Raw genomic sequence first — 56554 nt, 5'->3', positions numbered from 1 at the left:
AAGTCCTACAAGGCGGCCTTGGAGACGCTGGAAGACTATGACGCCAACGGGCTGATGGCCCCGATCACGGTGACCGCCGACGATCATGGCGGTGGCGGCAAAACGCGTATCGAAATGTGGGACGGCAAGGCCTGGGTGCCGCAAACCGACTGGATCGCGGAATACACCGATGTCGTATGGGAAGTGGTGAAGAAAAGCTCTTCGAAATACGAACAATAAAAAGCGACCGAAAGATGGGCAACTGCCGTGAACGGCTGCGGCGCGCCCGGACCAGGATCAAGCCGGTAGACCATCATCCATGGGAGGTAAACATGGTGAACCTTACAAAGCAACTCAAGACTGTGGCTCTTGCCGCAGCGTTGGCAACAGGTGGGACGCTTGCGTCCGCGCAAGACAAGGAACCGATCCGGTTCGGGCTGTGCTTCGACCTCAGTAAATCGTATACCTTCATCTCGCCACAAGTGGCCCAGGCCGCGCAGGATCTGGCGATGTACACCAACGACAACGGTGGCATCGAAGGGCATCCGGTGGAAATAATCGTGCGCGATCACGGCAACGAACCCCAGCGTGGCGTTGAATGTTATGAGCAACTCAAGCGCGACGGTGTCTTCATCTTCAATTTCCTGTCCACCCCGGTCACGAACGCTGTTCTGCCGCGTGCCATGAAAGACGGCAACGTTCTGATGCAATCCTTCGTTGGCCGCGGCGACGCCGTGGATGGCGAAGTGTTCGAATGGGTTTTCCCGGTCGGTCCGACGTACTGGCAGCAGGCGGCAAATGACGTTGCCTTCATCAAGGGCCAGATGGACGGTGATCTGTCCAACGCGAAGATTGGCTTTATCTATCTGGATTACCCCTTCGGTCAGGAACCGATCGAGATCCTGAAAACACTTTCCGAAAAGGAAGGATTTGAGCTGGAGCTTTATCCCGTACCGCTTCCCGGGTCGGATCAGGCCGGTGCCTGGAGCAAAATCCGCCGTGACAAGCCAGACTATGTGATCAGCTGGCTTCTGGCGGGCGGGCATGTCGTCGCTTCGAAAGAAATGCGCCGCAACCGTTTCCCGATTGACCGTTATCTGTCGGTAAACTGGCTGAACGAAGTGGATATCGCCAACATCGGCGCACAAGAGGCGAAGGGCATCCTGCGCGGAACCAACGTGGCCGGTGGCCAGGAAGTTCCGATCGTGAAGACGATGCTGGACACCTACTATGCCAATGGCAAGGGCAGCGGGTCCGAAGAACTGGTCCGTGACGTTTACTACAACACTGGCATGGCGATTTACTCGGCCGGTTTTGAGGCTGCACGTATCGCAATTTCCGAAAACGGCTGGCCGATCACGCCGGAGAGCATGAAGGCGGCCTATGAATCGATCGAGAACTTCGACGCCAATGGCCTGATGGCTCCGGTTACAGTGACCGACAAAGACCACGGTGGCGGCGGCAAGACGCGCGTCGAACAATGGAATGGCCAAACCTGGGTTCCGCTGACCGACTGGAGCGCCGATTATCTCGACGTTGTGTGGGAAGTCATCAAGCACAGCTCGGCGACGTTCACCACCGAATAAGTCGGCCGAACAAGCATGAACTTCCCCGCGGCAAACCTGTCGCGGGGAAGCTTCGCCCCAAGTTTATCCAAAGAATACGAGGCAGGCATCATGAGCCCCATTGACGTGAACATCGCGGACGGTATCGCGACCGTCTCAATCAACCGGCCCGAGCGCAAGAATGCGCTTTCCGTGGCCGCGACAAACGGGTTGACCGATGCCTGGGAACAGATCGAAGCGGATGACAACGTGCGCGTGGCAATTCTAACCTCTGCCGATTGCGGGGTTTTCAGCGCGGGGCTGGATCTGAAGGAAGCCACGCAGATCAAACGCGACGAGGGTGTCGATATCCTGTCCAAGATGCGTGATCCGTTTCACGAGACCATGCGCGCCTGCAAGAAGCCGATCATCGCGGCGATGACGGGGTCGCTGATGGCGGGTGGCATGATGCTGACGCTGAATTGCGATCTCCGGGTCGGTCTCAAGGGGACCAAGGTCGGCATCACCGAGGTGAAGATCGGTCGTGGATCGCCTTGGGCGTCGCCGGCGCTGTCGATGTTGCCGCAGCCCATCTTGATGGAAATTGTTCTGACCGGCGACCTGATGCCGATCGAACGTTTGCACGATTACGGGTTCACCAACTACCTCGAAGAGACGCCCGATGCCGTTCGCTCACGCGCGCTCGAACTGGCCAGACGCATCGCCAGCGCGGCGCCGCTTTCGGTGATTGCGGCGAAAGGCAGCGTTCGCGCAACCATGGATCTGGGCTGTGCGGGTGGCCTTGAGGAAGGCAAGCGCCTGCACGAGGTGGTCTATGCCAGCAATGATGCCATTGAAGGCCCCAAGGCCTTTGCCGAAAAGCGCAGGCCGGTCTGGACCGGAACCTGAAGGAGACATACCATGAGCGACTTGATGCGATTGGACAGGGAAGGCCCCATCGGCGTCCTGCGCTTTCTTCAGCCAGCAAAGCGCAACCCCTACAGCATCGCCTTCGTCGATGAACTGGTGACCCACCTGCGCAAAGCGGAACGCGACGATACGATCCGTGCCGTTGTCATGACCGGTGGCGACCATTTCAGCAGCGGCGGCGATCTCGTCGGGTTTCAAACTGAGATCGCCAAAGGCGCGCGCGCGACATCGGAAATGGTGGACAAGGTCCACGATGGCGGGCGCGCGGCCTATCTGTTTCGCAAACCGCTGATTTCCGCCGTGTGCGGCGTCGCCTTCGGTGCGGGCCTCAGCCTGGCCCTGTCGGCGGATATTGTCGTGGCGGCAGAAGATGCCCGGCTGTGCGAGGTCTTTGCCCGCGTTGGCGGCTGTCCCGACACCGGGTCGAGCTGGCTTTTGCAGCAACGTGCCGGCGCGGGTGTGGCGCGGATGCTTGTTCTTACCGGGCGCGAGATCGACGGGCGGACCGCCCAGGAACTGCGCATCGTCGAAGACTGCGTTCCGGCCGACCAGGTCGAGACCCGCGCGCTGGAAATCGCGCGCGAGATTACCCAGCATCCGATGTTCGGTGTTCAGACCGCCAAGCGTGTGATGCGCGCCGCCGCGGAATGCAGTTATCTTGAGGCACTGGACATCGAGCGTGATTGCCAAAGCGTCCTGTTGTGCGCGCACGACTTTCCGGAGGCCATGAAAGCGTTCTCGGAAAAACGAAAGCCGGAATTCCAAGACCGCTGAACCGGTCGAAACCAAACCAGAAAATCAAGGAGATCCACGCCAATGAAGGTACTCGTGCCTGTGAAACGCGTGATCGACTACAACGTGAAGGTCCGCGTCAAGGCGGATGGCAACGGTGTCGATCTCGCTAACGTTAAGATGTCGATGAACCCGTTCGACGAAATCGCCGTCGAAGAGGCCATCCGCCTGAAGGAGGCCGGGAACGCCGAAGAGGTGGTCGTCGTCTCCATCGGTGTGAAGCAGGCGCAGGAAACCCTGCGGACCGCGCTCGCCATGGGTGCAGACCGCGCCATCCTGGTTGTCGCCGCCGATGACGTGCACACCGACATCGAACCGCTGGCCGTCGCCAAGATCCTCAAGGGTGTCATCGACGAGGAGGCCCCGGGCCTCGTCATCGCGGGCAAACAGGCGATCGACAACGACATGAACGCCACCGGCCAGATGCTGGCGGCCCTGCTCGGCTGGTCCCAGGCAACCTTTGCCAACGAGCTGGACATCGACGGCGACAGCGCCGTCGTGAAGCGTGAAGTCGACGGCGGTCTGCAGACCATCAAGGTCAAGATGCCCGCCATCGTCACCGCCGACCTGCGTCTGAACGAACCGCGCTATGCCTCGCTGCCCAATATCATGAAGGCGAAGAAAAAGCCGCTGGATGAGAAATCGGCCGACGACTACGGCGTCGACGTTTCGCCGCGACTGGAGATCGTGAAGACCTCCGAGCCCGAAGCGCGCAAAGCCGGTGAGATGGTGCCCGATGTGGATACCCTCGTGGCGAAACTCAAAGAGAAGGGGATTATGTAATGGCCGTTCTTCTGCTTGCCGAAGTCAACAACGGCGAACTGGCGCTGGACGCCACCGCCAAGGCTGTCTCTGCCTCCAAGGCTCTGGGCGATGTGACCGTCCTGGCCGTTGGCGCCTCCGCCAAGGCCGCAGGCGACACTGCCGCCAAGATCGACGGCGTCGCATCGGTTCTGGTCGCCGAGGATGCGCTTTACGGTCACCGCCTGGCGGAGCCTGTGTCGGCGCTGATCGTTTCCCTCGCGAGGGATTATTCGCACATCGTGGCCCCCGCCACGACGGATGCGAAGAACATCATGCCGCGTGTTGCTGCCCTGCTGGACAGCATGATCCTGACCGACGTGACCGGAGTGGTCGACGCCGATACCTTCGAGCGCCCGATCTACGCCGGCAACGCCATCCAGACTGTAAAGTCGAAGGATGAAAAGAAGGTTATCACCTTCCGGACCTCCACCTTCGACGCGGCCGGTGACGGCGGCTCCGCTTCTGTCGCGGATGCGGCCACGGCCGAGGATCCGGGCCTTTCGGAATGGGTCGAGGACGCGATGGCCGAGTCGGACCGCCCGGAACTGACCTCCGCCAAGGTGGTTGTCTCCGGTGGCCGCGGTGTCGGCTCCAAGGACGACTTCGCGATCATCGAGGGCCTCGCCGACAAGCTGGGCGCCGCCGTTGGCGCGTCCCGTGCAGCCGTCGACTCGGGCTATGCCCCGAACGACTGGCAGGTCGGCCAGACCGGCAAGGTTGTCGCGCCCGAGCTCTACATCGCCGTCGGCATCTCCGGCGCGATCCAGCACCTGGCAGGCATGAAGGACAGCAAGGTCATCGTCGCGATCAACAAGGACGAGGAGGCCCCGATCTTCCAGGTCGCCGACTACGGACTGGTCGCGGATCTTTTCACCGCCGTCCCCGAGTTCGTCGAGAAGCTCTGAGGCGCGGCACACGGTGCTTCACGGAAAGGCCCGCCAGACCGGCGGGCCTTTTTTTGCGTGTGGCGAGTGGAAGGCGGGCCCAACGGAACCACCCGGAGACGCGTGGTGCAAGAGCCGGTGACGCTTCGTCATCAGCTGCTCAGGATCGTTGTCAAGAAACGGAACGCTCGTTAGATTCCTCCAAATGAAAGCTTGGCTCGATAGGTAAGAAACATGTCTCTGATCAAGAACTCGCCTGGTTGGGCGGCGGATGAACACAAGATATTTGCGGATAGCACGCGCAAGCTTTTTGATGCCGAAATGGCCCCGAATATCGAAAAATGGGCCGAGCAGGGGATCGTGGACCGCGAGTTCTGGAAGTCCGCCGGACAGCAGGGCATCATGGGGGGCTCGATCGCCGAAGACTATGGCGGGTTCGGCGGCGGTATCGGGTTCGATGCGATTACCGTTTACGAACAAGGGCGTACCGGAGACATGGGGTGGGGCTATGGCATCCAGTCCATCGTGATCCATTACATCGACGCCTATGGCAGCGAAGAGCAGAAGAAAAAGTGGCTGCCGAAGCTGGTCAGCGGCGACCGTGTCGCGGCCATCGCGATGACCGAGCCGGGAACCGGCTCTGACCTTCAGAACGTCCAGACCCATGCGGAGAAGGACGGCAACCATTACAGGATCAACGGGTCGAAGAACTTCATTACCAATGGGCACACCGCCGATCTGGTGATCGTCGTGGCAAAAACCGACCGGGGCGCCGGCGCCAAGGGTGTTTCGCTGATCGTTCTGGAAACCGAAGATGCCGAGGGCTTTCGCCGGGGGCGCAACCTGAAGAAACTGGGCATGAAGGGGTCGGACACGGCGGAGCTGTTCTTCGAGGACGTGCGCGTGCCGACGGCGAACCTGCTCGGCCCGGAAGAGGGGCAGGGGTTTTATCAGCTGATGAAGCAACTGCCATGGGAGCGGCTGATGATCGGCATCACCGCGCTAGGCTTCATCGACTTTGCCATCGCCGAAACCGTGAAATACGTGCAGGACCGCAAGGCGTTCGGCAGCCGGATCATGGATTTCCAGAACACAAGGTTCAAGCTGGCGGAATGCAAGACCAAGGCCGAATTGCTGCGCAGTTTCGTCAATGACGGGATCGCACGGCTGGAAGCGGGCGAGCTTGATGCGGCCACGGCCTCGATGGCAAAGTGGTGGGGCAGCCAGACGCAGAACGAGGTCATGCATGAATGTCTGCAACTGCATGGCGGCTATGGCTTCATGATGGAATATCCGATCGCGCGGCTTTATGCCGACAGCCGTGTTCAGATGATCTATGGCGGCACGAACGAGATCATGAAGGAACTGATCGCACGTTCGATGGATGTGTGATCGACCCGGTGCCGGGTGGGGTTATTCCCCGCCCGGTCCGAAGATCTCTTCGTCGTGCTCTCCCAGTCCGGGGGCAGGGCGGTGGTCATGCCGCGCCGGTGTTGCCGAGAACCGGATCGGCGGGCGTGTTGTCCAGATGGCGCCTTCGCTCGGGTGATCGATCTGCTGAAAGAACCCGGTCGCGGCAAGATGGGGGTCGCTGGGCAAATCCGACAGGTTGTTCACTGGCATGGCGGGGATGTCGGCCTGCTCCATCAGGGCAAGCCAGTCATCCGTTGTCCGGGTCAGGGCAATCTGCGCCACCATATCGTATACCGCGCCGATGTTGCGGCTGCGCGCATCCATGTCGGTGACCCAGATGTGGTCAATCATGTCGTCGCGCCCGACCGCCATGAAGAACCGCGCCCACTGGACGTTGGTGTAGGGCAGAATCGTGATGTAGCCGTCCGCCGTCTGAACCGGGCGCCTGTGCGGAACCAGCATCCTTGCATAGCCGAAATCCCGCGGGGTTTCTTCGAAAGTGGCGCCGTCCAGATGCTCGACCATCAGAAAGGAGGCCAGCGTTTCGAACATCGGAACCTCGACATGCTGGGCTTCGCCCGTGCGCTCGCGGTGGAACAGGGCCGCCATGACGGCGTAGGCAGCTGTCACGCCGCCGAGCTTGTCGGCGAGGATCGTCGGGGCATAGGCGGGCGGAGCCTCGGGGTCACGCAATGTTGCTAGGCCGGCCAGACCCGAAACCGACTGGACGGAATCGTCAAAGGCGGGCTTGGCGGCATAGGGTCCGTCCTGCCCGAAGCCGGTGGCCGAGACCGTGATCAGCTTTGGGTTCTCGTGACGCAGGGTTTCGGGATCAAGCGAAAGGCGCGCAAGTGCGGCGGGCCGGATGCTTGAAATCATCACATCGGCATCCGAGAGAAGCTTGCGCAGCCGGTCGCGGCCGGTTTGCGTTTTCAGGTCGAGCACAACACTGCGCTTGTTGCGGTTGGTGCCCAGGAAGGCCGCGCCCATCAGCTTGCTGCGGGAGGGCTGGACCTGGCGAAGAAGATCGCCCTCAGGGCCTTCGACCTTGATCACATCGGCCCCCAGATCGCCCAGCATTTGCGTGGCCAAAGGTCCGAAGACCACCGAAGTCAGATCGACGACCTTCACGCCGTCAAGGATCGCGGGCTTTTTTGCTGCGGTCATTAATTTCCGTAACCTTTGTTATGAACGCGGCCCGAATTCGGCGCGCAGAGCTTTGCCTTCCGCATCAAAGGCAGGGCAGGGGCCAAGCGTCGCCTCACCGCCGCTGCGCCGGATCGGGGGCGTCGGGACATTGATTTCGCCAGAGGGCGTGGCAATGGCGGACCTGTCAAGCTGCGGGTGCGCGGACAGGGTCGCCACGTCGTTCACGGCACCGGAGGCAATGCCCGCAGCATCGAGCCGTTTCAGCATTCCGGCACGCTCATGCGCGGCGAACTCCGCCTTGATCAGCGCCTCCAGCGCGGGCTTGTTGTTCAGGCGCGATGTGTTGTCATGAAATCGCGGGTCCGATGCCAGTGTTGCGTCGCCCAGTATGTGTTCGCAAAACCGCTGCCATTCGCCGCTGTGCTGCACGGCAACGACGACCAGCTCACCGTCCTTGCACGGGTAGGCCCCGTAGGGGCAGATAACCGTGTGGTTCAGCCCGACACGTGGCGTCTCCTTGCCAAGGTAATCGTGATAGAGCAGCGGAACCGACATCCAGTCGGCCATCACGTCGAACATGGCCACCGAAACGCCGCTGCCCCTGCCGGTGCGGTCGCGCCCGACGAGCGCTTCGCAGATCCCGGCATGGGCTGTCATGCCGGTTGCGATGTCACAGACCGACACGCCAACCCGCCCCGGTCCGTCTGGCGTGCCCGTCACCGATGCCAGACCGCTTTCGCATTGCACCAGAAGGTCGTAGGCCTTGGCATTGCGCATCGGGCCGTCTTCGCCGTATCCGGTGATGTCGCAGGTCACCAGGCGCGGGAACCTTTCTCGCAGGGTCGCGGAGTCGAGCCCGAGCTTGGCCAGCGCGCCCGGCAGCAGGTTCTGAATAAACACATCCGCGTTTTTGAGCATCCTGAGCAAGACTTCCCGGTCCTCGTCCGCCTTGATATCCAGCGCGACCGATTCTTTTCCCCGGTTCAGCCATGTGAAATAGGCGCTTTCGCCATTGGCGGCGGTATCGTAGGCGCGCGCGAAATCCCCCGTGCCCTTGCGTTCGATTTTAATCACACGCGCGCCGGCATCGGCCAGCCGCGAAGAGCAAAAGGGTGCCGCCACCGCCTGTTCGAGCGTGACGACGAGCTTGCCGGAAAGGGGGGTTAAGTCTGAACCTGACATGAGTTTCTCGCAGATGATCCTGGGCGCTTGACTAAATCTAACAAATGTTAGAAATATTGGCAACACGCTTGACCAGCGACTGAGACATTTTGAGGAGAACGCCGGTGCCGGATGCCACAGGACCAGACCAGATATTCCAGAACGCGCTGGCAATGGGAGAGATCGTGCTGCCCAGATGCGATGATTGCGGGGCCTATCACTTCTTTCCCAGAATCCTGTGCCCGCATTGCCATGGCACCGCGATTTCGTGGTCGCAGGCCAGCGGCAAGGGCCGGGTTCATACCACCACGGTCGTGCGCCGCAAACCCGAGCGCGGCGGCGACTATAATATTTGCATGGTCGAGCTGGAGGAAGGTGTCCGGATGATGAGCCGGGTCGAGGGCATCGCCCCGGGTGATGTCACCATCGACATGGCCGTGACCGCTTTCGTGGGCGAGGCCGAGGGCGCCCCCGCCGTACTTTTCAAGCCGTCGGAGGGATAAGCCATGACCACTGAACTTCGGGGAAAATCCGCCATTGTGGGCACCGGCCACGCAGGGTTTGGCGAGGCGCATGGGCTGACCGCCTATGATGTCATGGCGCAATCCGCGCTTGCGGCACTTGGCGATGCGGGGCTGAAGCTGTCAGATGTGGATGGTCTGTTCTGCACCATGATGGAAGACAGCATGCCGGCGCTGATGGCGGCTGAATATCTGGGTATTCAGCCCCGGTTCATCGACGGCACCATGACGGGCGGATCGTCCTTCGTGAATTACCTGACCTCCGCCACCATGGCGCTGGAGGCCGGTCTGTGTGACGTGGCGCTGATCGTTTATGGCTCCAACCAGCGCACGGCGTCGGGCAGGCTGGTGACGGCCTCGCGTCCGCCCGCCTATGAGGCGCCATATAATCCGCGCTATCCGATTTCCGCCTATGCGATGGCGGCGGCACGGCACATGCATGAATATGGCACCACCCGTGAAAATCTGGCCGATGTGGCGGTGGCCGCGCGAGCCTGGGCGCAGGCCAACCCCGAGGCGTTCGAGCGCGGCCCGCTCAGCCGCGAGGACGTGCTGGGCGCGCGCATGGTGGGTGATCCGCTGACTGTGCGCGATTGCTGTCTGGTCACCGATGGCGGCGGGGCGATCGTAATGGTGCGCGCCGAGCGCGCACGCGACTTCCCCAAGGCGCCAGTTTACGTCCTGGGCAGCGCGGCGGAAAGCTCGCACCGGCAAATCTCGCAGATGAAGGATTTCACCGTGACGGCCGCCCGCGAATCCGGCGCACGCGCCTTTGCCGCGGCGGGCGTGTCGTCTTCGGACATTCAGGCGGTCGAGCTTTACGATGCGTTTACCATCAACACGATCCTGTTTCTGGAAGATCTCGGCTTTTGCGCCAAGGGCGAGGGCGGGGCCTTTGTCGGGGACGGGCGTATCGCGCCGGGCGGGGCCTTGCCGGTGAACACCAACGGCGGGGGCCTGTCCTGTGTGCACCCCGGCATGTACGGCATCTTTACCGTGATCGAGGCCGCGCGTCAGATTCGGGGCGACGCGCCGGGCATTCAGTTGAACGATATCGACCTGGCGCTGGCGCATGGCAACGGCGGTGTGCTGTCCAGCCAGGTCACGGCCATTCTGGGGTCGCAAAACACGCTCTGACGGCAACTAAGGGAGGAAAGTAAATGCCATTGGATTTCGATGCACTATCGAACTGGGATTTTGAGGAAGTCGAACAGACGCTGACCGAGCGGGATACAATCCTTTATGCGCTCGGCCTTGGGTTCGGCGAAGATCCGGCCGACAAAAAGGAACTGGCCTATGTCTATGAGGACGGGCTCAAGGCCGTTCCCTCGATGGCTGTCGTCATGGGGTATCCGGGCTTCTGGCTGCGCGATCCCAAGACGGGCGTGAACTGGCAGAAAGTGCTGCACGGCGAACAGTGGCTGGATATCTACAAGCCGCTGCCGACCCATGGCCGGATTGTCGGCCGCAGCAAGATCGACTTCATCTCGGACAAGGGCGAGGGCAAGGGCGCCGTCATCTACCAGAGCCGCGATATCGTCGACGCGGACACCGGCGACAAGTTGGCGCGCGTGGCGATGTCGGCCTTCTGCCGCGGCGATGGCGGCTTTGGCGGCGACAACAGGCCCGGCCCGGCTCCGGCGGCGCTGCCTGATCGCGCGCCCGATCATGTCTGCGACATCGACACCCTGCCGCGCCAGGCGCTGATTTATCGTCTCAGCGGTGACTATAACCCGCTTCATGCCGATCCGGATGTCGCCCGCTCGGTCGGGTTCGATCGCCCGATCCTGCATGGTCTGGCGACCTATGGGCTGGCGGCGCGGGCGATCCTCAAGACGCTGCTCGACTATGATGCCGCCCGGCTTGTCGGTCTGGATGTCCGGTTCTCGGCACCGGTCTATCCCGGCGAAACCGTGCGGTTCGAAATTTGGGAAGAGAACGGCGAGGCCCGGTTCCGCGCGTCGATCCCGACCCGCGATGTGGTGGTTCTGAACAACGGCGCGGCACGCTTCGCCTGAGGTAGTGAAGATGGCTCAACCGCTCAAGGATATCCTGGTGCTGGATTTCAGCACCCTTCTTCCCGGTCCGATGGCCACGCTCATGCTGTCAGAGGCTGGGGCCGAGGTGATCAAGTTCGAGCGCCCGGGCACGGGCGAGGACGCCCGCCTGACCGCGCCGAAAATTGACGGTGAGAGCATTGGCTTCTCCGTTCTGAATCACGGCAAGCGGTCGGTGGCGATCGACCTCAAGTCAAAGGGCGCAATAGAAGTTCTGCGTCCTTTGCTTGAAAAGGCCGATGTTCTGGTAGAGCAGTTTCGCCCCGGTGTGATGGACAGGCTCGGGCTGGGATACGACACCGTCCGCGAGATCAATCCGGGCCTCATCTACTGCTCGATTACCGGTTACGGACAGACCGGACCGAAGGCCAGCGCCGCCGGTCATGACCTCAACTACGTGGGCGATGCGGGTATCCTGTCACTGAGCCGGGGCCCGGACGAACAGCCGACTATGCCATACGGTCTGATCGCCGACATCGGGGGCGGCACCTATCCAGCGGTCGTCAACATCCTGCTGGCGCTGATGGCGCGGCAACAGAGCGGAAAGGGGACGCATCTGGATATCGCCATGTCCGAAGGGGCGTTTGCCTTTGCTTATTGGGCGCATGCGGAAGGTGTGATCGCGGGGCAAGAGATCGAAAACGCCTCTGGCCGTTTGACCGGCGGGCTGGCCCGTTATCGGCTCTATACCGCTGCGGATGGGCGCCAGATTGCGGTTGGTGCGTTGGAAGAAAAGTTCTGGCAATCGTTCTGCGATGTTATTGGCCTGCCGCAGGATCTTCGCGATGACTGGTCCGACCCCGATGCCAGCGCCGCCGAAGTCGCGCGCCTTTTGGGCGAGCAACCCTCGACCCATTGGGGGCCTTTGCTGGCGGCGGCCGATTGTTGTTGTTCCGTCGTGAAAACGCCCGCAGAGGCGTCGACCGAGGCGCATTTCACCGCGCGCGGCGCATTCGGACGGACCCTGAACATATCCGGACAGGAGGCGCCCGCATTGCCGCTGCCAATCGCGCCGGCATTCCGCGCTCCGGCGAGTTCGGCGGGGCGTGCGGCCGTCCTTGGCGAAGACAACGCGCGTTACGGGCTGGACGAGCCTGAGACAGAGTAAACCCGGTTGACGCGCTGGTTGAGACTCACTATTCTAACAGGTGTTAGAAAAACGGAGATGCACGATGGTCAAGCCCAATGACGACCTGCCGACAGAAGCCGAACGCTATGTCATGCCATCGCATTATGTCGAAAGCGACAGCCTGGAAGTGCAGGGGTTTGTGACAACGGCCTTGCGCGATCTCTCGCCGGATGCGTCCAAGCGGGACAAGGCGATCCGCCTGTTCGAAGCGGTCCGCGATGACATCCGGTATGATCCATACACATTCGCGCTGGATGAAGACTCCTACCGTGCAAGCCATATTGCCGGGGCAGAGGCGGCTTTTTGCGTTCCCAAGGCGATCTTGCTTGCCGCCTGTCTGCGTGCCGTCGGCATTCCCGCCGCATTGGGGTTTGCGGATGTGCGCAACCACCTGAACACACCCAAGCTGCAGGAGCTGATGGGCACCGATCTTTTCATCTATCACGGCTACGTTCAGTTGTGGCTGGATGGAGAGCCTTACAAGGTCACGCCTGCCTTCAACATGGATCTGTGCGAAAGGTTCGGGGTCAAGCCTCTGGTCTTTGACGGCTATCACGACGCCCTGTTTCATGAATTCGACGAACAGGACCAGCGCCACATGGAATATGTGAACGACCGGGGGCTCTATTTCGATGCGCCGATGGAGGAGTTCCTGAACGCCTTCAGCGCAACCTACCCGAAACTGGAAGAGTTCAACCGCATTCGGATTTCCAGGGATGCGAACGGGTACGATGCCGGATTCGCGAAGGAGGGTTCCTCTTGAGGTATCTGAAAGACTTCTCACCGGGCCAGGTCTATCGCTTCCGAACCGCCCCGTTGAGCGCGGATTCAATAAAGGCATTCGCCACGGAATGGGACCCGCAGCGACTGCACATCGACGAAGATCATGCGACCAGCATCCATGGCAGCCTGATCGCCTCGGGGTTTCAGACGATGCTAGAGGTGTTCAGGCCGGTCATGGCCGAGATGATGGTCGATGTTGCCAATATCGGCGGTCTGGGCTTTGACAATCTGCGCTGGTTGCGGCCCGTGCGCCCGGATGAACCCCTTGATGTTGAGATGACGGTCAACTCGGTGACGCCGTCCAAAAGCAAGCCCGACAGGGGTGTCTTGCACTATACGCTCAGCGCCAAGAATCCGATCGGCGAGGTGGTTTTTTCAACCGATACCCCCGTGATGATCCAGCGAAAACAAAATGACACAGACTGACATGCAATCCAGCGAACAAGAAGAAGACCTTCGCCTGCTGCGTGAAAGCGCGCGCACGCTGTTTGACCGAGCGGGCGGAAGTGGACGGGCGCGAAAACTCCGCGATGCCGGGGGCGAATTTGACCCGGATATGATCCGGGAACTGGCCGAAGCCGGTGTTTTCGGCGTGGCGGTGCCCGAAGACCAGGGGGGGCTTGGCATGGGCCTCGCCGCCGGCGGCGTCATCGCCGAGGAAGCCGGCCGCGTAATCGCACCGGAACCGGTGGTGGCGACGATCGGTCTGGGTCTCGGGCTTCTGCACCGCCTTTGCCCGGACCATCCGAAGTTGGCCCAGCTCATCGGCGGCGAGGCTTCGCTGGCGGTTGCCTGGCAGGAACGTGGCCCGGGCGGCGCGCCCGCCCAAGCGACCTGCCGATACGCGGAGGGCAAGCTGACAGGTGGCAAGGCCTGGGTGGTCGGCGCGGCGGGATCGCAGGGTTTCCTTGTTGTGGCCGAAGGTGACGATGGCCCGGTCCTGGTTCTGGCCGAGGTCGGTGCGGCCGGGCTTGTCACGAACACGCGGGCGCAGGCCGACGGCAGTTCCCTGGGCGAGCTTTCGTTCTCGGCAACCCCGGCCGAGGAACTGGCCAGCGGCGCCGAGGTTCGGAATGCTCTGGCCGAGGCTGTGGCCGATGCCACGGCGCTTGCCGCGGCAGAGCTTGTCGGCCTGTGCCAACGCGCCTTCGAGATTACCCTCGACTACATCAAGACGCGCGAGCAGTTCGACAAGCCGATCGGGTCGTTCCAGGTCATCCAGCACCGTGCCGTCGATCTTAACGTGATGTGCGAGGTCGCCCAGGCCGGAGTGCGCGAAGTTCTGGCGCGGATGGACGGTGAAACAGACGCAAATACCCGGTCAAGGCTGGCCAGCCGGGCCAAGGCGCGGGCCGTCACCGCCGCAAAGAAAGTCACCCGCGACGCCATCCAGCTGCACGGGGCAGTCGGCTACTCCGACGAGTTCGATATCGGGCTTTACATGAACCGGGCGCTGGTGCTGTCGGCCTGGCTGGGCGACGACGCCTATCACCGCCGGGCCTGGTTCGACGCGCGCGAAGAAGAGGGGGCCGCACAATGACCGACTGGAACGCAATGAGCGATGCGGAGTTCCGCAAGGAAGTGCGCGGTTTTTTTGAGGCCGAGTACCCCGAGGAGCTGCGCCACCTGCCGCACCGACCCAAATTTTGCGAGATCGAACCCTGGCACCGCAAGCTGCACGCCAGAGGCTGGGTCGCGCCGGCTTGGCCTGCGGAATATGGCGGCATGGGGCTGAACGCCGCCAAACTCTTGATCTTTTACGAAGAACAGCAACGCTGGGGTGTCAATCGCGGGCGCGATATGGGTGTGCAGATGGTCGGCCCGCTGATCATCAAGTTTGGCACCCAGGAACAGAAGGACTATTGGCTGCCGCGCATTCTCAGTTGCGAGGACATCTGGTGCCAGGGCTATTCCGAACCCGGTGCCGGGTCCGATCTGGCCAACCTGCGCACCCGCGCGGAGATTGACGGCGACGAGTTCGTCATAAACGGGCAGAAGATCTGGACCACGATGGCGCATGACGCCACGCATATCTTCATGCTGGTGCGCACCGAACCGGACACGCCCAGGAAACAGCAGGGCATCAGCTTTGTCCTGGCCCCGATGGATCAGCCCGGCGTCGAGGTGCGCACGATCACCACGCTTTCCGGGGAAACCGAGTTTTGCGAGGTCTTTTTCGACAATGCCCGCACGCCGCGCGAAAACCTCGTGGGCGAGTTGAACAAGGGCTGGAGCATGGCCAAGGCGCTCCTGAGCTTCGAGCGCATCTTCATCGGCGCGCCCAGCCTGGCCCAGAACGCCCTGGGTCAGCTTGAGAGCTTTGCCCGGGGCCGTGGCGCTTTCGACGATCCGGTATTCCGTGACCGTTTTGCACAGGCCGCGCTTGATGTAGAGGATCACGCCGCGCTTTACGCCCGCTTCGCCGACCAACTGAAGCGAGGCGAAACGCTGGGCGCGGATGTCTCGATGCTCAAGATCTGGGTGACCGAGTGCTTTCAGCGCATCACCGAATTGATGATCGAGGCCGCCGGACCCGATGGCGGCACCGTCGGCCCGCTTCAGGTCGGCAACGTAAGTGTCGATGTCCTTGCGAGCTTCTACAAGGCCAGGCCGACCACGATCTACGGCGGATCGAACGAAATCCAGCGAAACATCCTGTCCAAGGCCGTTCTCGGACTGCCAGGCTAAACCCATACCCTACGGAGGAAAAGACCCATGTCGGAGCGTTATGCAAAATACGACAAACTGAAATTTGACTATCCCGCGGATCGCGTGCTGCGCATCACGTTCGACCGGCCCGAGAGCTTCAACTCGGTGGATGCCGAAACCCATACCCAGATGACGGATATGTGGATCGACATCGACCGTGACCCGGACATCAACGCCGTCATCGTGACCGGCGCGGGCAAGGCGTTCTCTGCCGGCGGCGATTTCAGCCTGATCGAAAACATGATCGGCAATTCGCACGAGATCATGAAGACGTGGAAAGAGGCCAAGGACCTCGTCTACAACATCATCAACTGCAACAAGCCGATCATTTCCGCGATCAACGGCCCCGCGGCCGGCGCCGGTCTGGTTGTCGGCATCCTCGCGGACATCTCGATTGCCGGGAAGCGGGCCAAGATCGTCGATGGTCACCCGCGCCTGGGGGTTGCCGCCGGTGATGTTGCGGCGATCATCTGGCCGCTTCTGACCTCGATGGCCAAGGCAAAATACTACCTGATGACCTGCAAGCCGGTTTCGGGCGAAGAGGCCGAGCGCATCGGCCTTGTCTCAATGTGCGTCGAAGATGACGAATTGCAACAGATCGCTTTGGACACGGCCGTCGAGCTGGCCAACGGCTCGCAAAGCGCGATCCGCTGGACCAAGTATTCGCTGAACAACTGGCTGCGCCAGGCTGGCCCGATCTTCGATGCGTCGACCGCGCTGGAGATGCTCGGCTTCATGAGTGAAGACGTCAAGGAGGGCGTTCTGTCCCACCGGGAGAAGCGCGCGCCGAACTTCCGCAAGGACTGCCCGCTTTAACGCCTGATTGGACGAGGAGGCATGGAAATGCCTGAAGATATCTACCAAGATATAGCGCACGCCTATGCCGCTGCGGCCGAAATGGCTCCTGGCCTGAAATCGCGATTTACGGCTGCCGGATTTGATCCGGCAGCCGTCACATCGGTGGCGGACCTCTCGCGTCTTCCAGTGATGAAGAAGGAGGAGCTTCTGAAGATCCAGCGTGACAATCCACCCTTCGGCGGTTTCCTCGCATCGGATCTGAAGGATATCGGGCGGATCTACGTATCCCCCGGCCCGATTTTCGAACCGGCCCTTTCGGGCGGTGGCGGTCACGGTCTGGACCTGCTGTTCAAGGCCGCCGGCGTGGGGCCCGGGGATATCATCCTGAACACCTGGATGTACCACCTTGTGCCCGCGGGGCTTTTGTTCGACGAAGCGGCGCAATCCGCGGGCGCCACAGTAATCCCCGGTGGCGTCGGAAATACCGAGCTTCAGGCACAGATCATCGTCGAAACCGGCGTGACCTCGATCTGTGCCTCGACCGCGTTTTTCCTGACACTGGCGGATAAGGTGATCGAAACCTATGGCCGCGACGCCTGGAAGGTGAAAACCGCGTTTCTCGGCGGTGAGATGGGTGACTGGATGGCCAAACGCCGCCGAATCGAGGCCGACTATGGCGTCTCCACCTGGGCTGCCTATGCCACTGCGGATCTGGGCCTTGTCGCCTATGAGGATGGCGGCGAAGGCTATGTGGTTCATCCCAACCGCGTGGTGCAGATCTGCGATCCGGTCAGCGGCGAACAGCTGCCGCAGGGTGAGCCGGGCGAGGTCGTCGTGACCGCGCGCGACGCAGGTTGGCCGATGATCCGGTTCGGTACCGGCGACAGTGCCTTTGCTCTTGAGAGCAACGCGGATGGCACCGTCAGCCGGATTTCCACACTGCAGGGCCGGGTCGGCGCAGCAGTCAAAGTGCGTGAGATATTCGTTTACCCGCGCGTGATCGAAGAAGTTGTCATAGGCACGCCCGGCGCAAAGGCCGCGCAGGCCGTGGTAACGCGCGAGAACGATCGCGACATGATCCGCCTCTCGCTTGTGCTGGATGATGGTGCCGACGCTTCTGCTGCGGAAACAGCCGCCGTCGAAACCTTCAAACTGCATGCACGAATCCGCGCCGACGAAGTGAGCATTGTTTCGGAACTACCCGAGAATGCAGAACTGATCATCAACCAGAAAGACGGCTGAGATCGCTTCTCGATCATCTGCGACAACGGCAGGAACGGAAGGGCGGCTGGGCAACCTGCCGCCCTCTTACGTCAGGGACAGAGGGCATCTTTGGCGGCGTGGTATTCCCGGTCGAGACGGTCGACATACGCCGCCGTCGTCATCACCTTTTTCACCGCTCCGATCCCCTGACCGCTGCCCCAGATGTCGCGCCAGGCCTTGGGGCGAACGTCGCCGGTGGCCAGATCTAGCATGTTGCCGATACCGGCTAGAAGAATACCGTGACGATATCGGGGTCGAGCCGATCTGCAGGCACCTGCCGATTGCCCGTACGCCTCCGGCGAGGGCCGCCTGAACACGGGTTTGGATTTCAGCTAAGGGTCTGAACCTATGACAGACCATAGCTTCATGCCCCAAGTAGAAGTTCTTTCGGTCACGGATACTGGTCGGCGCCGTCGATGGACGGATGCGGAGAAGCTCCGGATCGTAGAGGAGAGTTATTCAGCACCGCGGATGGCCGCGGCGACGGCGCGGCGACATGCCATCTCTCGTTCGCTGCTGACGCGATGGCGGCGGGAAGCACGCCAGGGGCGGCTGTCTGCGCCGGAATCCGAGATGCATTTCGCGCCGGTGGCGATCACAGCGAACGCGGATCAGCGAGCTGAGACCGAGCGCGGCGATGCGTGCTCTGGCCGCTTCGAGATCGTCTTGCAGAACGGACGACGACTGCTTGCTGACGCCTCGCTCGAAGCGTCGGCTCTTGCACGACTGGTGCAGATCCTGGAGCGGGCATGATCGCGTTTCCGGCCGGGGTGCGGGTCTGGATCGCGGGCGGGGTCACCGACATGCGCCGCGGTATGAACACCCTCGCGCTACAGGTTCAGCAGGGGCTCGGACGCGATCCCCACGCCGGCGAGATCTTCTGTTTCCGTGGGCGCAAGGGCGACCTGGTCAAATTGCTCTGGCACGATGGGGTCGGCATGTCGCTCTACACCAAGCGGCTCGAGGCGGGGAAGTTCATCTGGCCGGTCAGCCGTAGCGGAGAAGCTGTTCAGGTCTCAGCGGCGCAGCTCGGCTATCTTCTTGAGGGGATCGACTGGCGCAACCCGCGCTGGACGCAACTCCCTGCAAAAGCAGGATGAAACAACTCGGCAGCCCTTATTTTCATGGGCTTTCCGGGAGCTGCGTGGTAGGTTTCGGCCATGCCTGATGCGACCTCCGAGATTGCCAGATTGCGTGCCGCGCTCGCGGCATCGGAGGCCCGCGCCGAGACGGCCGAGAACGAGTTGGCACAGGCCCGCGCGGTGGTCTCGACCTCCGAGGCGATGATCAAGCACCTCAAGCTCGAGATCGCCAAGCTGCGACGGGAGCAATACGGACATAGCTCGGAGCGCCGCGCTCGCCTGATCGACCAGATGGAATTGCAACTCGAGGAGCTCGAGGCTGCCGCCACCGAGGACGAACTCGCCGCCGAGAAGGCGGCAAAGACCACCTCCGTCGCGGGGTTCCAGCGCCGCCGCCCGGTCCGCAAGCCCTTTCCGGAGCATCTGCCGCGGGAGCGGGTCGTGATCGAGGCGCCATCGTCCTGCGCATGCTGCGGCTCCGAGCGCATCGTGAAGATGGGCGAGGATGTCACCGAGACGCTGGAAGTCATTCCGCGCCGCTGGAAGGTTATCCAGACCGTCCGCGAGAAGTTTACCTGCCGCCACTGCGAGACGATCAGCCAGCCCCCGGCGCCGTTCCACGCCACACCCCGCGGATGGGCCGGGCCGAACCTTCTGGCGACCATCCTGTTCGAGAAGTTCGGGCAGCATCAGCCATTGAACCGGCAGGCCGAGCGCTATGCCCGGGAAGGTGTTGATCTCAGCCTGTCGACCCTGGCCGACCAGGTGGGCGCCTGTGCCGCCGCGCTTGAGCCCATCCATGCGCTGATCCGCAACCATGTCCTGCAAGCCGAGCGGTTGCACGGCGATGACACGACGGTACCGCTTCTGGCGAAGGGCGGTACGCGCACAGCGCGGCTCTGGACCTATGTCCGCGACGACCGGCCGTTTGCGGGCGGCGCGCCGCCCGCGGCAGTGTTCCACTTCTCCCGGGACAGGGAGATGACCCACCCGAACCGGCATCTCGCGGGATGGCAAGGTATCCTGCAAGCCGATGCCTATGGCGGATACAACGATCTCTATCGCGGCGACCGTGATCCCGGTCCGGCGAGCAGCGCGCTGTGCTGGAGTCATGCCCGCAGGAAGTTCTTCGAACTCGCCGACATCAAGGAGAATGCCCGCAAGAAGAAGCCGGCCCACGACATCTCGCCCGTCGCGCTGGAAGCGGTGAAGCGGATCGATGCCATCTTCGACATCGAACGGGAGATCAACGGCCTGGATGCCGGATCGCGTCTCGAAGTCCGACAACTTCGGTCGCGCCCTCTGGTCGATGATCTTCACGATTGGATGCACAGCGAACGCGACACGATGTCGAAGCACAACCCGGTGGCCAAGGCGATCACCTACATGTTCAAGAAGGACCGCTGGGAAGCCTTCACGCGCTTCCTCGACGATGGCCGGATCTGCTTGACGAACAATGCAGCCGAACGAGCGTTGCGCGGCGTCGCCCTCGGTCGGAAGTCATGGCTCTTCGCTGGTTCTGAGCGCGGCGGCGACCGCGCGGCCTTCATGTATTCCCTGATCGTCACGGCAAAGATGAACGACGTCGATCCCCAAGCATGGCTTGCCGATGTGCTCGCTCGCTTGCCAGAGATAACCGCCTCTCGAGTGCCGGATTTGCTTCCTTGGAACTGGCAATCGTCGGAGCGCAGCAAAGCCGCCTGACCGCGGCCCACGCCGGATGGTTACGATTGCCCCTTCCACGTTCTACGAACACATGGCCAAGCGGGCGAACCCTGACCTGCTGTCTGTCTGGCCGGGCCAAGCCCGACAAGGTTTTGCGGCCCGAGATCGAGCGTGTCTGGGAGCAGAACTACAGGGTCTACGGCGTTCGCAGCCGAAGCAAACTACCACGCGTCTCTGGAAACTCAGACCATGGCCGCGTAAATAATATCAACAGGCCTCCCGCAAACCCGGCGCGGTTCACATTCGACGAGGCGGAGGCGTTGGATCATGTGGCAGGCTTCTGCGTGATCAACGACGTCTCCCAGCGGGAATTCCAGATGGAACGTGCGGGCACCTGGGACAAGGGCAAGGGGCGCGACACTTTCGGACCGATCGGGCCGTGGCTAGTCATACCGGATGAGGTCGGCGACTTCGACAATCTTTCCATGTGGCTCGAGGTCGACGGCTCGCGCCAATAGGACGGCTCGACGGCCACGATGGTTTACAAGGTGCCGCATTTGATTGCCTATTGCTCGAACCTCATGAGCTTTCAACCTGGAGATATAATCTCGATCGGAACGCCCCCCTGGGTCGGGATGGGGCTGGATCCGCAGCTTTACCTGAAAGGGTGCGAGGTCATGCGATTCGGCATTGCAGGGCTGGGCGAGCAATTGCAGGCCGTCAGGAAAAGCGACTGAGTTTGCAGGCGTCGGACAGGTTTCGATTGAAAGAGGTGGCGTGGGGCCGGCCTTCACCAGATCGCCATTCCACGTCATGACAAGACCCGAGGTGCCGATGAGCGCCGCCGATTTTTTTTGTGTCAGGTCACTTCGGGTTTTCGGTCCTCATGAAACTGTAAGCGGGGCCGACAGAAATGTCGTTGAGGCCTACATAGACGTCGCCGCGGTGCGGCAACCGATTCATGGCACCAACGCGCTCAAGGGTCGATGAAGCTTTCGGCTTTGGAACAGCCGAGACTTGGATATTCGTGTTTTTCGTCTTCACCAGTATGTGGTTTACTTTACTCACTTAGTAAACTAACCATGTTCCATGAGTTTGGGAACCGCTGAAATCCTCAAGACACTGCGCGACAAAGGGCCGTTGTCGCGCGCCGATCTTGTTCGTGCCACCGGTCTTTCATCGGCGGGTGTTACCAAGTTGACCGCACAGATGATTGTCGATGGGGTGCTGCGGCAATCCAGGGCGGTCGAAGAAAAGTCCATCGGTCGCCCGCCCGTGACATTGGATGTCCAACGACAGTCACGCTTCGTACTCGGCATTCATCTGGGCGCTGGCCGCATGAGCGTCGCGTTGTCGGACGTGGGCCTCGCGCTTCGGTGTCCCCGTCATCTGTCCTATGACCTGAGTGAGGACCTCGAGACCCTTGTCGATCGCGTCAGCAGGCTTGCGGAAGAGGTCATCGACGCATCGGGCGTGTACCGGCTCGACATTCTCGGGGTGGGGCTCGGCGTGCCGGGCAGCGTCGATCCAAATCGCCGGGTCAACGTCCGCTCCATCCTGACGGGCTGGCAGGACGTGGCCTTTGCAGATGTCTTCGAGCGAAAGTTGGGGCTGCCTGTCATCGTCGAGCACAATGCCACGGCTATGGCGGTGGCCGAGGCGCTTCATGGGGCTGGCCGCGACGCCGAGAGCATCCTCTACCTGCTTTTGGGCAAAGGGATCGGCGCGGGTTTTGCCCAGACCGGGGCAGGGGCGCGCTGCGGTGCGGTCGAGATCGGCCACATTGTCGTCGAACCGGGGGGACGGCCGTGCCTGTGCGGCGGGCAGGGATGCCTTGAGCGTTTTTTTTCCGAAGAGCCCTTGCGCAAGATGTCCGGCGAGAAGGGCGATGACCATTCCCAGATGATCGACGCGGCCATGCAGAGCCCTGACTGGTCGGCGACATACGCATACCTCCTGCAGGCGCTTTCGACGACCGTCACATTGATGGCTCCTGAACGGATTGTCCTGGGTGGTTTCCTCAACGCGGCGCCGGATCGTTTTGTCGCATCGCTCAAGCGCGATCTGGCGCCCCGCGTTATGCCGCAACAGCGCGAGCGCCTCAGAATCGAACGGTCCAGTCTGTCGGAGCCTGTCGGTGTGCAAGGTGCCGCCACCATCGCCCTGGAGGAATTCTTCTACAACGGCGCATCCACCGCCCGGTCGGGGCGGCTTCAAGCCATGAAACGCGCTTAAGCGACGGAGACGGGAGGACGCGATCCGTGACCGTAACGAATGACGTTAACGTGACCACCGCGCCCAGGCGCCGCTGGTCCCCGAACAACTTCACCTGGGCGGCCTTGTCCTTTGCGGGTGGGATCGGACTGTGGTGGCTTGCGACAGTCGGCGGCTTGTCGGAATTGCCCAGCCCTTGGGCCGTGCTGACCCGCATGATCGAATTGGCCCTTGATGGCCAGCTTTGGGAGGACACCTTCGCCTCGCTGCGTCGGGTGATGATCGGCTTCGTTCTGGGATCGGTCATCGCCGTGCCCACAGGATTTCTGATGGGTTGGTATCGGGTGGCACGGGCCGTAATCGACCCTTGGGTGCAATTCTTTCGGGTGATCCCGCCGTTGGCCATTATTCCGCTGGCGATCGTGACAATGGGCATTGATGAAACGCCAAAAATCTTCGTAATCTTCCTGGCGGCCTTCCTTTCGGCGGTTGTTTCGACCTACCAAGGGGTCGTCAGCGTCGACAAGACCTACATCAACGCAGCGCGGGTCTTGGGCGCGAACGACCGGGTCATATTCACGCAGGTCATAATCCCGGCCTCCACACCGTTCATCCTGGTTGGGTTCCGGATCGGATTGGGATCCGCTTGGGCTACCGTAGTGGCGGCCGAACTGATTGCCGCGCAGTCGGGTCTCGGGTTCCGGATGCAGCAGGCCCAGCTCTACTACGACCTCCCCACGATTTTCGTCAGCCTCGTCGCGATCGGAATTCTGGGCCTTATCATGGACCGGATCGTGGTTTGGGCCGAAGAGTGGCTGACCCATTGGCAGGAAAGGGTCTGAGCCATGACCACGAGCAAAATCAGCTTTCGAAACGCGACCAAGGTTTTCGGCGCGCCGGACAGCGGAGTCACGGCACTCAAGAACCTGAACCTCGACATTCGCGACGGGGAAATCGTGACCGTTGTTGGCCCCTCGGGCTGCGGCAAATCCACTGCGATGAACATGGTCGCGGGCCTGTTGGACGTGACTTCGGGCGAGGTTTTGGTGGACGGCAAGCCGGTTCTTGGCCCTGGACCTGACCGCGGAGTCATCTTCCAGCAATACGCATTGTTTCCATGGCTCACGGTCCGCCAGAACGTCGAATTCGGATTGAAGCTGCAAGGTATGGATCGGGCCAAGCGCAAGGAGCGTGCGCTGCACTACCTTGGCCTTGTCGGTCTTGCCAGTTTTTCCGAGGCTTATCCGAAAACGCTGTCCGGCGGCATGAAACAGCGCTGCGCCATCGCGCGGGCCTACGCCGTCAATCCCAGCGTGCTGCTGATGGACGAACCCTTCGGCGCGCTAGATGCTCTGACGCGGGTCAAACTTCAGGACCAGCTGCTTGACACCTGGTCCAAGGACAAACGCACGGTCATGTTCATCACGCACGACGTGGATGAAGCCGTCTATATCGCGCATCGCGTCATCGTTCTTGCTGCCCGCCCGGGGCGTCTGCAGGAAATCGTAGAGGTCGACTTGCCGTTTCCGCGCAACGACGATGTGCGGTTGTCCCCGGAATTTACCGAAATCCGAAACCGGGTTTGGCGTGCGGTCTATCACCGCGACGCCCAGGCCGCATGAAACCGATCACAGGAGGAGAAACCATGATCATTCGCAGAACACTACTGGCCGCCACGGCGGCATTCGCTCTTGCGGGCCAATTGGCCGCGCAGGAGCTTCAAGAAATCCGCATGGGATACATCGCCGATTACTTCGGCACATCCATCGCGGCCGTCGCTACCGATCAGGGGCTCTGGGAGGAAAACGGCCTCGAGGCGGACCTGAAGGTCTTCACCAACGGACCGATCCAGGTTCAGGCGCTGAACGCGGGATCGCTCGACTTCGCCTATATCGGACCAGGGGCGCTCTGGTTGCCCGCGTCGGGACAGGCCAAGGTGATCGCGCCCAACGCCTTGGGATACACGGATCGGGTCATCAGCCAACCGGGTATCGAGAGCATGGCCGATCTTACGGGCATGAAGATCGGTGTGCCCGAGGGGACTTCAGGTGACATGCTGCTTCGGCTTGCGCTGGAAGAGGCGGGCATGACCCTTGATGACGTTGAGGTCGTGCCTATGGATCCGTCCACCGTGGTCACCGCTTTTTCTTCGGGTCAGATCGACGCGGCCGGCATCTGGTATCCTTTCGTCGATGTCATCAAGCAGCGCGTGCCAGACCTTAACGAGTTGTCGTCAAACGAAGACTTCTTTCCCGAAATCGCGTTCCCCTCGTCATTCATCGTCAGTGACGAACGGGCTGAGGACGAGGACGTCATTCGCCGTGTCAACGCTGTGATCAAGGCGGCAAATGATTTCCGCCGCGAGAATCCCGAGGAAGCGGTGCGCATTACCGCTGAATTCCTGAACGTGCCCGAGGCGCCGCTCCTGGCCGAAAGCCAGTTGGCCCGTCTTCCCTCGAGCGCGGAATACGAAGAGTTGACCCGGGGCGGTCAGGTCGAGAACTGGTTCGGGACGCTCGCCGATCTCTACACCCAATTCGGCAAGATCGAGGACCCGCTGCCGGCGTCGGAATTCTACCTCGGTTCGTTCTACGCCGACTAACGCCCCGACGGGTCCGGTTTCGACCGGGCCCAGTTTCCATTCAACCGGAGAGTCCCACATGCCGCGTCCAAACATCCTGTTCATCATGTGCGACGATCACGCTGCTAACGCCATTTCAGCCTACGGATCGGGCCTGAACCGGACCCCGCATATCGACCGACTGGCGAACGAAGGGATGCGGCTGGACCGGTGCTATGTAACGAATTCCATCTGCACCCCCAGCCGCGCGGCGATCCTAACTGGGACGCATAATCACGTGAATCTGGTGACGACCTTGGACACCCATCTGGACAGCCGCCTGCCGAATGTCGCTAAACATCTGCGCAACAGCGGGTATCAGACGGGCATGTTCGGGAAATGGCATCTGGGCGAGGGCGAAGCCCATGAGCCGAGCGGATTTGACGCGTGGTCCGTGTTGCCGGGACAGGGAGACTATTTCGACCCCGAAATGATCGGTCCTGATGGCCCCGTGATCGAGCCGGGCTATGCCACGGATATCATTACGGACAAGTGCCTTGAGTTTCTGGAGGATCGCGACCCGGAACGCCCTTTCTTCCTGATGTGCCACCACAAGGCGCCGCATCGCCCCTTCGTGCCGCATCCGCGCTATGATGACCTTTACACCGACGATCTTCCGGTGCCCGAAACCTTCGACGATGACTACGCAAACCGCGCTGCGGCGGCGGCTGCCGCGAAGATGCGCGTGCGCCAGGACATGACCTACGAGGATTTGGGCCTTGTCATGCCCGAAGGCGGGTCCGAGGTGGGCGAGTTGGGTCAACCCGGATCGCCGATGCGCAAGGTGCCGGACGATCCCGAGGGGCTGCGTCTTATTGATCGCAAGACGGGTGAAGACTTTACGTTCGACAGCAAACGCGCCCTCGATCTGTTCAAGTATCAGCGCTACATCAAACGGTATCTGCGCACGATCGCGGCGATCGACGACAACGTCGGCCGGATGCTGGACTATCTCGATACGAACGGCCTGACCGAGAACACGATTGTCATCTATACCTCCGATCAGGGCTTCTTCCTGGGCGAACATGGCTGGTTCGACAAACGTTTCATGTACGAGGAGTCCCTGCAGATGCCGTTCCTGGTGCGGCATCCGGCGTCTATTGCGCCCGGTTCCGTATCGACAGACATCGCCACCAACGTCGACTTCGCGCCGACTTTCCTGGATTACGCCGGCGCACCCGTGCCCAGCTATATGCAAGGTGTGAGCCTGCGGCCCCTGATGGAGGGTCGAACGGACGAGTCGTGGCAGGATGTTGCATACCACCGATACTGGATGAACATGGACGACATCCACAACGCCTATGCGCACTACGGAATCAGAACGGATCGATACAAGCTGATTTATTGGTATAACGAAGGCCTCGGGCAGATCGGAGCGAACGAGGGCGAAGCGCCACCGGAGTGGGAACTGTTCGACTGCGACGCCGACCCCAATGAACTCCTGAATCTGGCGGATGACCCCGCCCATTCCGCGATCTTTGCCGAACTCCTCTCCAAACTCGATTCGAAGATGTTAGAAATCGGGGATGAGGGCCGTCATGACTCGGACGCCGCGCGCGCCGAACGCGGAGAGTTTGCAGCATGATGCAACTGCTTTCGATGCTGAGGTGTCGGCGCTACCGGCCGGAACGCCATTTCATGCGGGGCCCAGTCCCAGCCTGCAACGAACGCCATTGCCAAGAGGGAAAACCGAACTGACTAGGGGTTGTTGCACCGGACCAGGCGCAGGTGGCAGCGAGAGCGTCGATAAAGACTATATCGCGGTTGCGCGCGCCGTGCCACGCGCGACAAAGGCGACGCGCGAGGCGCTTCGCACGCGACTGCTATCGATCAAGGGCGGTTTTTTTGACATGGGCGCGCGTCAATCGCGTTTCGCGCAGGATTACGACAGCCCGCGCCGGAAGGTCTTCGTGTCGCCCTTCCGGATATCGGCGACCGCCTGCAGCAATGCGGACTTCGCACATTTCGTGGAGGAGACGGGCTATCGCACCGTGGCCGAGGTCGAGGGTTGGTCTTATGTGTTCCACATGCTCTTGCCGGACCTCGCCGCTTGGCCGATTTCTCCGCCGGGGCTGGAGTGGTGGCGCAAGGTGGACCTGGCCTGCTGGTCGGCACCGGAAGGACCCGACAGCGACCTGTCCGAAAGAGCGGATCATCCTGTCGTGCACGTCGCGTGGTACGATGCATTGGCCTACTGCACGTGGGCGGGCCTGATCCTGCCGACTGAGGCGCAGTGGGAATTCGCCGCGCGGGGCGGTCTGTCGCGGGCAAGGTTTCCTTGGGGAAATGCGACGATGCCCGGCGGTCACCATGCCATGAACACCTGGCAAGGAGCATTCCCGGCGACGAACTCGGCCGAGGACGGTTTCGTCGGCACGGCCCCGGTTACCGCCTATGCGCCGAATGGCTTCGGCCTGTTCAACACCTGCGGCAATGTCTGGGAATGGGCCAGCGATTTCTATGCGCCGCATCCAGCTCGTGGCCCATTTCCGCTGCGGGATCCGAAAGGTCCGGCCGACGGCTATGCCCGCATCCAGCGCGGGGGATCCTACCTGTGCCACGACAGCTACTGTGATCGCTATCATGTGCATTCCCGCACGCGAAACGATCCGGACAGTTCGACTGGAAACGCCGGTTTCCGTGTCGCATGGGCTGAGCAATAAGCCAAACTCTTTTGATCGGCGCGGAAAAGCTGCGTGGCAATTTGCGTTCAATTCAGATTGTGGCACATAAGTCGTATGACATCAAAAGCTCATTTCGAAGCTTGCGCCCATGGTAACGTCTCCTTTAGCATTCAGTCCAGCATCACCACTGAGGAGTCCGCGGCCAATTTGACGGCTTGCGCGCAGCGTCACGGAGCCAAGGAAGTAGTCGTCGCCCCATTCTCCATCCAATCCGAATGCATATGTTGGGTCGCTATCCTCGACGGAGCCTTCGACACCTATGGAGCCGCCATAGCCGCAGACGCCATCCAGACTTCCCAAAGACTGATGACAGGAGATGCGCGGGTTGAGCCAAAGATTGGCGGTGTCGTCCGAGACTGCATCGAGCTCGAGATTTCCGACTTCTGACAATGTACCAAGTTCTGCCAGCACGTCCACATCCGCACCGGGGGTATAGACGTAGTCGAATCCGACACGCGGTGTGAGTGTCGTTTGCCCAAATTCCAGCTCACCAGAAAGTGCCGCGCAGCAAACCCTGCAAGGTAGAGGTAATCACCGATGGCCGTGACCGTGCCGATGCTGCGGTCAAAAGCTAGATCGAATTCGTGCCGCCCGGTGGCCGCGCCAAGTTAATAATCCAGAAACAGATCGTTGTGCAGGCGCTTTGCGCCATAGAGGCCGGCATTGGAAACAGCCGCCGTTGAAACCTTCAAACTGCATGCACGAATCCGCGCCGACGAAGTGAGCATTGTTTCGGAACTACCCGAGAATGCAGAACTGATCATCAACCAGAAAGACGGCTGAGATTGCTTCTCGATCATCTGTGACAACGGCAGGAACGGAAGGGCGGCTGGGCAACCTGCCGCCCTCTTTCCTCAGGGACAGAGGGCATCTTTGGCGGTGTGGTATTCCCGGTCGAGACGGTCGACATACGCCGCCGTCGTCATCACTTTTTTCACCGCTCCGATCCCCTGACCGCTGCCCCTGATGTCGCGCCAGGCCTTGGGGCGAACGTCGCCGGTGGCCAGATCGAGCATGTTGCCGATACCGGCTAGGTTGTCAGGATCAAGGCCAACCGCCCGTACCGACGGTTTCAGATAGTTGGCATTCACGCCGCTGAAATAGTTGGTATACACAATATCATCGGCCCCGCTGTCGACGATCATCTGCTTGTAATCCTCCGACGCCTCCGCCTCGGTCATGGCAATGAAGGGCGATCCGATATAACCAAAATCCGCGCCCATGGCCTGTGCCGCCAGAACGGCACGCCCGGTCGCGATGGACCCCGACAGAGCAAGCGGACCATAAAACCATTCCCGGATCTCCTGAACCAGCGCAAAAGGTGACAAGGCACCGGCGTGGCCGCCTGCGCCAGCGCAGACCGCGATCAGGCCGTCGGCGCCCTTGTCGATTGCTTTCCTGGCGTATTTGTTGTTGATCACGTCGTGCAGTACAATGCCGCCGCAATCATGCGCCGCTTGATTGACGTCTTCTCGTGCGCCCATTGATGTAATCCAGACCGGCACTTTCCAGCGCGCACATATTTCGATGTCCCGCTCAATCCGATCATTCGAACGATGGACGATCTGGTTGACCGCGAAGGGCGCGGCGGGCCGATCGGGATTGGCCTGATTGTGGGCGTCAAGCTCTTCGGTGATGCGCTTGAGCCAAGCGTCGAGCAGCGGCGGCTCCCCTTCGGACTCGCGTGCGTTCAGCGCCGGAAAGCTGCCGATAACGCCGGCCTTGCACTGGGCGATGACAAGATCCGGCCCGGACACCAGGAACATGGGCGAGCAGATCAAAGGCAGGCGCAAGCGGCCGAGAGGGGTGTCGGAGTACATTGTCTATTTCTTCTTTGCTGTTTCAACAGGGGGTGCCGAGGCCCGTAGCCTTGACGGGCGCGCATGGGCTTGACGGGCGCGCATGGGAAGGGAAGCCAATACAAACGTGGCAGCAGACCGCAAGGAAATACACAGAACGGGTGAAGTTTATGCATGTGTGATATTCCGCACCGGACTATAGCCCGTCGATCAATGCCACTCCTATCGTGTTCCATGCTAGCCCATTCTGGGAGGAGGAAGCGGTGCCATTGCTCTACAGCCGCTCGGAAAGCGTTGGTCGGATGACCTTCGATTTTCCCGAGAAGAAGAATGCCCTTGATCAAGACGCACGCAAAGAGATGGAACGCATCGTCACCCAGGTGCGCGACGATGACCGCGTGCGCGCGCTGTTGATCACGGGCGCCGGGGGCGCGTTTTGCGCCGGAGGTGACATCAACACTTTCGCCGGTTCTTCGCCCGTGGCCATGCGGGACCGCATGAAACAACAGCACCGCATAACCCGGATGCTATATGATCTTGAAAAGCCGGTCGTCGCGGCGGTTGCCGGGCCGGCCTTTGGCGTGGGGTTCAACATTGCACTTCTGGCTGACGTGATCCTGGCCGCGCCCTCGGCCCGCTTTTGCCAGGCCTATGCGCGCGTGGCGATCGTACCCGACGGTGGCGGGCTTTACTTGCTAGCGCGGACGGTCGGGACGCAGCGGGCGAAGGCGATGTTCCTGACGGCCCAGGTGATCGATGCCCAAGAGGCGCACGACCTTGGGATCGTCCACGCAATCCACAAAGAAGACGCGCTCGACGCAGAGGCCGCTGCGCTGGCCGCGCGTCTGGCCGAAGGGCCGACCCGAGCCTTTGGGCTGGGCAAGTCGATGCTGAACCGTGGCATGGATTGCGATTTTGCGACCTATCTCGAGATCGAGGCAACCGCCGAAGCCCATATCATGCAGACTGAAGATCACCGCGAGGCGGTCGCCTCTTTCAAGGAAAAGCGTCCGCCGCGCTTTGTCGGATCATGAACGCGGCGGCTGACAGTGGCCCGCTGGCCGGTCTCAGGGTGATCGACCTCGGGCAGGTCTACCTTGGGCCCTATTGCGGTCTGATGTTCGCGCTCATGGGGGCAGAGGTCATCAAGGTCGAGCCGCCCGGCGGCGACAGTATCCGCGGCATCGCGGGTGGGCGCGAGAACCCCGCAGCGATGATGCTCAATTCCAGCAAACAGAGCGTGACGCTCGATCTGGGGTCCAAGGACGGGCGCACCGCCCTGCTGGCGCTGGCAGATACGGCCGATGTTCTAATCGAGAATTTCCGTCCCGGTACAATGGAGAAACTGGGGCTGGGGCGGGAAACACTTTGTGCCCGCAATCCGCGCCTGGTCATGGGGTCAGGAAAGGGCTACGCGGAAGATTCAGCCTTCCGTGATGCGGCAGCGATGGATTTCCCCATTCAGGCCTTGTCCGGGTTGATGTCGGTCACGGGGTTTGCTGACGGACCGCCGGTGAAATGCGGGGCCGCCATCACCGATTTTTTGGGCGGTATCCATCTGTTCGGCGGCATCATGGCGGCGCTGCACGTGCGCGGCACCACAGGGCGCGGCGATTTCGTGCAGATCGCCATGCAGGACGTGGCGCATCACGCGCTGGCGTCCAACATTTCCAGTTTTCTGCTTGCGCCCGACGGGTTCACGGACAGGGCCGGGAACGGTCAGGCGGTGCTCAAGGTCGCGCCTTACGACCTGTTTCCGGCGCGCGATGGACAGGTGGCGATCATGTGCCTGAACGATCGCCACTGGCAACAACTGACCCGCGCCATGGGTCGCAGGGATCTTGCAGATGATCCGGAATTGGCCGAGGGGCCCGCGCGCTGCGCGCGCCGGGCCGAGGTCGATGGATGGGTGTCCGAGTGGACCTCCTGCCATACCCGCGACGACATTTTTGCGGCCTTGAGCGCCGCGCATGTGCCGGGCGCTCCGGTGCGCACAATCGGAGAGGTGGTATCCGACGAGGACATGCGCGCCCGCGGCATGATCCGGGATCTTCCGCATCCCGAGCTGGGCACGGTCCCCGTTCCGGGGCTGCCCATTCGGTTTGCCGGGCACGCACAGGCCGCGCCCGAACCCGCACCAGCCGCAGGCGCCGATACGGCACGCATTCTGACCGCCCTGAACCGGGGCCGGCCTTCCGCTCAATCAAAGGACAACAACTGATATGTTCAAGCTCGATCCGGAACTGGAAGACTTTCGCAACGAGGTACGCAAGCTGGCCGAACGCGAGTTTGCTCCCATGGCCGCCCATTGGGACGACAAGGAGGAATTCCCGACCGCGAACCGCGACAAGCTGGCCGAACTCGGTTACCTGGGCATGTTCATTCCCGAGGAATACGGCGGCTCCGGTGCGCCGGTGATCCAGGGCACGGTCTTCCTGGAAGAAATGGCGCGGGTCTGCTTCAACACGGCGCTGGTCTCGCAGCTTTACCTGAACGGCCCCTCACGGGCGATCAGCGTGCTGGGCAACGAGGAACAGAAAAAGCGGTTCCTGCCGGACATGGCGGCTGGCAGGAAATTCATCGCAATTGCCATCAGCGAACCCGAAGCAGGGTCGGCCGTGACCGACTTGCGCACCACGGCCACAAAGGACGGGGACGGTTGGGTTCTGAATGGCAACAAATGCTGGTCTACCGGCGCGCATGTGGCCGATTATGCGCTGGTCTTCTGCCGTTTCGGCAAGGCCAGCGGTGCCAAGGGGATCGGTGCCTTTGTCGTCGACCTGAAGAAACCCGGCGCACGGATCGGCCACATTTCGCTGAAAATGGGCGGCCGGGGCCTGACCGAGGCCGAGATCATCCTTGAAAACTACAAAGCCGGTCCCGAGGACGTGCTGGTCGAGGGCGATCCGGAAAGTTCGCGCTCCTTCGCGCTGTTGATGAGCAGTTTCGGACCCGAGCGGGTGGGCAATGCAGCGATGTGCGTCGGGCTGGCGCAGGGCGCTTTCGATGCGGCCAAGGCCTATTCCGAGATACGCCATCAGTTCGGCCGTCCAATCAAGGAATTCCAGGGCCTGCAATGGAAGATTGCCGACATGGCGACGCAGGTCCACGCCGCGCGCCTGATGGTCTATCGGGCAGCAACCAACCCGGCCCCGAACGGATTTCCCGACCCGATGGATGCGACCATGGCCAAGCTGTACGCCAATGAAATGGCGCAGAAGGTCACGAACGAGGCGCTCCAGATCCACGGCCATAACGGCTATACGCGCGAATATCCGCTGGAGCGCATGGTGCGGGACGCGCGCGGCTTTGCGCTTGGCGGCGGAACGGTCGAGATCCTGCGCAATACGATCGCCGCCATGGTCTATGGCCACAGCTTCGACCAGCGGCGGGGGTAGGGCGGATGCATCCCTCTTTGTTGACGGCAGAGCAGATCGCGCTCAAGGATGCCGCCCGCAAGCTGGCCCAAGGGGAATTCCGCGACCGTGCCGCGCGATGGGACCGCGAGGGTATCTACCCCGAGGAAAACCACCATCGCCTGGGCGCGCTTGGATATCTGGGCATGACCATCCCCGAGGCATACGGCGGCGGCGGCGCTTCGCTGGTCGATTGCTATCTCGTGATCGAGGAACTAGCGAAGGTGGATTTCAACACCGCGTTGATCGTCCACGATCAGAACGTCTCGCCCCGCATCATCGCCACCTGTGGCAGCGAGGCGTTGAAAGGCGCCTTTCTGCCGCGCTTCGCGGCAGGCGAAATCGAATGCGCGATCTCCTGGACTGAACCCGAGGCCGGGTCGGACGCCACCGCGGTGACGACGTCGCTGCGCCCGGACGGCAATGGGTTTGTTCTGAACGGCGGCAAGATCTTTACTACCTTCGGCGACAGGGCCGATTACCTTCTGGTTTATGCGCGGTTCTGCGACAGCAAAGGCGCGCGGGGCATCGGCACGGTGCTGGTGGAACGCGACAGCCCCGGCGTGACGGTGAATATCCTCGAGCAGAAGATGGGTGCGCGCGGGTGCAACGAATGCGAGATCCACTTTGACGATGTGCGGGTACCGGCCGACAATATTGTGACCGAAGGGCTGGCTGACGCGTCCAGTGGCTTTGTCCGCCCGCTGGCCGTCTACAACGCCACCCGCGTCGGAATGGGGATTCTGGCGCTTGGTGTCGCCGAAGGGGCGTTCGACCTCGCACGCGACTACATGAAGACCCGCCGACAGTTCGGCAAGGCGCTGTCCGACATGCAGGGGCTGCAATGGATGATGTCGGACATGACGGTGCAGATCGAGGCCGCGCGCGCGCTGTGCTACACTGCGCTGTCGCTGATCGACCGCGGCCAGCCCGATCCGACGCTGTCCTCGATCGCCAAGGTTCAAGCCACCGAAATGGCACAGCGCGTCACCCATGATGCCATGCAGATGTTCGGCGGCTACGGCTACTTCGGATCGCTGCCGTTGGAACGGATGGTGCGGGACGTGCGAATGCTGACGATCACCGGGGGAACCACCCAGATACACAAGAACGGGATTGCACGGTCGCTTTTCGCGGACTGACGAAAAATGCGCCACAGGGAGGGCGGTTATGGTAAATGATATCACTGTTGAACACAACGAAGGCCTGGCAGTGGTGTCGTTGAACCGGCCCGGCAAGTTGAACGCGCTGACCCTCGAAATGCGCGTCGAACTCATGGATACGTTTCGCGACATTCAAACCGACCCGCAAGTCCGGGCCGTATTGCTGCGGGCCGAGGGCCGGGCCTTTTGTGCGGGCGCGGATGTGTCGACGATGGGCAAGGACGATGTCTGGGGCGATCGGGCTCGTTTGTACCGTGCACACCAGATGATCCTTTCCATCTTCAACTGTGAAAAGCCGGTGGTCGCCGCTGTGCGTGGTCCGGCGGTGGGGATCGGTCTGAGCATGGCGCTGGCCTGCGACGTGCTGCTGCTTTCCGAGACGGCAAAACTTGGTCAGGTCTTTCGCAAGATCGGCCTGGCCCCGGATGGCGGAGCGGCGTTTCTTCTTCAGAACCTGATCGGGCGGCAGCGCGCGACAGACCTTGCCTTTTCTGCCCGGCTGGTGCCGGCCGACGAAGCCCTGAGCCTGGGATTGGCCAGCCAGGTGCATCCCGATGATGCGCTCGACAGGGCGGCCCTGGAGTATGCGGCGGATCTGGCCACCGGGCCGACCTTTGCCCTGGCTGGTGCCAAGCGGCTGATGCGCGCCGCGATGCAGCCTTCGCTCGAGAGTTTTCTTGAAACCGAAGCCGTCATTCAGGGGCAAATCATCAAGAGCGCAGATCACGCCGAAGGCATCGACGCATTCCTGAACAAGAGAAAACCGGTGTTCCATGGCGCATGACCAATCGATGTGCGCCCTTGTCATGACAGGGAAGAAATAGCGATGGAAACAGTGATTGAACGACTGGGCTGGGTGTCGCGGATTGTCACCTATGTCGCGACGGCCCTAGCCGCGCTGATGATGGTCCACGTCACGATCGATGTCGTTCTCAGCCAGTTCGTCGCCGAACCGCTGCCGGGCACGGTGGACTACGTGTCATATTATTACATGGTCGGGCTGGTCTTCCTGCCGCTGTCCTTCGTCGAATACACCAACGAACACATAAAGGTCGACCTGATCCACGATCTGCTTCCGACGGGGGCGAGGACCGTTCTCGACATGCTGGCACTGGCCCTGTCAGCGGCGTTCTACGGCCTTCTGACCTGGCAGACCTGGATAGACGCCGTCGAGAAATACACAATCGGAGAAAAATCCATGGGCATGGCGGCGGTGACCGTCTGGCCCGGTCGCTTCTTTCTGCCAATCGGCGCGGGACTGATCGTGCTGCTTCTGGTGACAAAGTTGATCCAACGCCCTTTCACGGACGCGAGCATGACCAGTCCTGAACGGGACATGTACGAATAGGAGCACGACGTTGAGCTTTTTTCAGATCGGCCTTGGCGGCATCGTCACTGTGATCGTGCTTGTATTGCTGCGCGTTCCAATCGCGGTTGCACTCGGCATCGTGTCCTTCTTCGGGTTCTGGGCCATGTTGGGCAGCGGGGCGGCATTCGGTCTGCTGACGGCGGTGCCCTATGATTTTGCAGCACACTGGACCCTGAGTTCGATCCCGATGTTCCTTTTGATGGGGTATGTCTGCTACCAGACCGATATCACGCGCGGGATATTCAAGGCCGCGCGGATCTGGCTGTCGTTTCTGCCCGGAGGGTTGGCGGTGGCCAGTGTCGGAGGAGCTGCGCTGTTTTCGGCGGCGGCCGGCTCCAGCCTTGCCTGCGCTGCGGCCATGGGACGGATCGCAGTGCCGGAAATGCTCAAGCGGAATTACGATCCCGGTTTGAGCACCGCCGTCGTGGCTGCGGCCGGGACCATGGGGTCGCTCATTCCGCCGAGCATCCTTTTAATCATTTACGGGATTTTCGCTGAAGTCGCGATCAGCAAGCTGTTTCTTGCTGCGATCGTGCCGGGCCTGCTGACGATGCTGGGTTACGCGGCAGTGATCATCATTCGCGTGCGGATCAACCCCGAAGTTGCGCCCCCGCTGGACGAACGCTCGTCCTGGCCGGAGCGACTGGACGCGCTCCGCGACACGTGGCCCTTGTTGTTGCTGGTGCTGGGCGTCTTCGGTGGATTGTTCTCAGGACTATTCACCCCGACACAGGCCGGTGCCGTCGGCGCCGCCTTGTCCTTCGTGATAGCAGCCGCGCGCGGCACTCTGAACTGGAGGGTCTCGAAGATCGCGCTTCTCGACACGGCGAAGATGACTGCGGCGATCTTCATCATCGCGGTGGGCGCCAATCTGTTCTCGCGTTTCCTGGCCATCAGCGGCGTACCCGAAGCGATGTCGGGCCTGGTGATCGACATGGGCGCCAGTTATCTGACGCTGGTCATCGGCACGGCAGTCATCTTTTGCCTGCTGGGCATGATCCTCGACCCTTTGGGAATCCTGCTGCTGACGCTGCCCATTCTTCTGCCGATCTACGAAGCAAATCATATCAGCCTGATCTGGCTTGGCGTGCTCGCCACCAAGCTCGTCGAGATGGCTTTGATAACCCCGCCGGTCGGGCTGAACGTCTTTGTGATCAAGGGCATCGTCGGAGATTCAGTTCCAATCTCACTGATTTTCAAGGGTGTCTTGTGGTTTCTGGCTGCGGATGTGGTGGTCCTGATCATCATGGTCGCCTTTCCCGACATGATCATGTTCTTGCCGGAGCTCGGCAATTGAAACGGCCATCCCGGCCGAGGTGAGTTCCGCGCCACAGCGGGACTTCGAAACAGAGGAGGAGACCACATGAGACTGACCAATACGCTGGCCGTGCTGGCGACAGCCGTTCTTGCGGCGACACCGGCCTTGGCCGAAAAGCGGGTGACGATAACCAACTGGACCTCGCCCAATCATGCGACATCGCGCGGCCAGGCTGCCTATGCCGAGATGACCGAGGGCGAGTTTCCAGGCGCTTTCGACTTCAAGCTTTTTTCTGGCGGCGCCCTGCTTGGGCCCAAGCCGACACTGTCCGGCCTGCGCGATGGTGTTGCCGATGTCGGCCTGCTGGCCTTTACCTATTTCCGGTCGGAAATGCCCTACGCGCAGCTGGTTGCCGATCTCGCGCTTCTCGGTGAAGACCACTATGCGATGGCCGGCGCGACCAGCGAATTCGTGATGCTGCACTGTCAGCCCTGCAAGGACGAGTTCGCCAAGAACGGCATGGTGGCGCTGAGCGGGATCAGCACGGCACCCTATGTACTGCTGACCACCAAGCCGATCATCGACATCGCAGACATGCAGGGCGTCAAGCTGCGCACCGGCGGGTCGGTCTGGGACCGCTGGGCGACGCGCCTGGGGGCGGAGCCGGTGAATGTGCCTTCGAGCGAGATGTACGATACGATGAGCCACGGTGTCGTGACCGCCGCGGTGCAGCCGATCGGGGCGCTCAAGGGGCATAGCCTGATCGAGGTTGCAAAGCACCTGACGGAACTGCCGCTGGGCACCTATCATTCCGGTTCGATCTTTGCCGTCGGCCCGAAGTTCTGGGCCTCGCTTTCGCCGGAGCAACGCGAGCAATTCGTCAAAAAAATCCCCGAAGCCGTGGCGCAGACCGAGGTGTACTACGAAACCGACGATCTGGACGTGCTGAAAGAGGCGAGCGAGCTTGGTTTGGAGGTCCACGAGCCCTCGCCGGAGTTTCTTCAGGATCTCATGGGTTTTCGGACCGCCGATCTTGAGGAGATCGCGCGCATTTCACGCGAGGAACGCGGCATCGAGGAGCCCGAGGCGCTGATTGCGAAGTACCGGGAACTGATCGAGAAATGGAACGGCCTGGTCCGGCCGCTGCACCCGATCCGGGACAATCATCAGCCTTACGCCGATCTTCTGCGTCAGGAAATCTATTCCAAGATCGACCTGGCAACCTACCCGGACTGATCTGTTTCCGGCCTGAACGCAAAGCGGCCCTTCGCGGGAAGGGCCGCTTTGTTCTGTTCCGATCTTCCGGTCAGAGCGTGGCTTCGGTGCCCAGGATATTCGTCACCTGGCTGGAAAGGACGCCGCCATTGCCGTGGGCCAGGGCCAGTTCGGCACCGCCGATCTGGCGGGCTCCCGCGTCGCCGCGCAATTGCCGCACCGCTTCGACCAGCGTGAAGATGCCATACATCCCGGGATGCACGCAGGACAGGCCGCCACCGTTGGTATTGACCGGCAGGTGACCGCCGGGCGCGATGCCGCCATCTGCGACGAACGCACCGCCTTCGCCTTTCCTGCAAAAGCCCAGATCCTCAAGAAACAGGATCACGTTGATGGTGAACGCGTCGTAGAGCTGGACCACGTCGATCTCCGCGGGCCTGACGCCAGCCATGTCCATCGCCGTTTGACCCGATTGCACGGCGCCGGTCACGGTCAGATCTGCCATTTCGGAGATGTCGCGGTGCGTCGTGCCCTCGCCGCCGCCCAGCAGATACACCGGGGGATTGGGATGATCCTTGGCCGTCTCGGCCCGCCGCATCACGATGGCGCCGCCGCCATCGGTGACCAGGCAACAGTCGCGCACCCGCAGCGGGTCTGAAACCAGCCGCGACGCAATGACATCTTCGCGCTTCAGTGGATCGCGCAGGAAGGCTTCGGGGTTCTTTTGGGCCCAGGCGCGGGTCGCCACCGCCACGTCGGCGAGCTGTTCGCGCGTGGTGCCGAACTGCGTCATGTGACGGTCCGCGGCTAGCGCATAGGAGGAAAGGGGGAACAACGGCCGGTAAGGCGCTTCGTAGGTCGGTAGACCCAGCGAGGTCATCAGCTTGCCGGACGCGGTGCGTTGGTTCGATCCGTAGCAGATCAGCACGGTATCCGCGAGCCGCAATTCGAGCAGCATCGCAGCCCATAGCGTATGCGACAGGAACGACGAACCGCCGATGCGGTTGTTCATCGTGAACTTGGGGCTCAACCCAAGTTCCTGCGCCAGGGTCAGCCCGGACAGCATGTCCAGCGGCTGGCAGGTGGCGATGGCGTCGACTTCGCCAAGCGCAATCCCCGCGTCGGCCAGTGCGCCATGCACGGCCTCGATTGTAATCTCCATCGCGCTTTTGCCATGGGCCTCGCCACAGCCCGCCAAGGCGGCACCGACAATGGCGGCTTTTCCCCGCAAACTCATTGCGCACCTCCTTCGGGAAGGAAGACCACGGCGGGTTCACCCTCCGCGCCTTCGCCGACCGAAGCGGTGACCTTCAGACCGGCAACGATCCTGTCGTGCGCGATGCCGTCGATGCGCGACATCATGCGCACGCCTTCCTCCAGGTCCACCAGAACCACATTGTAGTCACCGCCTCTTTCCGGCTTGCGGCGCACGACTGTACGCGCATAGACAGTGCCTCTGCCGGTGGGCGTGACCCATCCCAGGTCTGCGCCTCCGCAAGCCGGGCAGATCACGCGCGGATGAAAAACATGGGTGCCGCAGCCGCCGCATTTCTGAATTTCGAAGGTGCCCTCGGCCAGTTTCGCGGCAAAGACGGCATCCGGCCCGGGGCCTTTTTCAACGCCGGGCATCTCAGAACCCGATGTGGAACCCGCCGTTCACGCTCAGGTGCTGGCCGGTGATATAGGATGCTGCCTCGGACAGCAGGAAACAGACGGGCTGCGCGACCTCGCCCGGGGTGCTCATCCGGCCCATCGGGATCTGCGCCATGTACTTGTCGACGAACTTGTCGGAGCGGATGGTTTCGGTCATCGGTGTCTCCACCATTCCGAAACAGACCGAATTGACGTTGATCCCGTAACGGCCCCATTCACGAGCGGCGCTCATCGTCAGGCCCAGAACCCCGGATTTTGCCGCGCCGTAATTGATCTGGCCGATGGTGCCGCGACGCCCGGCATCGGACGAGATGTTCACGATGGCGCGGCGCGCAGCGCTCTCCGAGTCTTTTTCGGCCTGATCCCTGTAATAGGTGCCGACAGCCTGAAGGCAGGCAAAGACCCCGGTGAGGTTCACGTCGATGACCTGCTGCCACGTGGCCCGGTCCATCTTGTGGATCATCGCTGCGCGGACGATGCCCGCATTGTTGACAAGCCCATTGATGTCGCCAAATTCGTCGAGGGCGAATTTCACCAGTTCCTCGGGAAAGTCCGGGTCGGCCACATTCCCGACGATGGCGCGGGCGTTGCCACCGATCTGTTCGGCGGTTTCCTTGACGCCGTCTGCGTTCAGGTCGTTCACCACGACCTTTGCACCCAGCTCTGCCGCCAGCGCCGCCACGCCACGGCCGATACCCTGTCCGGCGCCTGTGACGATAACCACCTGATCTTCCAATGCCATCGGGTTGATCATATCTGTCTCCTCAGTTCTTTGATCTGTTGCTATGTATTCGCAGCTGGCTGACGCAGGATGTCACGTCGGCGCGGTGAGCCGCTTGATCACCGCATCGCCATGCGCCAGGCGGACGCCGTCCTGATTGAAGATCTCGCCTTGGGCAAAAACCAGTTTGCGGCCGCCCCCCGCCACGCGGGCGCGGGCCGTCAGCGTGTCGCCTTCGACCGCCGGACCGACAAAACTGGTGGTGAGCGAAAGTGTAAGGCAACGATGGCCCGGGCGGTCTTCCCCGGCGTAGGCCGCGCAAAAGGTGACCGCGTTGTCCAGCATTGTCGCGAAAACACCGCCATGCACCGCAAAAGCGCCGTTCAGGTGATCGCGGACGATCGGCAATTCCAGTTCGGCCTTGCCGTCGAACCACGATACAAAGCGCACACCCAGCATGGCGTTGAACGGGGCGGGTATCTCTGGTCTGCCGTCCTGCGCACTCATCTTGCGGGCTCCTGCGTGTTCGAGAACATCACCAGCGCGATTGCCAGTGCCGCCAACCCGATACCTGTCCCCACCGCAGCAAGGATCGGAATGGCCAGACTCGCATGCGATGGCAGGGCGAAGACCAGTCCGGAGACGCCGAGCAAAATCCGAGCAATTGTACCCATCAAGCCGGAGCCGATCCTCCCGACGCCCAGCAGATACCCCTGGATACCGGCGCAGATCAACAGAATGCCGATACTGGCGCGCAGGACCGTGAGCAGGCTTTCGAGCGGACCGGCCTGCAGGGTGAACGCCGGGTCGAGGACGAAGAAGAACGGGATGATGTAGATGATTGTGCCAAGTTTCATCGCTTCGAAGGCTGACGCGAAGGGTTTGGCCTGGGCAATGGCCGCCGCAGCAAAAGCCGCCAGCGCAACGGGGGGCGTGATATAACTTAACATGCTCCAGTAAAGTATGAACAAGTGGACGCCGATGGGATCCAGCCCGCCGGCGATCAGGGCAGGTGCCAGCGAAACCGCAAGAATCACGTAGGCGGCGGTCACGGTCATACCCATTCCAAGGATGAAACTGGTCATGGCCCCCAGAAGCAGCAGAAGAAAGGTGTTGCCGCCCGCGATGAACAACAGATCGTTGGAAATCGTCCCGGACATCCCGGTTACCGCCAGTCCGCCGACGATCAGCCCGACCGCCGCGAGGATAGCCACCAGTTCGACGAACAACCGTCCCGTGGCGATCAGGAAGTTCATCAGCTCCTTCCGGCCCCAGCGTGACTTGGACAGAAGCTGGTTCAGGATCAGTAGCAACGCGGTCGCATAGAACGGGGCGATGGCCTCGCGCTTGAGGTAGAGCAGCATCCAGATCAGAAGCCCGAAGACCGCGAGAAAGTACCAGCCTTCGCGCAACACCCGGCCGATCCTGGGAAGATCCGCGCGCGGAACGCCTTTGAGGCTGTTACGCGCTGAATACCCGTCGATCTGTGCAAACAGGCCGAAGAAGTAGAACAGCGATGGCAGAACCGCCGCAATCACGATGTTGGTGTAGTCCGTCGCCAGGAACGTTGCCATGACAAAGGCGGTGGCGCCCATGATAGGGGGCATCAGCACCGCCCCCGTCGAGGCCGCCGCTTCGATCCCTGCCGCATAATTGGGCCTGAACCCCACCTTCTTCATGGCCGGAATGGTAATCGAGCCGGTTGTCAGCACATTGGTGATGACGCTACCGCTCATCGAACCTGTCAGGCCGCTGGTCAGAACGCCCACCTTGGCCGGCCCGCCGCGGACATGTCCGAGCGCGGCAAAGGCGATGTCGATAAAGAACGGACCCGCGCCGGTATGTTGCATTGCGACCCCGAAAATCATGAACCCCACGACCAGATTAACAAAGCTGCGCATCGGTATTCCCAGCACGCTTTCGCCGCTCATCGCGTGGAAGATTGCCGTCTCGACGGGCGTGCGCTGGAAGCCCTGGATGGGTCCGGGGGCATAGCTGGCCACCATGGGGTAAATGGAAAACACCAGGATTACGCCGAAGAGCATCCAGCCGCCGGTGCGCCGCGCCGCGACGAGCAGCAGGAACCAGAAGGCGAAGCTGGCGATTACGGCATGAAGGGGCGCGGCGAAATCCCACCCTTTGTTCACCACGCTGCGCCCGTAGTAGGCAAAGAAAGCGCAGGTGATCAGAGCCAGCAGCGCCAGAAAGTAATCCCACCACCGCGTCGATCCGTAGGGGTCTGACTTTGAGCAAGGGAAGACAAGGAACACCAACGGCAGCGTCAGCAAGAGCATCACGTACAGGTAGTGAATCTCAAGCAACCGGATGTTCATGAAGAACCCCAGATTGAAGAGATGGTTGACCGAGGCCGCGGTCAAAAGCACCGCTGAGGCGACGAGCAACCAGCGCACAAATGCGGGCAGGGTGCCCATGCCGGCCGGTTGCGCCGGCGCGTCCTGTGTTACTTGTGACATGCCCGTATTCCTGTTGTGTGCTGCGTTGTTTATTGCGCGACGCCCGCTGGACGCCGCGCCGCGTCGCATCAGCGGAAAAAGACCTCGTGGCCGGCTTCTTCCAGTGCCTGAGCGCGGGCTTTCATCCATGCAGCGGTAAATTCTTCTTCACCGTCAGGTGCGTCGGCGACAAATCCGCTCCAAGCCTGGGCGAGGACGTCTTGCCGATTCACCAGTTTGTCCTGATTTGCCTGGGCCTCTGGTGTCCAAAGACCCTTTCCCTTGAAGTAGGCCACGCTGCCATCGCTCCATGGCATCACCCAGGAAAGGATCTGGCGGTCAATCGCATATGCATTGGCACCGGGGGCGGCATCCTTGTAGTCGTCGAACCCCTCGTCAAGCGCGGCGACGATGTTGCGAACTTCGGTGCTATCCTGATCGGTTTCAGTGACAAGGATCGGATAGGGGTACAGCGCCATGGGCAGGGGAGAGTCGGGGTCGATGGTTGGCCCCACCGACACCATGTGCGGTGTGACAAAGGGCGTCACGCTGGTGTAGCGGGCCCAGGCTTCGCTTTGGTCCGCAGGTGTTTCAAGCCATTTGAGGCCGCGTGGGCTCGACTCGATCTGGTAGTTCACAGTGGTCGTCGTCAGAGCAAAGGCCGCATCGACACGATCTTCCAGAATGCCCTTGAGAGAGTTCACATAGCCCGAAAATTCCACCGCCTCCACGTCGTCCCATGTCAGGTCGGCAAAGGCCAGAAGACCTTCCATGTTGTTGTCAATCGCGGGAGAGCTGACGGCGCGAGCGACCCGTTTCCCCTTGAGATCTGCGATCGTGTCGATGCTCGCATCGGCGGCGACAGCGACACCCAGTCCGTAGTTGCCAACGGCCTGAAGAACTGCCCGGATCGGCTGCGGCCCCCATTCAGGCGCAGCAAAAAGGAAAACCCCTTCGGCCGCGAAATAGGAGGCGATACCGCACAGGCAGTAATCGACCGTCCCGTTCTTGAGAGGCGTCATGCGCGAGACATCGTTCCGTCCCGGAAGCACGCGGACCGTCGATCCGTAATTGCTGCGCATCATGTTGCCGATGGCAATGGAATGGGCATGACCGGCCGATCCCGTGTCATAGGCCGACCACGCGATCACGTCAGGCAGATCGATGTCTTGTGCGCCCGCCGAGGTCGCAATTGCCAGACATGCGGCAGCGATACCAGTTATCTTGAACTTCATGGTTTTCTCCTCCTTGTTGGTCGTTGGTCCCGGACGTCTCCCCTTCGGATCACAGCTCTGAAAACGCGACATCCTTATCCACGCGTATTTCAGGCGGCAGTCCGAGAATGCGTTCTCCGATGATTGTGCGCTGGATCTCGTCAGATCCCCCGGCAATGCGGTTGCCCGGCGCGGTCAGGTATTCGTTTCGCCAGCGCGCCACGTCATCTCCAGATTTGGCCGATATACCGGCCGCAGTTCCGGCCAGTTCCATCCCGAAAGCGCCCATTTCTTGCCGCAGCTTGCCCAGCAGCAGTTTTCCGATCGAGCCCTCTTCACCCGGCGCATCGCCGCGCGACAGTGATGTCATGACCCGGTAGGAGGTGAATTCCAGCCCGCGTTGCCGTGCGATAAAATCGGCAATGCGTGCGCGCACTTCGCCGTCCTCGAAGGCCGGGCGGCCGTTCCGTTCGACACGGGTGGCCAGATCGATCAATTCCTCGGCCCGTGCGCCGCCACTGGCCCGGCCGACGGAAATGCTGAACCGTTCATTCATGAGTGTGGTCAGCGCCACCTTCCACCCTTCGGATTCACCGCCCAGGCGGGCGCTGTCTGCCACGCGCAGGTCGTCGATGAACACCTCGTTGAAGCTGGAGCTGCCCGAAATCTGGCGAATTGGACGGGTTTCGATGGCCGGGTCGGACATGTTCACAAGGAACATGGTCATCCCCTTGTGCTTGGGCACCTGTGGATCTGTGCGCGCCAACAGGATGCCGTGGGTGGAATAATGTGCCCCCGAGGTCCACACCTTCTGACCGGAAATCACCCATTCGTCGCCTTCGCGGCGCGCCCGGGTGCGGATACCGGCCAGATCGGACCCGGCGGCGGGTTCGGAAAACAGCTGGCACCAGATGTCTTCGCCCGTGAGGGCACGGGGCAGGAATGTGGTTTTCTGGTCATCGGTGCCGTGAATCATGACCGTAGGCCCGACCAGCCCAATCCCGATCAGAAAGACGTTGGGCGGTACGGCATAGCGTCCTTCCTCCTGATTCCAGATCACCTGCTCGATCGGGGTGGCATCACGACCGCCGAACGCGCGGGGCCATGTCAGCCCCGCCCAGCCCGCCTCGGCTTTTCGCGCTTGCCAGTCGCGCGCGCGGGCAACTTCGTCGGCATCGCGGGCCATGAAATGATCCTGTGCCTTTTCGCTGCCATCGCGGCGAGTCGCGTTGGCATCCAGCCAGTCGCTCGCTTTGGCGCGGAATGCGGCTTCTTCTGGGCTATCGCTGAAATCCATTCGTTCAGTGTCCTTGTCAGTTAGCGGCCGCTGGTCCGTTCGCCAGTTCGCAAAGCAACCGATCGCGCCAAAGATCGGCGGGACCGAGTTCGGCCTTCAATTGCCAGCCGCGCCGCAGAAACAAGTGCGGGTCGGCGGCCCAGGTGAATCCGATCCCGCCGTGAAGTTGCACCGATTCCTCGGTGGCGAATTGCACTGCAACGAGTGCGGAGAGGCGCGCCACAGCCGCGGCTTCGGCCAGTCGGTTATCCCCGCTCGCCAGCGCCCACGCACCGAAAAAGGCATTGGACCGTGCCAGTTCGATCTTGGCGAACATGTCCGCGAGCCGGTGTTTGACCGCCTGAAAACTGCCGATCTGGCGTCCGAATGCCTGCCGCTCGCAGGCATAGTCTCTGGTCAGTGAAAGCGCGCGTTCGGCCAGACCGATCTGTTCGAAGGCAGCCAGCACTGCGGCGCCGTCCAGAAGGGTCCGGATCGCCGCGGGATCGGAACCGGGCAGCACTTCAACCGGCGCACCGTGAAAGACGATTTCGGCTGCCGGACGTGTCCGGTCGATCGCATCCTGCGGATTGATCGACACTGAAGGATCGGAAAGATCCGCCAGATAAAGGCGCACGGTGCCGCCTTCGTCCAGCGCAGCGACCAATGCAAATGACGCATCGGCTGCAAAAAAAACTGGTGATTTGCGTCCAGAAAGGCGGTCCTGCACCACTTTTGCGGAGACCCTTTCTGGTGCAGACCCTCCATCCTCGGCAAGCGCGGTGGCGACGATCAGGCGGCCTTCGGCGATGCCCGGCAACAGCTTTCCTTTTTGACTTTGCGTGCCCAAGTCCTGAATCGCCGGGGTCGCCAGGCCAAGAACCGGGGCAAAGGGTACGGCGGCCAGGCTGCGGCCAATCTCTTCGGCGACAACGGCCAGTTCGACCGCCCCCATCGCCGAACCCCCGTAGTCTTCGGCAATCGCAAGACCCAGCCATCCGCCGCCCGCCAAGGCGGCCCATGTTGCGGAATCGAACCCTTCGGCAGTCTCAAGACAGTCATGCACCACCGCGAGAGTGGCGTAATCGCTCAGCATTCGTGCCAGTGTGTCGCGTATAGCATCCTGTTCGTCGGAAAAACCGAAATTCATGCTGGTGCCCTTCGGATCATGGCATTGGTTGCCCACTCACGAAAGGGTAGTTCAGCGCTCGGTATGTCCCAAACGCTATCCGGCACCAGCCGCGCGAAACCACATATGTGCTGTGGTGCCGAAAAGCGGTCCATGGAGCGAAGGATGTGATTCATCAAGAATGTGCTCAATCGGCGTGAAAGCCGTAAAAAACGAGGCGGTCGATTGATTGTTGCCGAGCTTGCCGCCTAACCTTGAAAAACCGGGGCGTGTTCCGGGCGCAGGACAGGTGTGGCCGAACCCTCTCAGAAAATGGAACTGATCAAGGGAATTTTGCGGAATGGAAACTGTAGGACTCGGATTTTGCTACGAAGATTTACCGGTCGGGCGCAGGTTTCGGACCATTGGCCGCACCGTGACCGAAGCCGACATCACGAATTTTGTCAGCGTCACCGGCATGCTTGAGGTCTTGTTCATCAATAGCGACTTCCGCGAGAAGGAATCCAACATTCCCGGTTTCGCCGCTCCAGGTGCGCTGGTCTACACTTTCATGGAAGGGCTCTTGACCCAATCCACAATGCAACATACGGGCTTTGCCTTTCTGGACATGGAACTTAAGGTCATGGGACCCACGTTCGCGGGGGACACCATCCATTGCGAAGTGGAGGTAATCGAATCGCGCCGGTCGAAGAGTCGGCCGAACCGAGGACTGGTGCGGACGCGAAACAAGGTGTTCAAGCAAACTGGAGAGCAGGTATTGGAGTATACGCCGTTGCGGATGATCAAGGCACGCACGACGGATACTGAGCCGGGAGAGGCATAGGCGTGTTCCGGATAACGGCACTGGAGACACGATTATGAAAACCGCGCGATCTGACCGAGCTGAAGCCGCCGGAGACAGATCAGGCGCGCCCCGGTCTCTGACCCGTATCCTCGCGCTTTTCGACCTGTTGGCGTACAGCAAACGGCACATGTCTCTTTCGGAACTCAGCAACGCGATTGGTTGCCCCAAAAGCAGTTTGCTGGTGCTTCTTCGCCCTCTCACCGAGAAGGGGTACCTGATGCGCGAGGAAGACAATTACTTTCTGGGCCCGAGGATCTTTCAGTTCGCCCAGTCGATCCTGACCAACCACCCGTTCGAGGCGGTGCTGCGCGGGGTGATGAGCGATGTGGTCAAGGAGACGGGCGAAACCATCCTGTTTGCCGTCCGGGATGGCGAGAATGTCGTTTATTCGTCGGTGGTCGAAAGCCCCCAGCCCGTTCGATACGTTGCCCAGCAGGGGATCAATCGGCCGCTTTTCTGTTCGGCGTCGGGGCTGGTCATGCTGGCTTTCGACACGCAGCAGGAACTGGACGACTACTTTCGGCGCACCGAGTTGAAGCCCCTTACGCCCAACTCCATCGTCGACGAAAATGAACTGCGGCGGATAATCTCTCAGATTCGCAAATCGGGGTATGCCAGCACGGCCGGCACGGCGCATGTCGATGCTGCGGGTTTCGGGGTGCCGGTCTTTCGTGCTGACGGAAACCTGGCAGGGGCCTTGGTGATCGGCGCCCCCCTGGAGCGCGCCAAACGAAACGAAAAAAGCTATGTGGCCGCGGCCAAGACAGCGGCCGAACGGCTTTCCAGAGCGCTAGGCTATCCTTCGGGGCTTGAAGAGGGTCCTGATGAAACCGCCTGGCACTAAGCCGTTTCGGCTTTGACTTGAGACACGAATGCCTTGCCACGCCTTCGGCGTTCCCGGGACATCTCAGTCGCGGGATGATTCAGGTAAGATCCGGAACGCTCCAGGTGCACGCAGCCCGTCCCGGTTTCCGGACCACTGGCGGGCTCATCGCAGACCCAGCCCCCGTGCAATGATGCCGCGAAGGATTTCGCGGGTGCCCCCGCGGAGCGAAAACGACGGGACCGCAAGTTCGGTAAAGGCCAGAACCGCCGCATAGCTGTCGCGGCCGTTGGGCACTGCCGGACGCGAGACAAGACTGCGAGCCAATCGCGGAATGTCCTGTTCGAAGAGCGCGCCCAGGTCCTTGACGATGGCCGCTTGCAGGGACGGGTTCTTTCCTTCGTTCAGCATTCCGGCCACCGATCGTGACATTTGTCGCAGCACCATCAGATGTGCGGACAGGCGGCCGATCTCGGCCTGCTGCGCTTCGGTGGCGTCCTCGCGCAGCAATCGGATCAATTCCTCGATCAGGGCGAAGGACGACAGAAACCGCTCCGGTCCGCTGCGTTCGAAGGCCAGTTCGCTCATGACCTGTGACCAGCCCTCGCCCTTTTCGCCGAGCAGCGCATCGGATGGGAGAAAGGTATCGTCGAACACGACCTGGTTGAAATGATGCTCGCCTCCAAGGTCGATGATCGGGCTGATCTGAATGTTGTCGGTGGCCTTGAGATCGACGAGGAACTGACTCATCCCGCCGTGGCGGTCATCGCTCTTGCCGGTGCGGCAGAACAGGATCATGTAATCGGCGACATGGGCGTAGGTCGTCCAGACCTTGGTGCCGTTGATCCGGAACCCGCCTTCGACCTCGGTGGCAACGGTGCGTGTCGCCGCAAGGTCCGATCCGGAATCCGGCTCGCTCATCCCGATGCAGAAACAAAGCTCGCCCGCGGCGATTCGTGGTACGATCCGGCGTTTCTGATCATCGGTGCCCTTGGCCAGTATGAGCGGGCCGCTCTGTCGATCTGCGATCCAGTGTGAAATCACCGGCGCACCGGCGGCCAGCAGCTCTTCGGACACGACATAGCGCTCCAGTGCACTGCGCGCGTGGCCGCCGTATTCCTTGGGAAAGGTCATGCCGACCCAGCCGCGCCGTGCCAGCTTTCGTGAAAAGTCGCGGCTGAACCCATTCCACGACTCCGCGCGTTTTTCGGGCGGGAAATCGGCCAGTTCCTCGGCCAGGAACGCGCGGACCTCTTGCCGGAGGTCGTCATAGTCGGTGCAGGACGGGGGGGGCGGAAACGCTGTGAGGCTCATGCAGGCGCTCCTTGTACAGCGCTGTCGGTGATGAAATGCCAGAAGGTGTCGTGCGGGCTCGACAGGGCAGCCCGCCCCAGTTCCCCGGTCCAGTCGAGCTCAGTGCCGAACTCGTCACGCCAGCCCCAGATCCGCTTGGTGAAATGGTGAAGCGAATGTTCCTGGGTGTAACCGATTGCCCCATGGATCTGATGGGCCAATGCCCCGACTTTCTCCGCCGCTTCCCCGGCGCGGGCCTTGGCAGCGGCAACGGTCAGTGCAAAGGCTGGTGTATCATAGCTGACTGCGGCCATCTCGGCGGCAGTGCGCGAGGCAGCGGTTTCTCCGGCCATGGTCGCAAGATAGTGCTGGATCGCCTGAAACTTGCCGATGGGCCGCCCGAACTGCACCCGGTCGTTGGCGTACTGAACGCTCATCTCCAGAATGGTCTCCATCGCGCCGGCGATGGCCAGACTGCGGATCAATGCGCCGAGCGCGCGCATCCCCTCCACAGGTCGCGACACGACGCCGACATCGGCCTCTGTCAGCGCAAGATCGACCTCGGCATCGTCGCGTGGCATCCCGGCAAGATCCTGCGCCGGGTCCAGGGCCAGTTCCTTGACCGGCAAGGACAGGACGTGATCGGCGCCGTCCAGGACGGCGTTGGTCACGATCCGGTTCGCCCAGCGGGCAAACGGCACCAGTGTCAGATGCCCGCTCGCGTGGATCTTCTCGCCGCGCCGTTCCAGCCGCAGCGCCTCGCCCTCGGCAATGGTCAGCCTGCCGCCGGGAAGGGCCAGATTCGCGCCCGCCAGAACCGCGTTGGCGATCAGGGTTTCTGCCAGCGGCAGGGGCAGGCCATGCGCCCCGGCGAGGCGCACGAGCCCAAGCGCCTCGCCGGGGAGCACGCCGAACCCGCCTGCGGCCTCAGGCACCAGCGCCATGGCTAGTCCAGCTTCCTCGATCCGCATCCAGAGAGCCTCGGGGAATTGCCCGGAGGCGGCGTCTTCGCGCAGGCGGTGGGTGACATGGTCGCGGAACAGACGGTCGGCCATGTCATGGATCATCGAGTCCATCAGACAGTCCTTTCAGACGTTGCTAAATTGGCAGCGGACGTGCCATGCTCTGGTCTGTCCTGCCGCGTATAGGCTGTTTGTCCGTCGGGGGCCGTCGGCTCTTGCAACCCTGGAAGATGCAGCCGCGTGCGCAGATCCCGGCGGAACGCCCTGGCAGCGGGCGGCACGCCCCCGTCCCTGCGATATTTCCCGAGACAATCGGCAATCTTGTCCCCGATCGCTGCAGGCGTCGCCGGATCCGAGGGCGAACCGGGGTGCGCCGCGACTGAGGTTTCGGCCAGGGTTACGTTCCCTTTGCGCAGTCGGACATGGACCGCGCCACGGTCCACGCCGACGTGATCCCGCCCCACTTCCGGTGTGGTTTGGATACTGACCATGTCCATAAGCCGGCGAACCGCGGGGCGATGGGGGCTGTCCCCCTCGAAATCCATCAGCCCGACCTGGCCTTGATGCAGGGCCACGGCGAGCGTATAGGCGGCGCAGAACTTGGCTTGCATTCCATCCTTGGGGTCGGTGACATGCAACGGGACCATGACGTTTTCGGGCACCGTCATTTCGATCACTGATCCTTCCGGCACCGCGTTGCCGCCGCGTTCGGCGTAAAGATGCCGCCCCGCGGCGATCATCCTGTGGGTGAGGTAGCAGCAGGGATACAGCTTGCGGGACACCGTGCCCAGATCGATCCGCGGTTCCACCTCTGCGGAGTCGGCCGCAAGCCCGTCCGCGCCAGCATAGAGATCGAAGAAGCCGCGCGCTGCGAATATATCGGGGGCGCCCGTGATGTCGGCCTCGGCCATCCGGGCGGCGCGCAGTCCGACAAGGGCGGCGTTTCCGGCTTGGATCGGTTTCGCCATGGCGCCGAAATTGATCTGCATCCCCCCGGCCAGCGACGCAGCCAGGGACAGGGCGTTACTGACCGCATCGTCATCGAGCCCAAGCTGATGCGCGACCGCTGCCGCCGATGCCAGAACCCCGATGGTCGATGTTGCGTGCCAGCCCTTGTTGTAGTGACCGAAACCCAGGATTTGACCGAGCGCGACATTGACGCCTGTTCCGACCGCAAGCGCGGGGGCAATGCGGCTGGCCGACTCCGGCCGTGCATCCGCGATGGCCAGCAGCGCCGGCACGATTACAACACTGGGATGGGTGACGCTGACCGTGTGGACATCGTCGAAATCGAGCGCATGCCCGGCGACCGCGTTGAGGAACGCGGCCTGTTCGGGGCTGCCGCCTTCGGCGGCTCCCGCCGGGACTGTCGGCCCGCCCTCGTCGAGCGCGGCCAGTCGGCGAACCACCGGTTCATGCCACCCACCATAGATGACGGCCATGGTATCCTCAACGCAAAGCGCGGCCTGCTGGGCGTCGGCATCGCTGAGCCGGTGCGGCGTGGCGACGAACCGCGTCAAACGGGTGGTGAAATCGCTGATCATCCTTTTCCTTCTCTGACACTGTACACTGACTCATGAAGCAGGACGATATCAACTCTCGGCCCCTCTCTTTCGCACATATGTGCGGGAACAGGATACTCGCGTTGTGATCTTTGCGGCCATTGGGCAATCTGGGTGTTCATCCTTCCCCCATATCCATGCCGGATCGGGCGTGGGCCGTGACCGACAAAGCTTCGGAAAGAAGAACAAATGTGGCTGTGGGTATCGGCGTGAAAAGTCGGGAAGACATGCACGCAAGTGCGAAGAGACATTTCGAGGCGTTTTTGTCTTATTGTTCGCCTGCCGATGTATCCTCAGAGACCCGGAAACACGGCGGTCGGTTCCGCCGGAAATCCGGGCTCGCCGTCCCTGTGCCGATAAGATGAGCGCCTTGTGTGTCCTTGCGCGTGTCCCTGCTTGTGAAGGGGAAATTATCGGCATCGCATTTCCGCCATCGTGCCATGAGCGACCGCATCTGCCGTTGTGTCACAGACACAACGGACGCCTTCGGGAAAGGGGGGGCAGATGTCGCCCGTCGAGCCCCTGAAACGTTCATGCAAGCGTAACGGAATTACCGCCATCTGTCTGCTGACTTGTCTCGGCGCTGCCATCGTGCAGGGTGTCTTCTCCTCCAGCGTCGCGTCCATTGCCGCCGTGCCGTTCTTCGGAATCTATCTCGTTGTTGCCTCCTGCTATATCGCCCGCGTCGGATGGGTGCTGCTTTTCTTTTCCCTCGCAATTGCCCTTCTGGCGCTGGCCGATGGCATCGACACCGGCATCTTCGTTCAGGCGGCGGGGCGTGTCGTGTTCCTGTCCGCGCTGCTGTCGGCTGTCGCATTCCTGCGCATCGCGGCCACCCAGGACCCGATTGTCGAGGTCGCCGGTGAATTCCTGACGCTGCAGCCGCCGACCCGTCGTTACGCCTCTCTGGGTGCGGGCGGACATCTGTTCGGCGTGCTTCTGAACCTCGGCGGGCTTGGTGTGATGCTGGAGATCATCATGAAAGGGCTGGCGGCGCATCGGCATGAGATGGACGAATTCGTGTTCCAGGCCCGCAAGCGCAGGATGGTAAGTGCCTGTATGCGGGGGTTTTCCTCGATCGCTTTCTGGACGCCGTTCGGGATCGCTCTCAATCTGATGATTCTCACGATTCCGGGGCTCGAATGGGCGGCCCTGGCCCCCTACGGGATTGTGCTGGCCGGGGTGCTGTTTCTTCTGGGATGGCTGTTCGACACGGTGGAATGGTGGCGCCCGCCCTCGGCGCGCGGCCGGGCACCGGCCCTGTACGGTGACTTGCCGGGCTGGAGCCGCTGGGCTGTCCTGATTGTGGCCGGACATGTCCTTTTTCTGGGAGCCGCCGTTGTGACGCTGGACAGGTTGACCCAGTACAGTTTCCAGACCGTCCTGATCACCATCGTTCCGATTTACGCGCTGCTCTGGTCGGCGCTGCGCAGCGGCCGCGGCAGCATTGGCGGAATGTCGCGACGATTCGTGGCCCAGGCACCGGGTTTCGCGACCGAGATGAGCGTCATCGCCTCGGCGGGGTTCATCGGTCTTGTCGCACTGGAAGTTGCGCCGGTTGAATGGGTTGCCGACCATCTCGGCTGGATTGCCGCGCGGCCAGTCACGACAGTTGTGTTATTGATCATGACGGTGTTCCTGACGGGGCTTCTGGGCGTGCACCCGATGATCTCGGTGGTCCTGCTGGCAGAAGTGGTCAACCGCGTCGGCGTGGATGGTTTGTCGCCGCTTGCTCTGGGCCTTGCGCTGGCGGGCGGCTGGAGCAGCATCATCTGCATGGGGCCGGCCATCACGGCCGTGGTCTATACCTCTTCCATCGTGGGAGAGCGGCCGCTGACCATCGGTTTGCGGTGGAACGGAATTTTCGGTGTTGCGAGCATCCTCCTCATCACGCTCATCGTTGGCGGCGGTGTCGCGGCAGGGTGGTTCTGACCGGTCTCAATTCCCTGTCAGGATCCGGGCGCAAGCATTCCCACATATGTGTTCGATCAGTCTTTGCGCCAGCCGGAAGGTGATGGATCGCGAGCCGTCGACTAGGATGGACAAGCGCAAATCTTGAGTGATCTGCGGAAATCAGTATGGAAGTGGCAAGCCCAACCATGGATGGCCAAGCGAAACCCACACGTTGCAGCAAGGTCACAAGCCTGCAAGACGCAGCGCGTCTGGCACGAGGGGCTTTGGAAGAACGTCCCGAGCTTTGCCTCGGCGGTCTGTTCAAGCAAGGTCGCCCGGTCGCGCTGGTGCGGGGGTTGCTGGCCGCGGGCGCGGATGGCCTACATGTGTATTCCTCGCCGGGTGCGGGGTATGACATCGACCTGATGATCGCGGCAGGGGCCGTCGCACAGGTTTTCATTCCCGGCGTTACGCTGGAGAACCGGCTTTGCCCCAATTTCCGCCGCGCGGTCGAGGCTGGGCAGGTGACCGCCCATGCGCTGGATGCGCTGACCGTGGTGGGCGGGCTGATGGCGTCGGCACATGGCGTACCATTCCAGCCAATCGACGCGCTGCGCGGATCGGACGTTCTGAAACACAACCCGCTCTTGCGCGAGATTGACTGCCCATTCTCCGGTCGCCACATTCACGCCGTCGGGCCGATCCGGCCCAGAGTGACGTTCCTGCACGCGCAGGAAGCCGACCGTTGGGGGAACCTGCGCCATCTCAGCACAATGGTCTACGCCGATCAGCTGATGGCGCGCGCATCTGACATGGTCATTGCCAGCGTCGACAGGATCGTCCCGGAGGAGGTCGTTCTGGACGATCCTTCGCGGGTCACCGTGCCGTCTCACTATGTCGATGCAGTGGTCGAGGTGCCCTTCGGAGCGCATCCTACCGCGAGCTTTCCCAACTATGCGATGGACGAGGAACACATCGATGCCTACGCCGATCTGGGAGACGCCGCCCGGGCCGGCGACGCCGCGGGGCTGAACGCTTACATTGCGCGCCATGTGACCGGTCCCGAAAGCCAGGGGGACTACATCGAAGCAGTCGGGGGCAGTGCGCATTTCGCGCGGCTGGAAGCCGAGGCGCGGAACGGATGAACTCGGCGGTGTCCCCACTGGAGCAGATGGTCGTCGTGCTGGCCCGCGACCTGGCGGACGGGGAACTGGGTGCAGCGGGGGCCGCCGCGCTGGTGCCGATGGCGGCCATCGCGCTGGCCCGTGAACTGCATGCACCGAACCTGACGGTCGGCGGCGAAATGTTCTTCAACCCCGAGCCGGGGCGCCTTTATCCGTCCATGCTGGATGACCGGGCGCTTGGCCGTTGCGAAGCCGCCGAGACCTTCATCGAGCTGTTCGGCCACAGCCATCACGGGCTGGGTTTCTTCTTTCACAGCGGCCTGCAACACGACGCTTTCGGCAACATCAACCTGCACCATGTCGGCGGCACGCTGCACGCGCCCAAGATGCGCGGGCCGGGGGCGGCAAACCTGTCATACTGCCACACCTCATCGCGGTTCTACATTTGCCCTACCGTGCATTCGGCCCGGAATTTCGTGGAGAAGGTCGATTTCATCACGATACCCGGACATCTTTCCGGGCCTGCCGCGAAACGCGACGCCGGGCTGGTCAATGAAGGGCCGCGCCTGGTGGTGACACCGCGCGCAGTTATGGATTTCGACAAGACGACGCTGCGCATGCGCCTGAAATCGGTCCATGCGGGCAATACGCCCGAGGACGTCCAGCGTCATACGGGGTTCGATCTGGCGATCAGGGGCGACGTGCCGCGCACACGGCCGCCAACAGACGCGGAACTGCGCGTTCTGAGAGAGAGAATCGACCCATCGGGGGCTCTGCGCGCATGAGCGGCCGGGCCTGGCAGAAACTATCAAAACGGGAGGACAAAATGTTCCAACGCAAACTGACCGGATACCGGGCCGCGCTCGGTGCTATCGCGGCCGTGGGCGCCATGGCCCTTGGCGGCGCTGCATCCGCCAAGGATCTCACGATGGGCACGACCAGCCCGACATCGAGCCATTTCACCATTTCGGTTGCAATGAGCAAGGCGATCGAAAGCGGCATGGAAGGCACCACGGTCAGCGTGATCGAGACGGGGGCCAGCGTCGACAATGTCCTGCGACTGGCGCGCGACGAAATCGACCTTGGTCTTGCCACCACCGACATCCTGATTTCCGCCAGGAACGGAACCGGCAAGTTCGAAGGCAACGCCATCGCCGATACGGTTGCGCTTTATCCCTACAGCGCCTCGATCCTGCTGATCGCGGT

56 protein-coding genes and 1 pseudogene (2 of these 57 only partly in view) are annotated in these 56554 nt (G+C 61.8%); 41 read left to right on the top strand and 16 right to left on the bottom strand.

Going from position 1 to position 56554, the window contains the following annotated elements:
* The 7 genes from OB2597_RS00820 to OB2597_RS00790 all read left to right on the top strand — a co-directional run.
* A protein-coding gene (locus tag OB2597_RS00820) for an ABC transporter substrate-binding protein (protein ID WP_040608771.1) crosses the window boundary here: on the top strand, positions 1-219 show its final stretch. 1020 nt of this gene lie to the left of the window's left edge; the window shows 219 of its 1239 coding nt (coding positions 1021-1239); the start codon falls outside the window, past its left edge; its stop codon occupies positions 217-219.
* 92 nt (positions 220-311) lie between these two features.
* Entirely contained in the window at positions 312-1565 is a 1254-nt protein-coding gene (locus OB2597_RS00815; protein WP_040608827.1) for an ABC transporter substrate-binding protein, read from the top strand.
* A gap of 15 nt (positions 1566-1580) precedes the next feature.
* A complete protein-coding gene (locus OB2597_RS00810) occupies positions 1581-2432 on the top strand; it encodes an enoyl-CoA hydratase-related protein (protein WP_238529687.1) in 852 nt (283 codons plus the stop codon).
* A gap of 12 nt (positions 2433-2444) precedes the next feature.
* Positions 2445-3227 carry an enoyl-CoA hydratase/isomerase family protein gene (locus OB2597_RS00805; protein ID WP_009803599.1) on the top strand — a complete coding sequence of 261 codons (783 nt, stop codon included), beginning with the start codon at positions 2445-2447 and terminating at the stop codon, positions 3225-3227.
* Between the two features lie 42 nt (positions 3228-3269).
* Entirely contained in the window at positions 3270-4028 is a 759-nt protein-coding gene (locus OB2597_RS00800) for an electron transfer flavoprotein subunit beta/FixA family protein (RefSeq protein ID WP_009803598.1), read from the top strand.
* A complete protein-coding gene (locus OB2597_RS00795; RefSeq protein ID WP_009803597.1) occupies positions 4028-4954 on the top strand; it encodes an electron transfer flavoprotein subunit alpha/FixB family protein in 927 nt (308 codons plus the stop codon). The genes OB2597_RS00800 and OB2597_RS00795 overlap by 1 nt, the downstream gene beginning before the upstream one ends.
* Positions 4955-5167: 213 nt before the next feature.
* Entirely contained in the window at positions 5168-6325 is a 1158-nt protein-coding gene (locus OB2597_RS00790; RefSeq protein WP_009803596.1) for an acyl-CoA dehydrogenase family protein, read from the top strand.
* A 21-nt stretch (positions 6326-6346) separates the two neighbouring features.
* On the opposite strand, the gene OB2597_RS00785 is transcribed toward OB2597_RS00790, so the two are convergent.
* Both OB2597_RS00785 and OB2597_RS00780 read right to left on the bottom strand, forming a co-directional pair.
* On the bottom strand, positions 6347-7513 hold the full coding sequence (locus OB2597_RS00785; RefSeq protein ID WP_009803595.1) for a CaiB/BaiF CoA transferase family protein: 1167 nt from the start codon (positions 7511-7513) through the stop codon (positions 6347-6349).
* 18 nt (positions 7514-7531) lie between these two features.
* The gene (locus OB2597_RS00780; RefSeq protein WP_009803594.1) at positions 7532-8677 is read right to left on the bottom strand and encodes a CaiB/BaiF CoA transferase family protein; all 1146 of its coding nucleotides are present in this window, start codon (positions 8675-8677) and stop codon (positions 7532-7534) included.
* A 104-nt stretch (positions 8678-8781) separates the two neighbouring features.
* Between OB2597_RS00780 and OB2597_RS00775 the strand changes: the two genes are divergently transcribed.
* From OB2597_RS00775 to OB2597_RS00730, 10 genes are all read left to right on the top strand, one after another.
* Complete coding sequence (locus OB2597_RS00775; RefSeq protein ID WP_040608770.1) at positions 8782-9159, top strand: Zn-ribbon domain-containing OB-fold protein; 378 nt, start codon at positions 8782-8784, stop codon at positions 9157-9159.
* Positions 9160-9162: 3 nt separating this feature from the next.
* Positions 9163-10314 carry an acetyl-CoA acetyltransferase gene (locus OB2597_RS00770; protein ID WP_040608769.1) on the top strand — a complete coding sequence of 384 codons (1152 nt, stop codon included), beginning with the start codon at positions 9163-9165 and terminating at the stop codon, positions 10312-10314.
* 23 nt (positions 10315-10337) lie between these two features.
* Positions 10338-11195, top strand: a complete 858-nt coding sequence (locus tag OB2597_RS00765; RefSeq protein ID WP_193371876.1) for a MaoC/PaaZ C-terminal domain-containing protein — start codon at positions 10338-10340, stop codon at positions 11193-11195.
* Positions 11196-11205: 10 nt separating this feature from the next.
* Positions 11206-12342 carry a CaiB/BaiF CoA transferase family protein gene (locus OB2597_RS00760; RefSeq protein WP_009803590.1) on the top strand — a complete coding sequence of 379 codons (1137 nt, stop codon included), beginning with the start codon at positions 11206-11208 and terminating at the stop codon, positions 12340-12342.
* Between the two features lie 64 nt (positions 12343-12406).
* Complete coding sequence (locus OB2597_RS00755; RefSeq protein WP_009803589.1) at positions 12407-13126, top strand: transglutaminase-like domain-containing protein; 720 nt, start codon at positions 12407-12409, stop codon at positions 13124-13126.
* Complete coding sequence (locus OB2597_RS00750; RefSeq protein WP_009803588.1) at positions 13123-13572, top strand: MaoC family dehydratase; 450 nt, start codon at positions 13123-13125, stop codon at positions 13570-13572. The genes OB2597_RS00755 and OB2597_RS00750 overlap by 4 nt, the downstream gene beginning before the upstream one ends.
* Positions 13559-14686: an acyl-CoA dehydrogenase family protein gene (locus tag OB2597_RS00745; RefSeq protein WP_148234632.1), complete on the top strand. Its 1128-nt coding sequence runs from the start codon at positions 13559-13561 to the stop codon at positions 14684-14686. Before OB2597_RS00750 ends, OB2597_RS00745 begins: the two co-directional genes overlap by 14 nt.
* Positions 14683-15834, top strand: coding sequence for an acyl-CoA dehydrogenase family protein (locus OB2597_RS00740; protein ID WP_009803586.1), 1152 nt, complete (start codon positions 14683-14685; stop codon positions 15832-15834). Before OB2597_RS00745 ends, OB2597_RS00740 begins: the two co-directional genes overlap by 4 nt.
* 27 nt (positions 15835-15861) lie before the next feature.
* Positions 15862-16671 (top strand): enoyl-CoA hydratase/isomerase family protein, encoded by an 810-nt coding sequence (locus OB2597_RS00735; protein WP_009803585.1) that lies wholly within the window; start codon positions 15862-15864, stop codon positions 16669-16671.
* A gap of 27 nt (positions 16672-16698) precedes the next feature.
* A complete protein-coding gene (locus OB2597_RS00730; RefSeq protein ID WP_238529686.1) occupies positions 16699-17895 on the top strand; it encodes a phenylacetate--CoA ligase family protein in 1197 nt (398 codons plus the stop codon).
* 71 nt (positions 17896-17966) lie between these two features.
* Here the strand turns inward: OB2597_RS00730 and OB2597_RS21145 are convergent, their stop codons facing one another.
* On the bottom strand, positions 17967-18128 hold the full coding sequence (locus OB2597_RS21145) for a hypothetical protein (RefSeq protein WP_009803583.1): 162 nt from the start codon (positions 18126-18128) through the stop codon (positions 17967-17969).
* Between the two features lie 136 nt (positions 18129-18264).
* On the opposite strand from OB2597_RS21145, the gene tnpA reads away from it, so the two are divergent.
* The 10 genes and pseudogenes from tnpA to OB2597_RS00680 all read left to right on the top strand — a co-directional run bounded on the left by tnpA (position 18265) and on the right by OB2597_RS00680 (position 28160).
* Complete coding sequence (tnpA, locus tag OB2597_RS00725; protein WP_040608767.1) at positions 18265-18669, top strand: IS66-like element accessory protein TnpA; 405 nt, start codon at positions 18265-18267, stop codon at positions 18667-18669.
* Positions 18666-19016 carry an IS66 family insertion sequence element accessory protein TnpB gene (gene tnpB / locus OB2597_RS00720; RefSeq protein WP_009803581.1) on the top strand — a complete coding sequence of 117 codons (351 nt, stop codon included), beginning with the start codon at positions 18666-18668 and terminating at the stop codon, positions 19014-19016. Before tnpA ends, tnpB begins: the two co-directional genes overlap by 4 nt.
* Positions 19017-19076: 60 nt before the next feature.
* Positions 19077-20702, top strand: a complete 1626-nt coding sequence (tnpC, locus tag OB2597_RS00715; RefSeq protein WP_009803580.1) for an IS66 family transposase — start codon at positions 19077-19079, stop codon at positions 20700-20702.
* A 266-nt stretch (positions 20703-20968) separates the two neighbouring features.
* Positions 20969-21400, top strand: a pseudogene (locus OB2597_RS22415) (fumarylacetoacetate hydrolase family protein); the annotation flags it as partial.
* A 352-nt stretch (positions 21401-21752) separates the two neighbouring features.
* Positions 21753-22898, top strand: a complete 1146-nt coding sequence (locus tag OB2597_RS00705) for an ROK family protein (RefSeq protein WP_009803577.1) — start codon at positions 21753-21755, stop codon at positions 22896-22898.
* 26 nt (positions 22899-22924) lie between these two features.
* Positions 22925-23719: an ABC transporter permease gene (locus OB2597_RS00700; protein ID WP_009803576.1), complete on the top strand. Its 795-nt coding sequence runs from the start codon at positions 22925-22927 to the stop codon at positions 23717-23719.
* Positions 23720-23722: 3 nt separating this feature from the next.
* A complete protein-coding gene (locus tag OB2597_RS00695) occupies positions 23723-24499 on the top strand; it encodes an ABC transporter ATP-binding protein (protein ID WP_009803575.1) in 777 nt (258 codons plus the stop codon).
* Between the two features lie 23 nt (positions 24500-24522).
* Positions 24523-25479 (top strand): aliphatic sulfonate ABC transporter substrate-binding protein, encoded by a 957-nt coding sequence (locus tag OB2597_RS00690; protein WP_009803574.1) that lies wholly within the window; start codon positions 24523-24525, stop codon positions 25477-25479.
* A gap of 58 nt (positions 25480-25537) precedes the next feature.
* Positions 25538-27082 carry a sulfatase family protein gene (locus OB2597_RS00685; protein ID WP_009803573.1) on the top strand — a complete coding sequence of 515 codons (1545 nt, stop codon included), beginning with the start codon at positions 25538-25540 and terminating at the stop codon, positions 27080-27082.
* The gene (locus OB2597_RS00680; protein ID WP_084658453.1) at positions 27036-28160 is read left to right on the top strand and encodes a formylglycine-generating enzyme family protein; all 1125 of its coding nucleotides are present in this window, start codon (positions 27036-27038) and stop codon (positions 28158-28160) included. Before OB2597_RS00685 ends, OB2597_RS00680 begins: the two co-directional genes overlap by 47 nt.
* 81 nt (positions 28161-28241) lie before the next feature.
* On the opposite strand, the gene OB2597_RS21700 is transcribed toward OB2597_RS00680, so the two are convergent.
* Both OB2597_RS21700 and OB2597_RS00670 read right to left on the bottom strand, forming a co-directional pair.
* On the bottom strand, positions 28242-28592 hold the full coding sequence (locus OB2597_RS21700) for a hypothetical protein (RefSeq protein WP_148234630.1): 351 nt from the start codon (positions 28590-28592) through the stop codon (positions 28242-28244).
* A gap of 443 nt (positions 28593-29035) precedes the next feature.
* Positions 29036-30001 (bottom strand): NAD(P)H-dependent flavin oxidoreductase, encoded by a 966-nt coding sequence (locus OB2597_RS00670; RefSeq protein ID WP_009803569.1) that lies wholly within the window; start codon positions 29999-30001, stop codon positions 29036-29038.
* Positions 30002-30243: 242 nt separating this feature from the next.
* On the opposite strand from OB2597_RS00670, the gene OB2597_RS00665 reads away from it, so the two are divergent.
* From OB2597_RS00665 to OB2597_RS00630, 8 genes are all read left to right on the top strand, one after another.
* Positions 30244-31014, top strand: a complete 771-nt coding sequence (locus tag OB2597_RS00665) for an enoyl-CoA hydratase/isomerase family protein (protein ID WP_040608766.1) — start codon at positions 30244-30246, stop codon at positions 31012-31014.
* Positions 31011-32201 carry a CaiB/BaiF CoA transferase family protein gene (locus OB2597_RS00660; RefSeq protein WP_009803567.1) on the top strand — a complete coding sequence of 397 codons (1191 nt, stop codon included), beginning with the start codon at positions 31011-31013 and terminating at the stop codon, positions 32199-32201. The genes OB2597_RS00665 and OB2597_RS00660 overlap by 4 nt, the downstream gene beginning before the upstream one ends.
* A 1-nt stretch (position 32202) precedes the next feature.
* Positions 32203-33378, top strand: coding sequence for an acyl-CoA dehydrogenase family protein (locus OB2597_RS00655; RefSeq protein ID WP_009803566.1), 1176 nt, complete (start codon positions 32203-32205; stop codon positions 33376-33378).
* A 17-nt stretch (positions 33379-33395) separates the two neighbouring features.
* Positions 33396-34538, top strand: a complete 1143-nt coding sequence (locus tag OB2597_RS00650; protein ID WP_009803565.1) for an acyl-CoA dehydrogenase family protein — start codon at positions 33396-33398, stop codon at positions 34536-34538.
* Positions 34539-34566: 28 nt separating this feature from the next.
* A complete protein-coding gene (locus tag OB2597_RS00645; protein WP_040608764.1) occupies positions 34567-35343 on the top strand; it encodes an enoyl-CoA hydratase/isomerase family protein in 777 nt (258 codons plus the stop codon).
* A gap of 42 nt (positions 35344-35385) precedes the next feature.
* Complete coding sequence (locus tag OB2597_RS00640; protein ID WP_009803563.1) at positions 35386-35907, top strand: TRAP transporter small permease; 522 nt, start codon at positions 35386-35388, stop codon at positions 35905-35907.
* Positions 35908-35917: 10 nt separating this feature from the next.
* A complete protein-coding gene (locus tag OB2597_RS00635) occupies positions 35918-37225 on the top strand; it encodes a TRAP transporter large permease (protein WP_009803562.1) in 1308 nt (435 codons plus the stop codon).
* A 66-nt stretch (positions 37226-37291) separates the two neighbouring features.
* Positions 37292-38422: a C4-dicarboxylate TRAP transporter substrate-binding protein gene (locus OB2597_RS00630; RefSeq protein ID WP_009803561.1), complete on the top strand. Its 1131-nt coding sequence runs from the start codon at positions 37292-37294 to the stop codon at positions 38420-38422.
* A 70-nt stretch (positions 38423-38492) separates the two neighbouring features.
* Here OB2597_RS00630 and OB2597_RS00625 read toward each other — a convergent pair whose 3' ends face one another.
* From OB2597_RS00625 to OB2597_RS00590, 8 genes are all read right to left on the bottom strand, one after another.
* On the bottom strand, positions 38493-39638 hold the full coding sequence (locus OB2597_RS00625; protein ID WP_009803560.1) for a thiolase: 1146 nt from the start codon (positions 39636-39638) through the stop codon (positions 38493-38495).
* Complete coding sequence (locus tag OB2597_RS00620; protein ID WP_009803559.1) at positions 39635-40030, bottom strand: Zn-ribbon domain-containing OB-fold protein; 396 nt, start codon at positions 40028-40030, stop codon at positions 39635-39637. The genes OB2597_RS00625 and OB2597_RS00620 overlap by 4 nt, the downstream gene beginning before the upstream one ends.
* Before the next feature lies 1 nt (position 40031).
* Positions 40032-40808 (bottom strand): SDR family NAD(P)-dependent oxidoreductase, encoded by a 777-nt coding sequence (locus tag OB2597_RS00615; protein WP_009803558.1) that lies wholly within the window; start codon positions 40806-40808, stop codon positions 40032-40034.
* Positions 40809-40868: 60 nt separating this feature from the next.
* On the bottom strand, positions 40869-41234 hold the full coding sequence (locus OB2597_RS00610; RefSeq protein WP_009803557.1) for a PaaI family thioesterase: 366 nt from the start codon (positions 41232-41234) through the stop codon (positions 40869-40871).
* 44 nt (positions 41235-41278) lie between these two features.
* Complete coding sequence (locus tag OB2597_RS00605; RefSeq protein WP_040608760.1) at positions 41279-43249, bottom strand: TRAP transporter permease; 1971 nt, start codon at positions 43247-43249, stop codon at positions 41279-41281.
* A 68-nt stretch (positions 43250-43317) separates the two neighbouring features.
* Positions 43318-44463: a TAXI family TRAP transporter solute-binding subunit gene (locus OB2597_RS00600; protein WP_009803555.1), complete on the bottom strand. Its 1146-nt coding sequence runs from the start codon at positions 44461-44463 to the stop codon at positions 43318-43320.
* Positions 44464-44512: 49 nt separating this feature from the next.
* Positions 44513-45739 (bottom strand): acyl-CoA dehydrogenase family protein, encoded by a 1227-nt coding sequence (locus OB2597_RS00595; protein ID WP_009803554.1) that lies wholly within the window; start codon positions 45737-45739, stop codon positions 44513-44515.
* A gap of 16 nt (positions 45740-45755) precedes the next feature.
* Positions 45756-46868: an acyl-CoA dehydrogenase family protein gene (locus OB2597_RS00590; protein ID WP_009803553.1), complete on the bottom strand. Its 1113-nt coding sequence runs from the start codon at positions 46866-46868 to the stop codon at positions 45756-45758.
* Positions 46869-47187: 319 nt separating this feature from the next.
* On the opposite strand from OB2597_RS00590, the gene OB2597_RS00585 reads away from it, so the two are divergent.
* Positions 47188-47670 carry a MaoC family dehydratase gene (locus OB2597_RS00585; protein WP_009803552.1) on the top strand — a complete coding sequence of 161 codons (483 nt, stop codon included), beginning with the start codon at positions 47188-47190 and terminating at the stop codon, positions 47668-47670.
* A gap of 34 nt (positions 47671-47704) precedes the next feature.
* Entirely contained in the window at positions 47705-48535 is an 831-nt protein-coding gene (locus OB2597_RS00580) for an IclR family transcriptional regulator (RefSeq protein ID WP_084658450.1), read from the top strand.
* 144 nt (positions 48536-48679) lie between these two features.
* Here the strand turns inward: OB2597_RS00580 and OB2597_RS00575 are convergent, their stop codons facing one another.
* Genes OB2597_RS00575 through OB2597_RS20765 form a run of 3 tightly spaced genes read right to left on the bottom strand, consistent with a single transcriptional unit; the run spans position 48680 to position 52313 of the window.
* Positions 48680-49828 (bottom strand): acyl-CoA dehydrogenase family protein, encoded by a 1149-nt coding sequence (locus OB2597_RS00575; RefSeq protein WP_009803550.1) that lies wholly within the window; start codon positions 49826-49828, stop codon positions 48680-48682.
* A complete protein-coding gene (locus OB2597_RS00570; RefSeq protein WP_274377785.1) occupies positions 49825-50874 on the bottom strand; it encodes an acyl-CoA dehydrogenase family protein in 1050 nt (349 codons plus the stop codon). The genes OB2597_RS00575 and OB2597_RS00570 overlap by 4 nt, the downstream gene beginning before the upstream one ends.
* A gap of 8 nt (positions 50875-50882) precedes the next feature.
* Positions 50883-52313, bottom strand: coding sequence for an MmgE/PrpD family protein (locus tag OB2597_RS20765; RefSeq protein WP_009803548.1), 1431 nt, complete (start codon positions 52311-52313; stop codon positions 50883-50885).
* A gap of 522 nt (positions 52314-52835) precedes the next feature.
* Here OB2597_RS20765 and OB2597_RS00560 point away from each other — a divergent pair.
* The 4 genes from OB2597_RS00560 to OB2597_RS00545 form a co-directional block, all read left to right on the top strand.
* Complete coding sequence (locus OB2597_RS00560; protein WP_009803547.1) at positions 52836-54263, top strand: hypothetical protein; 1428 nt, start codon at positions 52836-52838, stop codon at positions 54261-54263.
* A 146-nt stretch (positions 54264-54409) separates the two neighbouring features.
* Positions 54410-55369, top strand: coding sequence for a CoA transferase subunit A (locus tag OB2597_RS00555; RefSeq protein WP_238529684.1), 960 nt, complete (start codon positions 54410-54412; stop codon positions 55367-55369).
* Positions 55366-56133 (top strand): CoA-transferase, encoded by a 768-nt coding sequence (locus tag OB2597_RS00550; protein WP_040608754.1) that lies wholly within the window; start codon positions 55366-55368, stop codon positions 56131-56133. Before OB2597_RS00555 ends, OB2597_RS00550 begins: the two co-directional genes overlap by 4 nt.
* Positions 56130-56554: the 5' end (the start) of a TAXI family TRAP transporter solute-binding subunit gene (locus OB2597_RS00545; protein ID WP_238529683.1), read on the top strand. 592 nt of this gene lie beyond the right edge of the window; the window shows 425 of its 1017 coding nt (coding positions 1-425); its start codon is at positions 56130-56132; its stop codon lies off the right edge, out of view. Before OB2597_RS00550 ends, OB2597_RS00545 begins: the two co-directional genes overlap by 4 nt.

Source organism: Pseudooceanicola batsensis HTCC2597 (genome assembly GCF_000152725.1).
GTDB lineage: Bacteria > Pseudomonadota > Alphaproteobacteria > Rhodobacterales > Rhodobacteraceae > Pseudooceanicola > Pseudooceanicola batsensis.
This window is presented reverse-complemented; position numbering and strand designations above follow the sequence as displayed.

Bases quoted from the DNA above. Each gene is read 5' to 3' on its own strand.
- tnpA (WP_040608767.1), top strand. From the start codon at position 18,265: ATGACAGACCATAGCTTCATGCCCCAAGTAGAAGTTCTTTCGGTCACG.
- OB2597_RS00660 (WP_009803567.1), top strand. From the start codon at position 31,011: ATGAACGCGGCGGCTGACAGTGGCCCGCTGGCCGGTCTCAGGGTGATC.
- OB2597_RS00805 (WP_009803599.1), top strand. From the start codon at position 2,445: ATGAGCGACTTGATGCGATTGGACAGGGAAGGCCCCATCGGCGTCCTG.
- OB2597_RS00550 (WP_040608754.1), top strand. From the start codon at position 55,366: ATGAACTCGGCGGTGTCCCCACTGGAGCAGATGGTCGTCGTGCTGGCC.
- OB2597_RS00780 (WP_009803594.1), bottom strand. From the start codon at position 8,677: ATGTCAGGTTCAGACTTAACCCCCCTTTCCGGCAAGCTCGTCGTCACG.
- OB2597_RS00785 (WP_009803595.1), bottom strand. From the start codon at position 7,513: ATGACCGCAGCAAAAAAGCCCGCGATCCTTGACGGCGTGAAGGTCGTC.
- OB2597_RS00790 (WP_009803596.1), top strand. From the start codon at position 5,168: ATGTCTCTGATCAAGAACTCGCCTGGTTGGGCGGCGGATGAACACAAG.
- OB2597_RS00560 (WP_009803547.1), top strand. From the start codon at position 52,836: ATGTCGCCCGTCGAGCCCCTGAAACGTTCATGCAAGCGTAACGGAATT.
- OB2597_RS00630 (WP_009803561.1), top strand. From the start codon at position 37,292: ATGAGACTGACCAATACGCTGGCCGTGCTGGCGACAGCCGTTCTTGCG.
- OB2597_RS00685 (WP_009803573.1), top strand. From the start codon at position 25,538: ATGCCGCGTCCAAACATCCTGTTCATCATGTGCGACGATCACGCTGCT.
- OB2597_RS21145 (WP_009803583.1), bottom strand. From the start codon at position 18,128: ATGCTAGATCTGGCCACCGGCGACGTTCGCCCCAAGGCCTGGCGCGAC.
- OB2597_RS00755 (WP_009803589.1), top strand. From the start codon at position 12,407: ATGGTCAAGCCCAATGACGACCTGCCGACAGAAGCCGAACGCTATGTC.
- OB2597_RS00590 (WP_009803553.1), bottom strand. From the start codon at position 46,868: ATGAATTTCGGTTTTTCCGACGAACAGGATGCTATACGCGACACACTG.
- OB2597_RS00760 (WP_009803590.1), top strand. From the start codon at position 11,206: ATGGCTCAACCGCTCAAGGATATCCTGGTGCTGGATTTCAGCACCCTT.
- OB2597_RS20765 (WP_009803548.1), bottom strand. From the start codon at position 52,313: ATGATCAGCGATTTCACCACCCGTTTGACGCGGTTCGTCGCCACGCCG.
- OB2597_RS00810 (WP_238529687.1), top strand. From the start codon at position 1,581: ATGAACTTCCCCGCGGCAAACCTGTCGCGGGGAAGCTTCGCCCCAAGT.
- OB2597_RS00640 (WP_009803563.1), top strand. From the start codon at position 35,386: ATGGAAACAGTGATTGAACGACTGGGCTGGGTGTCGCGGATTGTCACC.
- tnpC (WP_009803580.1), top strand. From the start codon at position 19,077: ATGCCTGATGCGACCTCCGAGATTGCCAGATTGCGTGCCGCGCTCGCG.
- OB2597_RS00600 (WP_009803555.1), bottom strand. From the start codon at position 44,463: ATGAAGTTCAAGATAACTGGTATCGCTGCCGCATGTCTGGCAATTGCG.
- OB2597_RS00730 (WP_238529686.1), top strand. From the start codon at position 16,699: ATGCCTGAAGATATCTACCAAGATATAGCGCACGCCTATGCCGCTGCG.
- OB2597_RS00615 (WP_009803558.1), bottom strand. From the start codon at position 40,808: ATGATCAACCCGATGGCATTGGAAGATCAGGTGGTTATCGTCACAGGC.
- OB2597_RS00645 (WP_040608764.1), top strand. From the start codon at position 34,567: ATGGTAAATGATATCACTGTTGAACACAACGAAGGCCTGGCAGTGGTG.
- OB2597_RS00555 (WP_238529684.1), top strand. From the start codon at position 54,410: ATGGAAGTGGCAAGCCCAACCATGGATGGCCAAGCGAAACCCACACGT.
- tnpB (WP_009803581.1), top strand. From the start codon at position 18,666: ATGATCGCGTTTCCGGCCGGGGTGCGGGTCTGGATCGCGGGCGGGGTC.
- OB2597_RS00570 (WP_274377785.1), bottom strand. From the start codon at position 50,874: ATGATCCATGACATGGCCGACCGTCTGTTCCGCGACCATGTCACCCAC.
- OB2597_RS00765 (WP_193371876.1), top strand. From the start codon at position 10,338: ATGCCATTGGATTTCGATGCACTATCGAACTGGGATTTTGAGGAAGTC.
- OB2597_RS00745 (WP_148234632.1), top strand. From the start codon at position 13,559: ATGACACAGACTGACATGCAATCCAGCGAACAAGAAGAAGACCTTCGC.
- OB2597_RS00705 (WP_009803577.1), top strand. From the start codon at position 21,753: ATGAGTTTGGGAACCGCTGAAATCCTCAAGACACTGCGCGACAAAGGG.
- OB2597_RS00655 (WP_009803566.1), top strand. From the start codon at position 32,203: ATGTTCAAGCTCGATCCGGAACTGGAAGACTTTCGCAACGAGGTACGC.
- OB2597_RS00795 (WP_009803597.1), top strand. From the start codon at position 4,028: ATGGCCGTTCTTCTGCTTGCCGAAGTCAACAACGGCGAACTGGCGCTG.
- OB2597_RS00585 (WP_009803552.1), top strand. From the start codon at position 47,188: ATGGAAACTGTAGGACTCGGATTTTGCTACGAAGATTTACCGGTCGGG.
- OB2597_RS00610 (WP_009803557.1), bottom strand. From the start codon at position 41,234: ATGCTGGGTGTGCGCTTTGTATCGTGGTTCGACGGCAAGGCCGAACTG.
- OB2597_RS00770 (WP_040608769.1), top strand. From the start codon at position 9,163: ATGACCACTGAACTTCGGGGAAAATCCGCCATTGTGGGCACCGGCCAC.
- OB2597_RS00670 (WP_009803569.1), bottom strand. From the start codon at position 30,001: ATGTACTCCGACACCCCTCTCGGCCGCTTGCGCCTGCCTTTGATCTGC.
- OB2597_RS00800 (WP_009803598.1), top strand. From the start codon at position 3,270: ATGAAGGTACTCGTGCCTGTGAAACGCGTGATCGACTACAACGTGAAG.
- OB2597_RS00740 (WP_009803586.1), top strand. From the start codon at position 14,683: ATGACCGACTGGAACGCAATGAGCGATGCGGAGTTCCGCAAGGAAGTG.
- OB2597_RS00735 (WP_009803585.1), top strand. From the start codon at position 15,862: ATGTCGGAGCGTTATGCAAAATACGACAAACTGAAATTTGACTATCCC.
- OB2597_RS00575 (WP_009803550.1), bottom strand. From the start codon at position 49,828: ATGAGCCTCACAGCGTTTCCGCCCCCCCCGTCCTGCACCGACTATGAC.
- OB2597_RS00580 (WP_084658450.1), top strand. From the start codon at position 47,705: ATGAAAACCGCGCGATCTGACCGAGCTGAAGCCGCCGGAGACAGATCA.
- OB2597_RS00620 (WP_009803559.1), bottom strand. From the start codon at position 40,030: ATGCCCGGCGTTGAAAAAGGCCCCGGGCCGGATGCCGTCTTTGCCGCG.
- OB2597_RS00695 (WP_009803575.1), top strand. From the start codon at position 23,723: ATGACCACGAGCAAAATCAGCTTTCGAAACGCGACCAAGGTTTTCGGC.
- OB2597_RS00605 (WP_040608760.1), bottom strand. From the start codon at position 43,249: ATGTCACAAGTAACACAGGACGCGCCGGCGCAACCGGCCGGCATGGGC.
- OB2597_RS00595 (WP_009803554.1), bottom strand. From the start codon at position 45,739: ATGGATTTCAGCGATAGCCCAGAAGAAGCCGCATTCCGCGCCAAAGCG.
- OB2597_RS00690 (WP_009803574.1), top strand. From the start codon at position 24,523: ATGATCATTCGCAGAACACTACTGGCCGCCACGGCGGCATTCGCTCTT.
- OB2597_RS00815 (WP_040608827.1), top strand. From the start codon at position 312: ATGGTGAACCTTACAAAGCAACTCAAGACTGTGGCTCTTGCCGCAGCG.
- OB2597_RS00625 (WP_009803560.1), bottom strand. From the start codon at position 39,638: ATGAGTTTGCGGGGAAAAGCCGCCATTGTCGGTGCCGCCTTGGCGGGC.
- OB2597_RS00680 (WP_084658453.1), top strand. From the start codon at position 27,036: ATGACTCGGACGCCGCGCGCGCCGAACGCGGAGAGTTTGCAGCATGAT.